At 66.2% G+C, this 55033-nt stretch carries 50 protein-coding genes and 4 tRNA genes (2 of these 54 running past the window's edge); 32 read left to right on the top strand and 22 right to left on the bottom strand.

The features are described 5' to 3' along the window. Positions 1-87, top strand: partial view of a thioredoxin family protein gene (locus BLW48_RS15155; protein ID WP_093176371.1) — the end only. It extends 477 nt beyond the left edge of the window; the window shows 87 of its 564 coding nt (coding positions 478-564); the start codon falls outside the window, past its left edge; it ends in the stop codon at positions 85-87. Between the two features lie 27 nt (positions 88-114). On the opposite strand, the gene hemH is transcribed toward BLW48_RS15155, so the two are convergent. Then, a complete protein-coding gene (gene hemH, locus BLW48_RS15150) occupies positions 115-1158 on the bottom strand; it encodes a ferrochelatase (RefSeq protein ID WP_093175889.1) in 1044 nt (347 codons plus the stop codon). Positions 1159-1173: 15 nt separating this feature from the next. On the opposite strand from hemH, the gene BLW48_RS15145 reads away from it, so the two are divergent. Next, on the top strand, positions 1174-1905 hold the full coding sequence (locus BLW48_RS15145; RefSeq protein WP_093175885.1) for an HAD family hydrolase: 732 nt from the start codon (positions 1174-1176) through the stop codon (positions 1903-1905). Between the two features lie 4 nt (positions 1906-1909). On the opposite strand, the gene BLW48_RS15140 is transcribed toward BLW48_RS15145, so the two are convergent. Next, positions 1910-2215 (bottom strand): NIPSNAP family protein, encoded by a 306-nt coding sequence (locus BLW48_RS15140; protein WP_093175882.1) that lies wholly within the window; start codon positions 2213-2215, stop codon positions 1910-1912. Between the two features lie 128 nt (positions 2216-2343). On the opposite strand from BLW48_RS15140, the gene BLW48_RS15135 reads away from it, so the two are divergent. Then, positions 2344-2985 (top strand): LysE family translocator, encoded by a 642-nt coding sequence (locus BLW48_RS15135; protein WP_093175879.1) that lies wholly within the window; start codon positions 2344-2346, stop codon positions 2983-2985. 15 nt (positions 2986-3000) lie between these two features. Here BLW48_RS15135 and BLW48_RS15130 read toward each other — a convergent pair whose 3' ends face one another. Genes BLW48_RS15130 through hpnC form a run of 4 tightly spaced genes read right to left on the bottom strand, consistent with a single transcriptional unit; the run spans position 3001 to position 6324 of the window. Next, on the bottom strand, positions 3001-3309 hold the full coding sequence (locus BLW48_RS15130) for a hypothetical protein (protein WP_093175877.1): 309 nt from the start codon (positions 3307-3309) through the stop codon (positions 3001-3003). Further along, positions 3306-4568 (bottom strand): hydroxysqualene dehydroxylase HpnE, encoded by a 1263-nt coding sequence (gene hpnE / locus BLW48_RS15125; protein WP_093175874.1) that lies wholly within the window; start codon positions 4566-4568, stop codon positions 3306-3308. The genes BLW48_RS15130 and hpnE overlap by 4 nt, the downstream gene beginning before the upstream one ends. 2 nt (positions 4569-4570) lie before the next feature. Beyond that, positions 4571-5410, bottom strand: a complete 840-nt coding sequence (hpnD, locus tag BLW48_RS15120) for a presqualene diphosphate synthase HpnD (protein WP_093175872.1) — start codon at positions 5408-5410, stop codon at positions 4571-4573. Continuing rightward, positions 5407-6324 carry a squalene synthase HpnC gene (gene hpnC, locus BLW48_RS15115; RefSeq protein ID WP_093176368.1) on the bottom strand — a complete coding sequence of 306 codons (918 nt, stop codon included), beginning with the start codon at positions 6322-6324 and terminating at the stop codon, positions 5407-5409. Before hpnC ends, hpnD begins: the two co-directional genes overlap by 4 nt. Positions 6325-6474: 150 nt before the next feature. Here hpnC and BLW48_RS15110 point away from each other — a divergent pair, with 150 nt between their 5' ends. The 4 genes from BLW48_RS15110 to BLW48_RS15095 all read left to right on the top strand — a co-directional run bounded on the left by BLW48_RS15110 (position 6475) and on the right by BLW48_RS15095 (position 12955). Next, a complete protein-coding gene (locus tag BLW48_RS15110; protein WP_093073747.1) occupies positions 6475-8319 on the top strand; it encodes a potassium transporter Kup in 1845 nt (614 codons plus the stop codon). Between the two features lie 93 nt (positions 8320-8412). Further along, on the top strand, positions 8413-9612 hold the full coding sequence (locus BLW48_RS15105) for an efflux RND transporter periplasmic adaptor subunit (RefSeq protein ID WP_093175869.1): 1200 nt from the start codon (positions 8413-8415) through the stop codon (positions 9610-9612). Then, positions 9609-12767, top strand: a complete 3159-nt coding sequence (locus BLW48_RS15100; RefSeq protein WP_093175867.1) for an efflux RND transporter permease subunit — start codon at positions 9609-9611, stop codon at positions 12765-12767. Before BLW48_RS15105 ends, BLW48_RS15100 begins: the two co-directional genes overlap by 4 nt. A gap of 101 nt (positions 12768-12868) precedes the next feature. Further along, positions 12869-12955 (top strand) — tRNA-Leu (locus BLW48_RS15095). Between the two features lie 78 nt (positions 12956-13033). On the opposite strand, the gene BLW48_RS15090 is transcribed toward BLW48_RS15095, so the two are convergent. Further along, a complete protein-coding gene (locus BLW48_RS15090; protein ID WP_093175865.1) occupies positions 13034-14044 on the bottom strand; it encodes a tetratricopeptide repeat protein in 1011 nt (336 codons plus the stop codon). A gap of 245 nt (positions 14045-14289) precedes the next feature. Here BLW48_RS15090 and tig point away from each other — a divergent pair, with 245 nt between their 5' ends. The 9 genes from tig (at position 14290) to BLW48_RS15045 (ending at position 22629) form a co-directional block, all read left to right on the top strand. Next, a complete protein-coding gene (gene tig, locus BLW48_RS15085) occupies positions 14290-15606 on the top strand; it encodes a trigger factor (RefSeq protein WP_093175862.1) in 1317 nt (438 codons plus the stop codon). Between the two features lie 115 nt (positions 15607-15721). Then, positions 15722-16330, top strand: a complete 609-nt coding sequence (gene clpP, locus BLW48_RS15080) for an ATP-dependent Clp endopeptidase proteolytic subunit ClpP (RefSeq protein WP_093056454.1) — start codon at positions 15722-15724, stop codon at positions 16328-16330. A 110-nt stretch (positions 16331-16440) separates the two neighbouring features. Then, a complete protein-coding gene (gene clpX / locus BLW48_RS15075) occupies positions 16441-17706 on the top strand; it encodes an ATP-dependent Clp protease ATP-binding subunit ClpX (protein ID WP_007829783.1) in 1266 nt (421 codons plus the stop codon). A gap of 23 nt (positions 17707-17729) precedes the next feature. Beyond that, a complete protein-coding gene (gene lon, locus BLW48_RS15070) occupies positions 17730-20171 on the top strand; it encodes an endopeptidase La (protein WP_093056455.1) in 2442 nt (813 codons plus the stop codon). A 61-nt stretch (positions 20172-20232) separates the two neighbouring features. After that, positions 20233-20308 (top strand) — tRNA-Gly (locus BLW48_RS15065). A 63-nt stretch (positions 20309-20371) separates the two neighbouring features. Beyond that, positions 20372-20445 (top strand) — tRNA-Cys (locus BLW48_RS15060). A gap of 100 nt (positions 20446-20545) precedes the next feature. Beyond that, positions 20546-20637, top strand: a tRNA-Leu gene (locus tag BLW48_RS15055). Between the two features lie 20 nt (positions 20638-20657). Beyond that, positions 20658-21299: a DUF6806 family protein gene (locus BLW48_RS15050; RefSeq protein ID WP_093056456.1), complete on the top strand. Its 642-nt coding sequence runs from the start codon at positions 20658-20660 to the stop codon at positions 21297-21299. Positions 21300-21327: 28 nt separating this feature from the next. After that, entirely contained in the window at positions 21328-22629 is a 1302-nt protein-coding gene (locus tag BLW48_RS15045; protein WP_093175858.1) for an MFS transporter, read from the top strand. 7 nt (positions 22630-22636) lie between these two features. Here the strand turns inward: BLW48_RS15045 and BLW48_RS15040 are convergent, their stop codons facing one another. The 7 genes from BLW48_RS15040 to proV form a co-directional block, all read right to left on the bottom strand. Then, positions 22637-24832 (bottom strand): Ig-like domain-containing domain, encoded by a 2196-nt coding sequence (locus BLW48_RS15040; RefSeq protein WP_093175855.1) that lies wholly within the window; start codon positions 24830-24832, stop codon positions 22637-22639. An 89-nt stretch (positions 24833-24921) separates the two neighbouring features. Next, positions 24922-25701, bottom strand: coding sequence for a PA3715 family protein (locus BLW48_RS15035; protein ID WP_093175852.1), 780 nt, complete (start codon positions 25699-25701; stop codon positions 24922-24924). Between the two features lie 13 nt (positions 25702-25714). Next, positions 25715-26506, bottom strand: coding sequence for a glutamate racemase (gene murI, locus BLW48_RS15030; protein ID WP_093073760.1), 792 nt, complete (start codon positions 26504-26506; stop codon positions 25715-25717). Further along, the gene (locus tag BLW48_RS15025) at positions 26503-28056 is read right to left on the bottom strand and encodes a fumarate hydratase (protein ID WP_093175848.1); all 1554 of its coding nucleotides are present in this window, start codon (positions 28054-28056) and stop codon (positions 26503-26505) included. Before BLW48_RS15025 ends, murI begins: the two co-directional genes overlap by 4 nt. A gap of 57 nt (positions 28057-28113) precedes the next feature. Then, complete coding sequence (gene proX, locus BLW48_RS15020) at positions 28114-29130, bottom strand: glycine betaine/L-proline ABC transporter substrate-binding protein ProX (RefSeq protein WP_093175845.1); 1017 nt, start codon at positions 29128-29130, stop codon at positions 28114-28116. 22 nt (positions 29131-29152) lie between these two features. Then, on the bottom strand, positions 29153-30298 hold the full coding sequence (gene proW, locus BLW48_RS15015; RefSeq protein WP_093073764.1) for a glycine betaine/L-proline ABC transporter permease ProW: 1146 nt from the start codon (positions 30296-30298) through the stop codon (positions 29153-29155). A 20-nt stretch (positions 30299-30318) separates the two neighbouring features. Continuing rightward, positions 30319-31572: a glycine betaine/L-proline ABC transporter ATP-binding protein ProV gene (gene proV, locus BLW48_RS15010; RefSeq protein ID WP_093175842.1), complete on the bottom strand. Its 1254-nt coding sequence runs from the start codon at positions 31570-31572 to the stop codon at positions 30319-30321. A gap of 524 nt (positions 31573-32096) precedes the next feature. Between proV and fumC the strand changes: the two genes are divergently transcribed. After that, complete coding sequence (fumC, locus tag BLW48_RS15005) at positions 32097-33494, top strand: class II fumarate hydratase (RefSeq protein ID WP_093056465.1); 1398 nt, start codon at positions 32097-32099, stop codon at positions 33492-33494. Positions 33495-33541: 47 nt separating this feature from the next. On the opposite strand, the gene BLW48_RS15000 is transcribed toward fumC, so the two are convergent. Next, on the bottom strand, positions 33542-34159 hold the full coding sequence (locus BLW48_RS15000; RefSeq protein WP_093175840.1) for an NAD(P)-dependent oxidoreductase: 618 nt from the start codon (positions 34157-34159) through the stop codon (positions 33542-33544). Between the two features lie 105 nt (positions 34160-34264). Between BLW48_RS15000 and BLW48_RS14995 the strand changes: the two genes are divergently transcribed. Beyond that, a complete protein-coding gene (locus tag BLW48_RS14995) occupies positions 34265-35182 on the top strand; it encodes a LysR family transcriptional regulator (protein ID WP_093056467.1) in 918 nt (305 codons plus the stop codon). 10 nt (positions 35183-35192) lie between these two features. Here BLW48_RS14995 and BLW48_RS14990 read toward each other — a convergent pair whose 3' ends face one another. Continuing rightward, complete coding sequence (locus BLW48_RS14990; RefSeq protein ID WP_093056468.1) at positions 35193-35828, bottom strand: YqhA family protein; 636 nt, start codon at positions 35826-35828, stop codon at positions 35193-35195. Positions 35829-35985: 157 nt separating this feature from the next. On the opposite strand from BLW48_RS14990, the gene acs reads away from it, so the two are divergent. Both acs and BLW48_RS14980 read left to right on the top strand, forming a co-directional pair. Continuing rightward, positions 35986-37983: an acetate--CoA ligase gene (acs, locus tag BLW48_RS14985; protein ID WP_093175837.1), complete on the top strand. Its 1998-nt coding sequence runs from the start codon at positions 35986-35988 to the stop codon at positions 37981-37983. Positions 37984-38122: 139 nt separating this feature from the next. After that, the gene (locus tag BLW48_RS14980; RefSeq protein ID WP_093073774.1) at positions 38123-38623 is read left to right on the top strand and encodes an SPFH domain-containing protein; all 501 of its coding nucleotides are present in this window, start codon (positions 38123-38125) and stop codon (positions 38621-38623) included. Between the two features lie 12 nt (positions 38624-38635). On the opposite strand, the gene BLW48_RS14975 is transcribed toward BLW48_RS14980, so the two are convergent. Further along, positions 38636-38950 carry a c-type cytochrome gene (locus BLW48_RS14975; protein WP_093056471.1) on the bottom strand — a complete coding sequence of 105 codons (315 nt, stop codon included), beginning with the start codon at positions 38948-38950 and terminating at the stop codon, positions 38636-38638. A gap of 108 nt (positions 38951-39058) precedes the next feature. On the opposite strand from BLW48_RS14975, the gene BLW48_RS14970 reads away from it, so the two are divergent. Both BLW48_RS14970 and BLW48_RS14965 read left to right on the top strand, forming a co-directional pair. Further along, positions 39059-39313 carry a TIGR04438 family Trp-rich protein gene (locus BLW48_RS14970; protein WP_093056472.1) on the top strand — a complete coding sequence of 85 codons (255 nt, stop codon included), beginning with the start codon at positions 39059-39061 and terminating at the stop codon, positions 39311-39313. Positions 39314-39365: 52 nt separating this feature from the next. Continuing rightward, a complete protein-coding gene (locus BLW48_RS14965) occupies positions 39366-40199 on the top strand; it encodes a DUF3592 domain-containing protein (RefSeq protein WP_093175835.1) in 834 nt (277 codons plus the stop codon). Between the two features lie 10 nt (positions 40200-40209). Here the strand turns inward: BLW48_RS14965 and ilvD are convergent, their stop codons facing one another. Beyond that, positions 40210-41904, bottom strand: coding sequence for a dihydroxy-acid dehydratase (gene ilvD / locus BLW48_RS14960; RefSeq protein ID WP_093056474.1), 1695 nt, complete (start codon positions 41902-41904; stop codon positions 40210-40212). A 101-nt stretch (positions 41905-42005) separates the two neighbouring features. Here ilvD and BLW48_RS14955 point away from each other — a divergent pair, with 101 nt between their 5' ends. Beyond that, positions 42006-42950 carry a LysR family transcriptional regulator gene (locus BLW48_RS14955; protein ID WP_093175832.1) on the top strand — a complete coding sequence of 315 codons (945 nt, stop codon included), beginning with the start codon at positions 42006-42008 and terminating at the stop codon, positions 42948-42950. A 24-nt stretch (positions 42951-42974) separates the two neighbouring features. Here BLW48_RS14955 and BLW48_RS14950 read toward each other — a convergent pair whose 3' ends face one another. Further along, positions 42975-43919 carry a LysR family transcriptional regulator gene (locus BLW48_RS14950; RefSeq protein ID WP_093175830.1) on the bottom strand — a complete coding sequence of 315 codons (945 nt, stop codon included), beginning with the start codon at positions 43917-43919 and terminating at the stop codon, positions 42975-42977. Positions 43920-44044: 125 nt separating this feature from the next. Between BLW48_RS14950 and BLW48_RS14945 the strand changes: the two genes are divergently transcribed. The 8 genes from BLW48_RS14945 to BLW48_RS14910 all read left to right on the top strand — a co-directional run bounded on the left by BLW48_RS14945 (position 44045) and on the right by BLW48_RS14910 (position 51708). Further along, entirely contained in the window at positions 44045-44818 is a 774-nt protein-coding gene (locus BLW48_RS14945; RefSeq protein ID WP_093175827.1) for an SDR family oxidoreductase, read from the top strand. Positions 44819-44850: 32 nt separating this feature from the next. Next, entirely contained in the window at positions 44851-45120 is a 270-nt protein-coding gene (locus BLW48_RS14940) for a hypothetical protein (RefSeq protein ID WP_093056478.1), read from the top strand. Positions 45121-45185: 65 nt separating this feature from the next. Then, a complete protein-coding gene (gene lgt / locus BLW48_RS14935; RefSeq protein ID WP_093175825.1) occupies positions 45186-46016 on the top strand; it encodes a prolipoprotein diacylglyceryl transferase in 831 nt (276 codons plus the stop codon). A gap of 112 nt (positions 46017-46128) precedes the next feature. Continuing rightward, positions 46129-46797 (top strand): GntR family transcriptional regulator, encoded by a 669-nt coding sequence (locus BLW48_RS14930; RefSeq protein ID WP_093056480.1) that lies wholly within the window; start codon positions 46129-46131, stop codon positions 46795-46797. 28 nt (positions 46798-46825) lie between these two features. After that, entirely contained in the window at positions 46826-48292 is a 1467-nt protein-coding gene (locus BLW48_RS14925) for a malonyl-CoA decarboxylase (protein WP_093175822.1), read from the top strand. Positions 48293-48389: 97 nt separating this feature from the next. Next, a complete protein-coding gene (locus BLW48_RS14920) occupies positions 48390-49376 on the top strand; it encodes a Bug family tripartite tricarboxylate transporter substrate binding protein (RefSeq protein WP_093056482.1) in 987 nt (328 codons plus the stop codon). Then, entirely contained in the window at positions 49373-50152 is a 780-nt protein-coding gene (locus BLW48_RS14915; RefSeq protein ID WP_093175819.1) for an enoyl-CoA hydratase/isomerase family protein, read from the top strand. The genes BLW48_RS14920 and BLW48_RS14915 overlap by 4 nt, the downstream gene beginning before the upstream one ends. Before the next feature lie 17 nt (positions 50153-50169). Further along, positions 50170-51708, top strand: coding sequence for a malonate--CoA ligase (locus BLW48_RS14910; RefSeq protein ID WP_093175816.1), 1539 nt, complete (start codon positions 50170-50172; stop codon positions 51706-51708). Between the two features lie 10 nt (positions 51709-51718). On the opposite strand, the gene BLW48_RS14905 is transcribed toward BLW48_RS14910, so the two are convergent. Both BLW48_RS14905 and BLW48_RS14900 read right to left on the bottom strand, forming a co-directional pair. Next, a complete protein-coding gene (locus BLW48_RS14905; protein ID WP_093175814.1) occupies positions 51719-52783 on the bottom strand; it encodes a phenylacetaldoxime dehydratase family protein in 1065 nt (354 codons plus the stop codon). A gap of 17 nt (positions 52784-52800) precedes the next feature. Continuing rightward, on the bottom strand, positions 52801-53805 hold the full coding sequence (locus tag BLW48_RS14900; protein WP_093175811.1) for a carbon-nitrogen hydrolase family protein: 1005 nt from the start codon (positions 53803-53805) through the stop codon (positions 52801-52803). Positions 53806-53993: 188 nt separating this feature from the next. Between BLW48_RS14900 and BLW48_RS14895 the strand changes: the two genes are divergently transcribed. Next, positions 53994-54956, top strand: coding sequence for an AraC-like ligand-binding domain-containing protein (locus BLW48_RS14895; protein ID WP_093056487.1), 963 nt, complete (start codon positions 53994-53996; stop codon positions 54954-54956). A gap of 6 nt (positions 54957-54962) precedes the next feature. Here the strand turns inward: BLW48_RS14895 and BLW48_RS14890 are convergent, their stop codons facing one another. Then, positions 54963-55033 carry the 3' portion of a universal stress protein gene (locus BLW48_RS14890; protein ID WP_093056488.1) on the bottom strand. Its footprint extends 355 nt past the window's final position, so the window shows 71 of its 426 coding nt (coding positions 356-426); its start codon lies off the right edge, out of view; it ends in the stop codon at positions 54963-54965.

The raw sequence follows: 55033 nt of genomic DNA, 5'->3' as shown, positions 1-55033 counted from the left end.
GTGATGCGGCAGCATTTCGGCGAAGGGGAATACGCCGAGATGGAGGCTGCGATCGAGGCGTTGCTGGCGCGCAGGTCGGCCGGCTGAACGCCGGGGCAGCGCCCAGTTCTTTCTTCAAGGACGCTGTGACGTTGTTGTCGGCCAGCCCGCCAGATTGCGTTCGGCAATGTCCGCGAGCGCGGTGATCCATGCCGGGCTGTCGTTGAGGCAGGGGATGTAGCTGAAGGCTTCACCGCCTGAGTGCAGGAAGGCTTCGCGGCCTTCCATGGAGATTTCTTCGAGCGTCTCGAGGCAGTCGGCCGGGAAGCCCGGGCAGACCACGTCCACGCGCTTCACGCCGGAGGCGCCGAGTTCGCGCAGCGTGGGCTCGGTGTAGGGCTCCAGCCACTTGGCGCGGCCGAAGCGCGACTGGAAGGTCACGCGGTACTGGGCTGTGGAAAGGCCGAGCCGAGTGGCTAGCAGGCGCGCGGTTTCGAGGCACTGCGCCTGGTACGGATCGCCCAGCGCGATGTTACGCGCGGGGATGCCATGGAAGCTCATCAGCAGCACTTCCCCGCGGCCTTCGGTCTTCCAGTGGCGCTCGATGCCTTGAGCCAGCGCATCGATGTAGGCGGGGTCGTCGTGGTAGTCGTTGACGAAGCGGAATTCGGGTACTCGGCGCTGCCTGCTGCTCCAGGCGTTCACCGCGTCGATCACGCTCGCGGTGGTGGTGGCCGAGTACTGCGGGTAGGCCTGCAGCACCAGCACGCGGGTGGCGCCTTCGGCCTGCAGCGCGTCGAGCCGGGAGGCGATGGATGGGCTGGCATAGCGCATCGCGTCGCGCACCGTCACGCGGTGGCCGCGCTCGCCGAGCCAGCCGGCCAGCAGCGTGGCCTGCTTCTGTGTCCACACCTTGAGCGGCGAGCCTTCGGGCATCCAGATGCTCGCGTACTTGGCGGCAGATTTTGCCGGCCGCGTGCGCAGGATGATGCCGTGCAGGATCAGCGCCCAGAGCACCTTCGGGATCTCGACCACGCGCGGGTCGCCCAGGAAGTCGGCGAGATAGGGGCGAACGGCGGCGGCGGTAGGGGCGTCGGGCGAGCCCAGGTTGCACCAGAGCACAGCGGTGCGCGGGGTACGGGGGGTACTTGGAGAGGCGGTCTCGTGGCTTGGAGGCATGCGATATTCTCGGGCATGACTTCCGCTCCCACGGCCTCCGCAAGCGCCGCGCCTCTCGATCTCAAGCGCATCTCGGCGATCTCTCTCGACCTCGACGACACCCTGTGGCCGATCTGGCCGACCATCGAACGCGCCGAGGCCGTGCTGCACGAATGGCTGTTGCGCGAAGCGCCGAAGACGGCCTCGCTGCTCATGACGCCGGGCATTCTGCGCGAACTGCGTGAAGCCACGGCCAAGGAGCGCTCAGACCTCGCGCACGACCTGAGCGCGCTGCGACGCGAGTCGATTCGCACCGCGCTCACGCGAGCGGGCGAAGACCCGGCGCTGGCCGAGCCGGCCTTCGATGCCTTCTTCGCCGAGCGCCAGTGCGTGACGCTGTACGACGACGCGCTGCCGGCGCTGAAGTGGCTCAGCGAACGCTATCCGCTGGTGGCGGTCTCCAACGGCAACGCCGACATCCACAAGACCGGCGTGGGCCGCTGGTTCCGCACCGCCTTCAACGCACGCGCCTTCGGCAGCGGCAAGCCGCACGCGCCGATCTTCCGCGCTGCCGCAGCTTCGGTCGGCCTGCTGCCGAAGGACGTGCTGCACGTGGGCGACGACGCCGAACTCGACGTGGTCGGTGCGCTCAACGCCGGCATGCAGGCCGCGTGGCTGGTGCGCGACGAGCGGCCGTGGGTGCATGGCGCACGGCCGCAGCTGATCGTGCCGAACCTGCACGCGCTGTGCATGGCGCTGGGCGCCTGAGGCACTATTTGAAGACGGGGCGGAAGAAGCTGCGCTCGTAGCTGAGGATGCAGCGGGTTTCTTCCGCGTACTTGAACGCAGCCTGGCACTCCGGGTCTTGCATCGAATCGGCGCGGTACTTTTCGTAGGCGGCCAGGCTAGTAAACGTGAACATTGCCAGCGCTACGTCGTTCGCGCCCTCCGACGGCAAAAAGTAGCCATGGTGTTGGCCGCCGAACTTCTCGACCAGCGGAATCCAGAGCTTGCTGTAATGCTCGAATTCCTTGAGCTTGTAGGGATCGACGATGTAGCGCAGGTAGCAGGTGACCATGGGTGTCTGTTCCGTGAGGTGGGCTGATGAGGGGTATTGGCGCGGCGTCTGCAGCGATTCGCCGGGCTGACTATAGTTTCCCGTCTGTCTCACCGTCTTGCGGCCTCGCGCCGGGCAGGAACCCCAAAGTGCATTTCTCCAACTGGCTCATCTTCTGCGGCGTCACGCTGCTTGTCGCCTTCACGCCTGGACCGGCGGTGCTGCTCGCGGTCTCGAATTCGATGAGCGTGGGCCCGCGACGCGCAATGATCAGTTCGCTCGGCAATGCAATGGGCCTGTTCATGGTGTCGGCCGCCGCTATGGCCGGGCTGGGCGTGGTGCTCTCCACCTCGGCGCATGCCTTCATGGTGCTGAAGCTGGCCGGCGCGGCCTACCTGATCTACCTGGGCATCAAGCAATGGCGCAGCCAGGGCAGCGTGTTCGCCGACCTGCAGGGCTCGTCGGCAGGGGCCTCGCCGCGTTCGAGCTGGCGCTTGTTCGGGCATGGCCTGACGGTGGCGCTGACCAATCCCAAGGGCATTCTTTTCTTCTCGGCGCTGTTCCCGCAGTTCCTCACGCAGGACGCGCCGCTCGCCATGCAGTTCGCGGTGCTGACGACCACCTTTGCGGCTGCCTCGGTGCTGTCGCATGCGTTCTACGTGCTGCTGGCGCGCCTGCTGCGCAAGCAGCTGTCGGACCCGCGCCGCACGCGGCTGTTCAACAAGCTGTCGGGTGGCGCGTTCGTGTTGCTGGGGTTGAGCCTGCTGCGCTTGCCCAACAAGACGGCCTGATTCTTTTCTTCTTGCTCAGTCGAGCGCGAACTGCTCGCGCAGTGCCGCGCAGAAATCGGCTGTACCGCTGAGCGAGAGGGTGACGGTGTCGAAGCGCGCATCGTCTTCCTGCGTCTGCTGCAGGTCGTAGTCCCACATCGCGCCTTCTTCGAGCGCGCCGCGCGCATCGGGGAAGGTGGCTTCGGCCCAGGCGAGCACCTGCGCGATTTCGGCCTGCACCTCGGGCGTCTTGTCGGGCGTGGTGGATGCCATCGCATCGAAGGTGCCGTGGCCTTCGGTGTCTTCGCTGTAGTCGAAATCGAGGTAGCGCAGTTCGGTCGTCATGAGGTCGCCAATGCTTTCGCGGCTGCCAGCCCACTGAGCACCGCGCCTTCGAGCGTGGCGGGGTAGGGGCCTTCGATGTAGTCGCCGCAGGCCTGCAGGCCGGGGGCGATGGCCGAAGCGGGTCTCGAAAGTGCGGGCGTGCAGGCGAAGGTGGCGCGCTTCTCGACCACTGTCTGCACGAGCTGCAGGTTTGTCTGGCCCAACTGTGCGGCCGCTTGAGCGACTACCTGTTCTTCCAGCACCTCGCGCGGTGTTTCATTGGCGCTCACGACCATCGCGAGCACGCCTTGCAGGCCGGTGAGCTGGCCGCGGTCGAACGCGAATTGCGCCGGTGCCGTGGCCGGGTTGCTGCGCAGCGCGAGCATCGGTTCTGCAAGTGGTGAGGCGCCGCGCACGTAGATGGTGGCGATGGCTTCGAAGCGCAGGGCTTCAGTGGTGTCGCACCAGGCATCCGCCTGCAGGCCAGACGCACGGACGAGCCGGGCGGCGTCCCACGGCGCGCAGGCCAGCACGACCTGGTCGAAGACTTCATCGTCGACGCGCCATTGCGCGCCGCCGGGGGCGATGGCGCGCACGCGGGCACCGATGAGCGTCACGGCACCGTGCTGCGCCAGCCATCGGATCGCCGCGTCGGGAAGCAGTGCGCCCAGGTCAGCACGCGGCAGCAGAAGGTCGGCGCCGCCGCTGCCGCTGAAGAGAGCGTCTTTGAGCACGCGCAGAAACACTTCACCGCTCGACTGCGCCACGGGCGTGTTGAGGGCCGAGACGCACAGCGGCTCGATCAGCTCCTGCATCACGCGGGGCGTGAGGCCGGTGCACAGGTCGGCGACGGTGGTGCTTGCGGCGCAGCGAAAGCCCGCAAGCCGCCAACCGATTGCCGTGCGCAGCAGCGAAGACTTGTCGCGCCACGTCCAGCCGCGAGCCGCGAAGATGCCGGCCAGCAGGTCAAGCGGTGCGGGCAGGCGCGGCAGCTTGAGCCCGCCACCATCGGCGAAGCGCAGCGAGAGCGGCAGGCGCAGCAGCGCGCTGTCGACATCGACGCCAACGTCGCGCATGAGCTTCAGCGTGGCGGTGTACGCGCCGATCAGGATGTGCTGCCCGTTGTCGAGCGCCAGCCCATGCATGTTGTCGACCCGCCGCGCGCGGCCGCCCGGCATGTGCGCCGCTTCGAACAGCGTGACGGCGTGACCGAGACGCGTGGCCTCGACTGCGCAGGCGAGGCCGGCCCAACCGGCACCGATGACAGCTGTCTTCTTCAAGACTAGATGCGCCCGAGCGCCTGGACCTTCCACGCCAGCCAGAACTTGCGTACCGGCGTCAGGCTCACCCGCTGGTTCAGCACCTGGAAGTTGTCGCGCTCGATCTCGCGCAGCAGCGTGCGATAGATGCTGGCCATCATCAGGCCCGGCTTCTGCGTGCGGCGGTCGGCGAGCGGGAGCAGGGCGAGCGCTTCGTCATACGCCACATGGGCGCGCGCGGCCTGGAACTTCATCAGCGTGACGAAGCGGTCGGAGTGCACGCGGTTCAGGATCTCGTGCGCCTTCACGTCGAACTTCTGCAGTTCGTTCACCGGCAGGTAGATGCGCCCGCGCAGGGCGTCTTCGCCGACGTCGCGCAGGATGTTGGTGAGCTGCAGCGCCAGGCCCAGCTTGTGGGCGTAGGCGGTGGTTTTCGGATCGGTCTGGCCGAAGATGCGGGCCGCGACTTCGCCGACCACGCCGGCCACCAAGTGGCAGTAGCGCGCGAGGCCGGGAAAGTCGAGGTAGCGGGTCTGGTCCAGGTCCATCTGGCAGCCGTCGATCACTTCGTGGAGCTGGCGCGCCTCGATGCCGTAGGCCGCGGTGTGCGGCATCAGCGCCTGCATGACCGGATGCCGCGGCGTGCCCGCGAAAGACTGGGCTACCTCGGTGCGCCACCAGGCGAGCTTGGTGGCGGCCACGCCGGGGTCGGTGACCTCGTCGACCACGTCGTCGACCTCGCGGCAGAAGGCATAGAAGGCCGTGATCGCGGCGCGGCGCGGCTTGGGAAGGAACAGGAAGGCGTAATAGAAACTGCTGCCCGAGGCGGCGGCCTTGTCTTGCACGTATTGCTCGGGATTCATCGGGGAGGCGCTGCTTTCATGGGCCGCCATTGTCTCCGCATCCGCATGGCCTTCCAGAGCAGCACGGGCGCGTCGGTCTTGCCGATGGTGGGGCGCTGCGAGAAGGTGTCGAAGCCCAGGTCCTCGATCTTGTCGAGGATGCGCAGGCCGCCCTGCACGACGAGGCGCAGCTCCCAGCCGGCGCGGCCGGGCAGGCGGTGCACGAGAGGGGCACCTTCGTGCATGAGTTCGCGGGCCCAGTGCGATACGACTGCTATCAGATTGATAGCTTCCTGCGGCGGCGGGGCGTTCGAGAGCGGCGCAAAGACCTTGAAGTTTTCGCGCGTCATCTTGCGGCGGGCACAGTCGGTCAGCGGAAAGTAGAAGCGGTCGCGCGGCAGGTCGACGCTCGGGTCCTGCCAGAAGTTGATGAGCTGCAGTGCGCTGCAGATGGCGTCGCTCTGCGCCAGCGCCTCGGAGTCGTGCACGCCGTAGAGATGCAGCAACAGGCGGCCGACGGGGTTGGCGGAGCGGCGGCAGTAGTCGAGCAGTTCGGCGCGGTCGGCGTAGGTGCCGCGGTCGCGGGTCTTCTCGATGTCCTGCACGAAGGCGCTCAGCAGGTCGGCGAGCAGGTCTTCGGGCAGGCCGTGCTGGGCGATGCTGTGGGCCAGCGGGCCGAATACGTGGGGCCAGCGCGACGACGGGAGCACTTCGCCCCGCGCGGCGGCGGCGGCGAGTTCTTCACGGTAGGCGTGCAGCTCGGCCAGGCGCTCGCTGGGCGAGGCGGTGCCTTCGTCGGCAATGTCGTCGGCGGTGCGCGCGAAGTGGTAAATAGCCGCGATCGGCGGTCGCAGGTGCGGCGGGCACAGCCACGAGGCGACGGGGAAGTTTTCGTAGTGCGCAGGCGGCGCAGCGAGGTGGGGAGTGGCGGACACGCCACGATTGTCAGCGACGATGCAAAGCCCCGGCACTATGCTCGCAGCGTCGCCACTTTGAACTTCTGCTTCATGAAAGCATCCGCTTCGGCTTCCGGGCCCCAGGTTTCAGCGTACGGCGAGGCGGCGCATCCGAAGGGGCCCACGCTCATGATCGCGGCGCTGGGCGTTGTGTTCGGCGACATCGGCACCTCGCCGCTCTATGCCTTCAAGGAAACGATGAACCCCGAGCACGGCGTGCCGTTCTCGCCCGATTCGGTGCTGGGCCTGCTCTCGCTGATCTTCTGGGGGCTGATGTTCGTGGTCACGCTGAAGTACGTGGTGTTCGTGCTGCGCGCCGACCACGACGGCGAGGGCGGCATCCTGGCGCTGCAGGCGCTGGCGCGCAGCGCGGTTGCGGGGCCCAAGACCAAGCCGTGGGTGTGGAGCGTCATCGGCATGCTGGGCCTGGTGGGTGCGGCCATGTTCTACGGCGACAGCCTGATCACGCCGGCCATCTCGGTGCTGTCGGCGGTCGAGGGGCTGGAGGTGCAGGCGCCGGTGCTGCAGCGCGCGGTGATCCCGATCACGGTGGTGATCCTGGTTGCGCTCTTCATGGTGCAGAAGAAGGGCACGGGCGTGGTCGGCAAGATCTTCGGGCCGGTCATGCTGCTTTGGTTCGTTGTGCTGGCGGCAGCCGGGTTGTGGCAGGTGCTGCAGCAGCCCCAGGTGCTGGCGGCGCTGGACCCACGTCGCGCCCTCGGCTTTCTCGTCGAGCATCGGGCGCAGTCGCTGGCGGTGCTGGGCGCGGTGTTCCTGGCGTTCACGGGCGGCGAGGCGCTGTATGCCGACATGGGGCACTTCGGCGCCAAGCCGATTCGTCTGGCGTGGATGTTCATCGCACTGCCGGGGCTGGTGCTGAACTACTTCGGGCAGGGTGCGCTGGTGCTGGCGAACCCGGCGGCCATCGACAACCCGTTCTTCCGGCTCTTTCCCGCGTGGGGCGTGCTGCCGATGGTGGTGCTGGCCGCGATGGCGACGGTGATCGCCTCGCAGGCGGTGATCTCGGGCGCCTTCTCGCTCACGGCGCATGCGATGCGCATGGGCTACCTGCCGCGCATGCGGGTGATACAGACTTCGGGCACGGCCATCGGGCAGATCTACGTGCCGGCCGTCAACTGGCTGCTGATGGTGGGCGTGCTGCTGCTGGTGCTGGGCTTCCGCAGCTCCGGTGCGCTGTCGGCTGCGTACGGCATCGCGGTGTCGATCACGATGGTGACGACCACGCTGCTGGCCGGCATCGTGGCCTGGGGTCTGTGGCGCTGGAACAAGGTGGCGGTGGTGGTCGGCGTGGCGGCCTTCGCGGTGGTCGACCTGACTTTCGTGATTGCCAACAGCCTGAAGGTGGCCGAGGGCGGCTGGCTCACGCTGGCGGTGGCGGCCGTGGTGATGGTGGTCTTCACCACCTGGGCCAAGGGGCGCCGGCTGGGACTGGAGGCCGCAGCGGCCGAGAGCCTGCCGCTGCGGCCGTTCGTCGAATCGCTGGCGTTGCACATGCCGCACCGGGTGAGCGGCACGGCCGTGTTCCTGAACCCCGACGCCACTGCGGTGCCGCATGCGTTGCTGCACAACCTCAAGCACAACCAGGTGCTGCACGAGCAGGTGATCGTGCTGCGCGTGCTGCCCTGCGACACCCCGCGCGTCGATGCACGCATCCGCATCGAGGCCGAGCAGCTGATGGAAGGCATCTGGATGGTCACGGCGCGCCACGGCTTCATGGAGCGGCCCGACGTGCCCGAGTTCATCCGCATCCTGGCGTACCAGAAGACGTTGGCGATCGATTCGATGAAGACGTCCTACTTCGTCTCGCGCGCCTCGGTCGGCGAGGAAAACCTGCCGGGCATGAACCCGGTCCGGCGTGTGTTGTTCGGCTGGCTGCAGCGCAATGCGGGGCGGGCTTCGGACTACTTCGAGCTGCCGGACAACCGGCTTGTGGAGATGGGTCAACGCACCTAGTGACCGGCGGGTCATTGACAGTAGTTCACGTTTACCCTAAATTACTAACCAGTGGGTCAGTAATGATCCGGTTCGTCCTTTCCAGGGTGTTTCATGACCGCCTCCGCCGTCCTCTCCTCCCGTGTCCGCAGCGCCGCCTGGTTGCTGCTTCCCGCCATTTTTCTGGCCGGCTGTTCGCCGAAGCCTGCGGCCGAGGACCCCGTTCGCGCGGTCAAGTTCGTGACCGTTGGGGCGAGCGAATTCGATGCCCAGCCCGAGTTTTCTGCCGAGGTGCGCGCGCGTGTCGAATCGCGCCTTGGCTTCCGCGTGGCGGGCAAGATCACCAAGCGCCAGGCCGAACTCGGCCAGCACGTGCAGGCCGGCCAGGTGCTGGCACAGCTCGATCCGCAGGACTACCGCCTCGCCGCTGAAGCCGCACGAGCCCAGCAGGCCGCCGCGCTGACCAATCGCGACCTCGCGGCCGCCGATCTCAAGCGCTACGCCGAGCTGCGTGCGCAGAACTTCATCAGCGGCGCCGAACTGGAGCGCCGCGAGACCACCTGGAAGGCCGCGCAGGCCCAGCTCGAGCAGGCCCAGGCGCAGCTCGCCTCGCAGGGCAACCAGGCCAACTACACGACGCTGGTGGCCGACGTGGCCGGCATCATCACCGCCATCGAGGCAGAACCGGGCCAGGTGGTGCAGGCCGGCACGCCGGTCGTTCGCATTGCGCAGGACGGCGCGCGCGACGTGGTGTTCGCGGTGCCTGAAGACCGCGCCACGCTGATCAAGGCCGGCTCGCCCGTCACGGTACGTGGCTGGTCGGGCGGCAACGAACTGGAGGGCCAGGTGCGCGAAGTGGCGGCCAGCGCCGACGCGGTGACGCGCACCTACTCGGTCAAGGTTGCCATCAACGCGGCCACTTCGCCGCCGCTGGGCGCCACGGTCTATGCGCGTCCGCAGGCGCTCGCGCACGGCACCACCACGGTGATGAAGCTGCCGACCAGCGCGCTGCGCCAGGAAGGCAAGGGCTCGGCCGTATGGGTGCTCGACAAGTCGACCATGACGGTGCGTTCGCAGACCGTGCAGGTGGCCACGGCCGACGGCAATGAGGCCGTGATCGCCGGCGGCATCGCGCCCGGCATGATGGTCGTGGCCGCTGGCGTGCACGTGCTGTCGCCGGGGCAGAAGGTCACCATCTACCAGTCCAAGGAGGCGGCCGCGGCCGCCGCCAATGCCGGTGCGAAGGAATCGGCGCAGCCCGTCGCGGCTGTCGCTGCGACGAACAAGGAGATCGCAGCGGGTGCCGGCAAATGAGCGGCGGCGCAGCGACTCCCACTGAAAAGCCCGCCGGCTTCAACCTCTCCAAATGGGCGCTGGACCACGCGCCCCTCACGCGCTACCTGATGGTGGTGCTGATGGTGCTGGGTGCCTTCGCGTACTTCCAGCTCGGCCAGGACGAAGACCCGCCGTTCACCTTCCGCGCGATGGTGGTGCGCACCTACTGGCCCGGCGCCACCGCGCAGCAGGTGGCCGAGCAGGTCACCGACAAGCTCGAGCGCACGCTGCAGGAAGCGCCGTACGCCGACAAGATCCGCAGCTACTCGAAGCCGGGTGAGTCGCAGATCATCTTCAACATCAAGGACTCGTCGAAGTCCACTGAGGTTGCCAACGTCTGGTACACGGTGCGCAAGAAGATCGGCGACATGCGCGCCACCTTGCCCGCCGGCGTGCAGGGGCCGTTCTTCAATGACGATTTCGGCGATGTCTACGGCGTGATCTACGCGCTGGAGAGCGACGGGTTCAGCTACGCCGAGCTCAAGACGCTGGCCGACGACGTGCGCCAGCAGCTGCTGCGCGTGAAGGACGTGGCCAAGGTCGACCAGTTCGGCGTGCAGGACGAGAAGGTCTACATCGAGATCTCGCAGAAGCGCCTGGCGCAGCTGGGGCTCGACTTCAACGCGGTGCTGGCGCAGCTCGGTTCGCAGAACGCGATCGAGAGCGCGGGCACGATCCAGTCGCCGCAGGACGTGGTGCAGGTGCGCGTCGCGGGCCAGTTCACCAGCGTCGACCAGCTGCGCGAGATGCCCATTCGCGGCAGCTCGGGCAACCAGATCAAGCTCGGCGACATTGCGGACATCCACCGCGGCTACATCGATCCGCCGTCGGTCAAGATGCACCACCAGGGCAAGGAAGTGATCGGCCTGGGCGTGTCGATGGCCAAGGGCGGCGACATCATCGCGCTGGGCAAGGCGCTGAAGGCCACCACCGCCACCATCGACCAGCGCCTGCCGGCCGGCGTCAAGCTGGCGCAGGTGCAAGACCAGCCGGTGTCGGTGGCGAGTTCGGTCAACGAATTCGTCGGCGTGCTGATCGAGGCCGTGGCCATCGTGCTGGCCGTGAGCATCATCTCGCTCGGCCTGCACAAGGGCGGGCGCTTCGGCTGGTACATCGACATGCGCCCGGGGCTGGTGGTGGCAATCACCATTCCGCTGGTGCTGGCCGTGACCTTCCTGGCGATGAACTACTTCGGCATCGGGCTGCACAAGATATCGCTGGGGTCGCTCATCATCGCGCTCGGGCTGCTGGTGGACGACGCCATCATCGCGGTCGAGATGATGGTGCGGAAGATGGAAGAGGGCTACGACAAGGTCCGCGCCGCCACCTTCGCCTACGACGTGACGGCCAAGCCGATGCTCACGGGCACGCTCATCACTGCGGCGGGTTTCCTGCCGATCGGCATCGCCAAGTCAGTGACGGGCGAGTACACCTTCGCGATCTTCGCGGTGACGGTGATCGCGCTGGTGCTGTCGTGGATCGTCTCGGTGTACTTCGTGCCGTACCTCGGCACGCTGCTGCTGAAGGTGAAGCCGCACGACCCCGATGCACCGCCGCACGAGCTGTTCGACACACCGTTCTACAACGTCTTCCGCCGCACGGTGAACTGGTGCGTGCAGCACCGCTGGATGACCATCGGCGCCACGATTCTGATCTTTGCACTCGGCATTGTCGGCATGGGCAAGGTGCAGCAGCAGTTCTTCCCCGATTCGAGCCGGCCCGAGATCCTGCTCGACCTCTGGTTTCCTGAAGGCACCTCCTTCGCCGCCAACGAAGAAGTGGCCAAGCGCGTCGAGCAGCGCGTGATGCAGGAGGCCGGCGTGAAGACGGTCAGCACCTGGATCGGCTCCGGCGTGCCGCGCTTCTACCTGCCGCTGGACCAGGTGTTCCCGCAGACCAACGTGTCGCAGCTGATCGTGCTCGCCAAGGACCTGAAGGTGCGCGAGACGCTGCGCATCAAGCTGCCGCTGGTACTGGCGCAGGAGTTTCCCGAGGTGCGCGGCCGCGTCAAGCTGCTGCCCAACGGGCCGCCGGTGCCGTACCCGGTGCAGTTCCGCGTGATCGGCCCCGACCCGGCGCTGCTGCGCGGCCATGCCGACGAAGTGAAGGCCGTGCTGCGCGACAACGCCAACATGCGCGGCGTGAACGACAACTGGAACGAGTCGGTGAAGGTGATCCGCCTCGAGATCGACCAGGCCAAGGCGCGCGCGCTTGGCGTGACGAGCCAGGCCATCGCGCAGGCCTCCAAGACCATGTTCAGCGGCACCACCGTGGGCCAGTACCGCGAGAACGACCTGCTGATCGACATCGTGCTGCGCCAGGCGCCCGACGAGCGCCAGGCCATCTCGGACATCGGCAACGCCTACATCCCGACGACCTCGGGCCGTTCGATTCCGCTCACGCAGATCGCCAAGCCGGTGTTCACCTGGGAGCCGGGCGTGATGTGGCGCGAGAACCGCGACTACGCCATCACCGTGCAGGGAGACGTGGTCGAGGGCCTGCAAGGCGCGACAGTGACGGCGCAATTGCTGCCGAAGCTGCGCGAGCTCGAAGCCGGCTGGGTGGCGGCCGGGCAGGGCGGCTACCGCATCGAGGTGGCGGGCGCGGTGGAGGAGAGCAGCAAGGGCTCGGCCTCGATCGTGGCCGGCGTGCCGATCATGCTGTTCCTGGTGTTCACGCTGCTGATGCTGCAGTTGCACAGTTTCAGCCGCTCGCTGCTGGTGTTCATCACCGGCCCGATGGGCATTGCCGGCGTGGCCGGTGCACTGCTGGTGCTGAACCGGCCCTTCGGCTTCGTGGCGCTGCTGGGCGTGATCGCGCTGATGGGCATGATCCAGCGCAATGCGGTGATCCTGATCGACCAGATCGAGCTCGACCGCGCGGCGGGCGTGCCGGCGTGGGACGCGATCGTGGAGTCGGCGGTGCGGCGGCTGCGGCCGATCGTGCTGACGGCCGCGGCGGCGGTGCTGGCGATGATCCCGCTGTCGCGCAGCGTGTTCTGGGGGCCGATGGCGGTGGCCATCATGGGCGGCCTGATCGTCGCGACGGTGCTGACGCTGCTGGCCTTGCCGGCAATGTATGCAGCGGCATTTCGTGTGAAGCGGGAGCCGAAAGAGGCGCCGATTAGCGTTTAAAATCGAAAATTGACCGATTTCAAGCGGATGGTCTTTGGCCCATGGGCTTCCATGGTGCAAAGGGACCGTCCGCTTTTGCATTCACCTGAAAGATTGGCACTGCGCGGGTGGCGAAATTGGTAGACGCACCAGGTTTAGGTCCTGACGTTCGCAAGAACGTGCCGGTTCGAGTCCGGCCCCGCGCACCAGCCCTGCTATGTAGCCCGTCTATCGAGCAGTGAAAAAGCCCCGTTTCGCAAGGAACGGGGCTTTTTCTTTTCTGCCTTCTACCAATCGCTGCTGCTACCGCTGTCGCTGCTTCCGCTGTCACTGCTGCTGTCGGAACTGCTGCTGCTGCTCGAGTCGTCCCACGAGCTCGTGTCCTTGATGCCGAAGTCGTTGTCCACGAAGCTGCGGTCGGGTTGCTGCTCGGGCTCCGGGTCGGACGAGGGCCAGAGGCTGCGGCCCATGCTGGCGTTGCCGTGGCTGTCGCGGTGGTTGTTGAAGATGTTGATCGTGCTGCCCCGGTTGTCGTCGGAGCGGTCGTTCAGCAGGTGGCGCAGCACTTCGCCCGCGACCACCGCGCCGACACCTGCCACGGCCCCGGCCGCCAGCGCACCGCCGATGCCTGGGCCCTGGCTGGTTGCGGGGGGCGAGGCGGAATAGTCCCTGTCCTGGTCCGCGCTGCCATAGCCCATGGACGAGTCGCTGGTGGGCCTGGAGAACCGTGGCGCGCCAGCGGCGGCAGGCACGTCGAACGTGGTGGCGCGCCTGCGCTGCTGGAAGACGAGGTAGGCGACGATGAACAGGGCCACGATGCCGATCGGTGTCCAGGGGATTGGTCCAGACGACGACGCGGTGTCCGTCTTCTCGGGGGAAAGGGCGGTTGCGGCGACCGGGCTGGGCACGGGCGGCGGTGGCTCGGCCTTGATCTCGGCCGGCTTCTCGAGCTTGCGTTCAAGCTTTGCGACCGATTCGGCCTTCGCGAACTTGAGGCCCGGCGAAAGCTCCTTGGCCTGGGACAGTTCGTCCCTGGCGTCGTCGAGCTTGCCGTTCATCGCGAGGAGTTCGGCGTGAACGTAGTGGGCCTTCGCGCTGTTGGGATGGTTCTTCAGCACCTTCGCGATCATCGCGTCGGCTTCCGCCATCCTGCCGCCGTTCGCCGCTTCGTAGATCTGCTGGATGGTCGGCTCTTTCGTCGCTGGCGCGCCCGCTGTCTTGGCCAGCGCGGGCGAAGGCATGCCGAATGCGAGGATCAGGGTGAAGGCGAGGGCGGCGAACAGTCGCTGTAGGGGCATGGGCATTCCTGTGGGCAATGGCGAATCGCAGCCACTGTAAAGGCGATGGAGGCGAAATCTCCGCGTGCGGACCCCCGGCCTGGCCAAAAGGGGTGTCTCCAGCCGATTAGAATCGCGGGTTGCCCAGTTTTGCGCGCGGCACGCGTGTGCCTCCGCTTAAATCCCGCTAGCGCGTGTAAGTCCTTGATCTGTATTGATAAAAAGATGCAGGCCCCGCGCACCAGCCCCCTCACAAGGAAGACATCATGACCGTGAACGTTGAAACTCTCGAGAAGCTCGAACGCAAGATCACGCTGACCCTGCCGGTCGGCACCATCCAGTCCGAAGTCGATTCGCGCCTCAAGAAGCTCGCGCGCACCGTCAAGATGGACGGCTTCCGTCCCGGCAAGGTGCCGATGAACGTCGTGGCCCAGCGCTATGGCTACTCGGTGCACTACGAAGTCATGAACGACAAGGTCGGCGAGGCCTTCTCGCAAGCCGCCAACGAAGCCAAGCTGCGCGTTGCCGGCCAGCCCCGCATCACTGAAAAAGAAGACGCACCCGAAGGCGAACTGGCCTTCGACGCGGTCTTCGAAGTGTTCCCCGAAGTCAAGATCAACGACCTGTCCGGCGCCGAAGTCGAGAAGCTCTCGGCCGAAGTGGGCGACGACGCGATCGACAAGACGCTCGACATCCTGCGCAAGCAACGCCGCACCTTCGCCCAGCGCGCGCAAGACGCTGTTGCGCAAGACGACGACCGCGTGACCGTCGACTTCGAAGGCAAGATCGACGGCGAGCCCTTCCAGGGCGGCAAGGCCGAAGACTTCCAGTTCGTCGTCGGCGAAGGCCAGATGCTGAAGGAATTCGAAGACGCCGTGCGCGGCATGAAGGCTGGCGACAGCCGCACCTTCCCGCTGTCGTTCCCGGCCGACTACCACGGCAAGGACGTGGCCGGCAAGCAAGCCGACTTCATGGTCACCCTGAAGAGGATCGAAGCCTCGCACCTGCCCGAAGTCAACGAGCAGCTCGCCAAGTCGCTCGGCATCGCCGAAGCCACGGTCGAAGGCCTGCGCGCCGACATCAAGCGCAACCTCGAGCGCGAAGTGAAGTTCCGCCTGCTGGCCCGCAACAAGAACGCCGTGATGGACGCCCTGGTGGCCAATGCCGAGCTCGACCTGCCGAACGCCAGCGTGCAGTCGGAAGTCAACCGCATGGTCGAAGGCGCCCGCGCCGAGCTCAAGCAGCGCGGCATCAAGGACGCCGACAAGGCCCCGATCCCCGACGAAGTGTTCCGCCCGCAAGCCGAGCGCCGCGTGCGCCTGGGCCTCGTGGTGGCCGAGCTGGTGCGTGCCAACAACCTGCAGGCCAAGCCCGAGCAGATCAAGGCCCACATCGACGAGCTGGCCGCCAGCTACGAAAAGCCGGCCGACGTGGTGCGCTGGTACTTCAGCGACAACAACCGCCTGGCCGAAGTCGAAGCCGTTGTCATCGAGAACAACGTGACCGATTTCGTCCTGGGCAAGGCAAAGGTCAACGAAAAGTCGGTGTCGTTCGACGAACTGATGGCGCAACAGCAAGGCTGATTTCCGCCGCCGCCCGCTACGCCAATGGGGCTTGTGCTTTACGGCACGAGCCCCATTTCACTCAGGCGTACAGTTCAGAACAGCGAACGATTTCATCTTCCCGGAGAGCTAATTCATGATCGCAAACGAAATTCAAGGCCTCGGCATGGTTCCGATGGTCATCGAGCAGTCGGGCCGCGGCGAGCGGTCTTATGACATCTATTCGCGTCTCCTCAAGGAACGCATCATTTTCCTGGTGGGCGAGGTCAACGACCAGACGGCCAATCTCGTGGTGGCCCAGCTGCTGTTCCTCGAGAGCGAAAACCCGGACAAGGACATCTCGTTCTACATCAACTCCCCGGGCGGCAGCGTGAGCGCCGGCATGGCGATCTACGACACCATGCAGTTCATCAAGCCTGACGTGTCGACCATGTGCCTCGGTTTTGCGGCCAGCATGGGCGCCTTCCTGCTGGCGGCCGGTGAGAAGGGAAAGCGTTTCTCGCTGCCCAACTCGAAGATCATGATCCACCAGGTGCTGGGCGGCGCACGCGGCCAGGCGACCGACATCGAGATCCATGCGCGCGACATCCTGCGCACCAAGGACCAGATGAATCGCATCCTGGCCGAGCGCACCGGCCAGCCGCTGGAAAAGGTCAAAGCCGACACCGAGCGCGACTATTTCCTCACGGCTGACGAGGCCAAGGAATACGGTCTGGTGGACCAGGTCGTCGCCAAGCGCGGTTAAAGCTGCGGGGCGCCGGTGGCGCCAAATGGCAAAAAACGGCGTTTTCCACACGGGAAACGCCGTTTTTGTTTAGTTATCATTGTGCATACCCTGTCACGAGGCAAAAGTCCATGGCCGATAAAAAAGGCTCTTCCAGCGAAAAAACGCTTTATTGCTCGTTCTGCGGCAAGAGCCAGCACGAGGTCAAGAAGCTGATCGCGGGCCCTTCGGTCTTCATCTGCGACGAGTGCATCGACCTTTGCAACGAGATCATCCGCGACGAGCTCCCCGCGGGCGAAGAAGCGCGTGAAGCACGCAGCGATCTGCCGACTCCGCTGGAGATCAAGACCAATCTCGACAACTACGTGATCGGCCAGGAGCCGGCCAAGCGCATGCTGTCGGTGGCGGTCTACAACCACTACAAGCGCCTGCGCCACAAGGAAAAGGCCAAGGGCGACGACGTCGAGCTCAGCAAGAGCAACATCCTGCTGATCGGCCCCACGGGCTCGGGCAAGACGCTGCTGGCTCAAACGCTCGCGCGCATGCTCGACGTGCCTTTCGTGATGGCCGACGCCACCACGCTGACCGAAGCCGGTTACGTGGGCGAGGACGTCGAGAACATCATCCAGAAGCTGCTGCAGAGCTGCAACTACGAAGTCGAACGCGCCCAGCGCGGCATCGTCTACATCGACGAAATCGACAAGATCTCGCGCAAGTCCGACAACCCCTCGATCACCCGTGACGTGTCGGGCGAGGGCGTGCAGCAGGCCTTGCTGAAGCTCATCGAAGGCACGATGGCCAGCGTGCCGCCGCAAGGCGGGCGCAAGCACCCGAATCAAGACTTCCTGCAGATCGATACGACCAACATCCTGTTCATCTGCGGCGGCGCGTTCGCGGGCCTCGAGAAGGTCATCGAAAACCGTACCGAGGCCTCGGGCATTGGCTTCGGCGCCGCGGTCAAGAGCAAGGCCCAACGTAGCATCACCGAGGTGTTCCGCGAAGTCGAACCCGAAGACCTGATCAAGTTCGGCCTGATCCCCGAACTCGTGGGCCGCATGCCCGTGGTCGCATCGCTCGCGGAACTCAGCGAGGATGCGCTGGTCCAGATCCTGACCGAGCCCAAGAATGCCGTGGTGAAGCAGTTCACCAAGCTGCTGCAGATGGAAGGCGTGGACCTCGAGATTCGCCCTGCGGCGCTCAAGGCGATCGCTCGCAAGGCCCTGGCTCGCAAGACCGGTGCACGCGGTTTGCGCTCGATCCTTGAACAGTCGCTGATCGACACCATGTTCGAATTGCCGAACGCGACCAATGTCGACAAGGTGGTGGTCGAGGAATCGACCATCGACGAAAACAAGCCCCCGCTGCTCGTGTACCGCGAAGCGGCGAAAAAGGCCTAAAGCCAAAGACGCGAAGGATCTGCATGTCTGGCCATACCCCTCTGCCTCCCGAAGCCCTCGACCTGCCGCTGCTGCCGCTGCGCGACGTCGTGGTGTTTCCCCACATGGTGATCCCGCTCTTCGTGGGTCGCCCCAAGAGCATCAAGGCGCTCGAGCTGGCCATGGAGGCGGAGCGCCGCATCATGCTGGTGGCCCAGAAGGCCGCTGCCAAGGACGAGCCCTCGGTCGAGGACATGTTCGAGGTCGGCTGCGTCTCGACCATCCTGCAGATGCTCAAGCTGCCCGACGGCACGGTGAAGGTGCTGGTCGAAGGCCAGCAGCGCGCACGCGTGAACCGCATCGATGACGGCGAGACGCACTTCTCGGCCAACGTGACGCCCGTCGAGGCGCCCGAGGGCGGCGAGAAGGGTACCGAGGTCGAGGCGCTGCGCCGCGCGGTGATGCAGCAGTTCGACCAGTACGTCAAGCTGAACAAGAAGATTCCGCCCGAGATCCTGACTTCGATCTCGAGCATCGACGATCCGGGCCGCCTTGCGGACACCATCGCAGCGCACCTGCCGCTCAAGCTCGACAACAAGCAGGCCGTGCTCGACCTCGACGACGTCAAGGCGCGCCTGGAGAACCTGTTCGGGCAACTCGAGCGCGAAGTCGACATCCTCAACGTCGACAAGAAGATCCGTGGCCGCGTGAAGCGCCAGATGGAAAAGAACCAGCGCGACTTCTACCTCAACGAGCAGGTCAAGGCCATCCAGAAGGAGCTCGGCGAAGGCGAAGAGGGCGCGGACATCGAGGAGATCGAGAAGAAGATCAAGCTCGCGAAGATGTCGAAGGAAGGCCTGAAGAAGGCCGAGGGCGAGCTCAAGAAGCTCAAACTGATGTCGCCCATGTCGGCCGAAGCCACGGTGGTGCGCAACTACATCGACGTGCTCATCGGCCTGCCGTGGAGCAAGAAGACCAAGATCAAGCACGATCTGGCCAATGCCGAGGCCGTGCTCAATGCCGACCACTACGGCCTCGAGAAGGTCAAGGACCGCATCCTCGAATATCTCGCGGTGCAGCAACGCGTCGACAAGGTCAAGGCGCCGATCCTGTGCCTCGTGGGACCTCCGGGCGTGGGCAAGACTTCGCTGGGGCAGTCGATCGCCAAGGCGACCGGCCGCAAGTACACGCGCATGGCGCTGGGTGGCATGCGCGACGAAGCCGAAATTCGCGGCCACCGTCGCACCTATATCGGCGCACTGCCGGGCAAGGTGCTGCAGGGCCTGAGCAAGATCGGCACGCGCAATCCGCTGTTCCTGCTCGACGAAATCGACAAGCTGGGCACGGACTTCCGCGGCGACCCTTCGAGCGCGCTGCTCGAAGTGCTCGACCCCGAGCAGAACCACACCTTCGGCGACCACTACGTGGAAGTCGACTTCGACCTGAGCGACGTGATGTTCGTCGCCACATCGAACTCGATGAACATTCCGCCGGCGCTGCTGGACCGCATGGAAGTCATCCGCCTCTCGGGCTACACCGAGGACGAGAAGACGCACATCGCGATCAAGTACCTGCTGCCGAAGCAGTTGAAGAACAACGGCGTCAAGGAAGAAGAACTCCTTGTCACCGAAGAGGCCGTGCGTGACATCGTGCGCTACTACACGCGTGAAGCGGGTGTGCGTTCGCTCGAGCGCGAACTGTCCAAGATCTGCCGTAAGGTGGTGAAGGGCCTGTTGCTCAAGCAGTTCACGCCCAAGGTCACGGTCGACGGCACGAATCTCAACGAGTTCCTTGGCGTGCGCAAGTACAGCTTCGGCCTCGCAGAGAAGCAGAACCAGGTCGGCCAGGTGGTTGGCCTCGCATGGACTGAAGTCGGCGGTGACCTGCTGACGATCGAAGCCGTGACCATGCCCGGCAAGGGCGTGATCAGCCGCACCGGTTCGCTGGGCGACGTGATGAAGGAATCGGTCGAGGCCGCGCGCACGGTGGTGCGCAGCCGTTCGCGCCGTCTGGGCATCAAGGACGAGGCGTTCGAGAAGCGCGACATCCACATCCACGTGCCTGATGGCGCTACGCCGAAGGACGGCCCGAGCGCGGGCGCGGCGATGACGACGGCCTTCGTGTCGGCGCTCACGGGCATCCCCGTGCGCAGCGACGTCGCGATGACCGGCGAGATCACGCTGCGCGGCGAGGTGACGGCCATCGGCGGCCTGAAGGAAAAGCTGCTGGCCGCGCTGCGCGGCGGCATCAAGACCGTGCTGATTCCGGAAGAGAACGCCAAGGACCTGCAGGAGATTCCCGAGAACGTGAAGAACGGCCTCGAGATCGTGCCTGTGAAGTGGATCGACAAGGTGCTCGAGATCGCTCTCGAGAAAATGCCCGAACCGCTGTCCGACGAAGAAGTGGCTGCATCCGCGGCTGCAGTGGCAGAACTGGCCAAGCAGCGCGCAGGGGCGCCAGCTTCGGAAGGTTCGGTCAAGCACTGACCGGTTGATCGCAAAACTTGTGGAGCCTCGAAAAACTGGTATATAATTCGAGGCTCGAAACGCGGGAATAGCTCAGTTGGTAGAGCGCAACCTTGCCAAGGTTGAGGTCGAGAGTTCGAGACTCTTTTCCCGCTCCAGTTTTGAAAAAGGGAAGCAACAGCTTCCCTTTTTTTCGCTAGTTCGATTTCGTATTTCTGCGTGGCGCGATAGCAAAGCGGTTATGCAACGGATTGCAAATCCGTCTAGCCCGGTTCGACTCCGGGTCGCGCCTCCACTCTCTCGGTTCAACCAGATTCGACCCCGACTACCAAGCCCCGCCAACCCACGTTGCCGGGGCTTGTTTTGTTTGGGTTATCGTCGATGTTCAACCTGACGCCCGGATGGTGAAATTGGTAGACACATCGGACTTAAAATCCGCCGCTTCCTTAATCGGGGCATACGGGTTCGACCCCCGTTCCGGGTACCAAACTTACAAGGGAGCATTCGATGCCTCGCTACAACGCTCCATTTGAGATCCATGTGCACGGCGACGTGCCGCTGCGTTCGGACGTCACCTTCGACCAGATCCAGGAAGCGCTCAAGCCGCTCTGGAAGTACGCTGGTGCCAAGTCGCTGGCCGACGGTGCCACGAGCACCTACGAAGAAGAACCCGGCATCCGCTTCGAGCAGAAGGACCACACGCTGCAGATGTGCTGGACCGTGCCCGGCGACGAAGATTTCCGCCAGGCACTCGACGAGATGTGCATGGGCCTGAACGAGCTCTCCGAACGCGGTGCGGCCATCGAGGTCACCTTCTACGACACCGACTTCGACGAGGAAGAGGGCGACCCCGAAGAAGAATCGCGCGACGACTTCCTGATGCTGTTCGTCGGCCCGAACCCGGCCGCGATCATGCAGGTGCAACGCGACCTGCTGGTGGAAGACGTCGTCAACCTCATGGAACGCCACTTCGACGGCGCCGAACTGGGTGGCGTGGTCTCCGAGATCGACCGCCTCTTCAGCGATCGTTTCGACGCGCTGGTGAACTCGCTCGAAATCGGCAAGCGCCCGCGCGGCACCGGTGGCCCGGGCAGTGGCGGCAGCGGTGGTGGCCATGGCGGCGGTCGCCGTCCGCGTCACCTGCACTAAGCAACCCCACGCCCCGGTCCAAGGCCGCATGGCCCTGTTTCCCGCCTCCGCGCTGCGCCCGGGCGTTCGCAAGCGCGAGGTGTTCGGCTGGGCGATGTACGACTTCGCCAACTCGGGCTACACCACGGTCGTCATAACAGCCGTGTTCGCTGCCTACTTCGTGGGTGGTATTGCCAAGGGCGCGCCGTGGGCCGCCTTCGCGTGGACAGCGGCGCTCAGTACCTCCTACGCAATCGTGATGCTCACGATGCCCGCCATCGGCGCCTGGGCCGACTTGCGCGCGGCCAAGAAGCGGGTACTCGTCTTCGCGACCATTGGCTGCGTCTTCGCGACAGCGGCGCTTGCCATCACGCCGGGTTTTTCGGGTGCATCCGGTGTCGCGCTGGCGATGGCGCTGGTGATCGTCTCCAACGCCTTCTATTCCTACGGCGAGTCCCTCACGGGCGCCTTCCTGCCCGAACTGGCCACGGCCGAGGGAATGGGCAAGGTCAGCGGGTGGGGCTGGGCCTTCGGCTACGTCGGCGGCATGCTGGCGCTGGGCATCTGCCTGGCCTATGTGTTGTGGTCGCAATCGAAGGGCTTGCCGGCGGCGCATTTCGTGCCGGTGACGATGCTGATCACGGCAGTCATCTACGGTGGGGCCGCCTGCGTCACTTTCGTGTTGCTGCCCGAGCGCGCAAAGCCCCAGGCGGCCCGCGCGGAGCAGGGCGGTGCATGGCGGCAACTCCGCGCCACATATCGGCAGGCCCGGGCCTATCGCGACTTCATGTGGCTGCTGGCCTGCACGGTCTGCTACCAGGGCGGCGTGGCCGTGGCCATCACGCTTGCGGCGATCTACGCGGAGCAGGTGATCGGCTTCGTCGCGAGCGAAACCATGGTGCTGATCTTCGTGCTCAACATCGCGGCTGCGCTGGGCGCTTTCAGTTTCGGCTACATCCAGGACCGCATCGGCCACAAGGTCTCGCTGGCCTGCACGCTGGTCGCGTGGATCGCGGTCTGTGTGATCGCCGCGCTGGTGACGACCAAGGGCGGCTTCTGGTGGGCCGCCGCCATCGCAGGGCTCTCGATGGGATCGAGTCAATCGGCCGGTCGCGCCATGACGGGCTATCTGGCGCCGCCGCAACAGCTCGCAGAGTTCTTCGGGCTCTGGACTTTCGCGACACGGCTGGCGAGCATCGTCGGTCCGCTGAGCTTCGGCGCCATCACGTGGATGACCGGCGGCAACCAGCGCATCGCGATCTTGTCGACTGCGGTGCTGTTCGCGGCGGGGCTTTTGCTGCTGCTGCCAATCAACATGCAGCGCGGCCGGCAAGCCGCGCTGCGCGCCTAGCCAACAATCAGGGCAGCTTGTCGCCGAACAGGCTGTCGTTGGTCAGCGGATAGCCGACTTCCGGTGCGTAGCGCTTGATCCAGTTCGCCGGGTCCTTCACGCGGGCAGCAAAGGCTGCCAGGTCCGAGCGGTCGAGCGAGCCGTTGTAGATCGCGTTGGTCTGGTTGGCGGGCAGCACCGTGAAGCTGATGCTTGTGCCGGCCGTCGTGACCGCGTCGGGGATGGTGCCCGCAGCACCGCCCAGCGTGATGGTCGCGAGGTGGTTGCCGACAGCGGTGATCTGTCCCGCCTGGCCGTCGCCCAGTCCGGCGATGGTGCCGCCCGCGATCGCGTAGATGGTTTCCGATTTGCCGATGCCGCCCGGCGACCCGAGCGTGAAGCCCTTGTCCGCAATCGGATTGCCGGTGACGTCGGTCTGGATGGTCACGATCGTGCCAGCCGGCAGGTTCTGGTCCGCAGTCCAGAAGAATGCTGTTTCGTTGGTGATGCCGGTGAATTCGGTCGTGCCCGCCTTGCGGTCGCGGTCGGTGAACAGCACTTGCGTGCCACCATTCACGGCCTTCAGCAGTACGAAGGCATAAGCGTCGGGCGCTTCGGCATTGGCTGCCATGAAGAGCAGGTCGCCGGCCACCAGCGGTGTGGCGCCGGCAGTGGTCGTGAAGCTCAGCTTCGTCGCATCGGAAATACCCGCGAAGGCGTTGCCAGCCGCGTCGGTGATGGCATTGGCATCCACCGTGATGTAGTAGCCGGTGCTGAGCTCGAGCGGGGCCGTCGGCACCAGCTTCAGCACGTTGAAGGCCACCTGCAGGCGCGCGGCGGGGCTGTTGGTGTGGAAGGTCTCGATCACGCTGCCGTCGGCCTTGTGCAGCACGATGCTGCCCGAGCCCAGGCGCACGGCCTCGTTGAACGACAGCGTGATCGACGTGTCGAGGTTGACGCCCACGCGGCCGGCCGCCGGCATTGACTTCTGCAGCTTCGGCGCGGCGGTGTCGACCCACGGCTTGCCGAGGCGCACGACGAAGCCGTCGAATTTCTGGTCGGCGGCGGGCAGGTCTTTCGAGGCCGTCTTGCCGTCCCACTTGGTGTCGCCGTTGTCGAGCAGCAGTTGCACCTGCGTGCCGGCCGTCACGGGGCCAGGCACTTCGACGGTGGATTCGAAGCTGCCGCCGGTTTCCTTGCGCAGCGCATCGAGGTCGTTCGACAGTTCCACCGGCGCGCTGTTCGGGTTGCCGTCCCATGCGAACTGGGCGAAGTTGCGGTCCACCTCGGGCACGGCGGCGCCAGCCGGGCCAGCGACGATCAGGTACTTGCCGTCGGTGCCCTTGTCGATGGAGCGGATGCCGCGGCCGCCCAGCTCCAGCTCGATGGGGGCGCCGAAGGTGGCTTGCGTAGTGGTGCCCGCCATCAGCGCGGCGTAGTTCTGCAGCGGCACGATCAATGCCTTGGCGCGTACTTGAGTGCCCGTCTGCGGAGCGCGAAAGCCGAGCCACAGGGCGGTGTCGCCCGGTGCGCTGGTCATGCCCTCGATGGAGAAGCCGTCGACGCGCTCGGGCACGATGCCGGCCGCGGCGGACACGGCAAAACCGAAGCGGTTGGCGCCGAGCCCATGGAGGTTGCCCGTGTCCCAGGCGATCAGCTGCGCTTCGAGCAGCGAGAACTGGCCGACATAGTCGAAGGCGGTGGCGGCGCCCGTGCCGCTGACCTTGACTGCGAAGAGGTGCGAGCGGTCGGCGGCTGCGTCGGCGCCGTCCTTCTTGTTGCTGTTGGAGCCGGTGAAGTACAGCGTGTCTCCGATGCGCGTGCCGGCCTCCAGGTCGAGCTCCTTGGCCAGCTTCGGGCCTTCGAGCTCGTAGCTCCATTCCTTCACCGCGGCACCGCCGCCGCGCGGGTAGACGCGCAGCACGTTGGCCTCATCGTCCGCCACGATCATGAAGTTGTCGGGCAGCGCGATGGCGGTCGATGCGTCGGACGATCCCTTGGTGGTGCCCGCATTGGGCGTGAACCGTGCCTTCGACACGAGCTGGTCGGGCTCCGGCTGTGCGGCGGGCGGCTGGGCCGGTGGCGGCGCAGTGCTGGTGGGCGGAATGAATCCGCTGAAACCGCCTGAATTGTTACCACCGCCGCAGGCGCCCAGCAGCAACGCGAGTGCGCTGGCGAGCAACAGGGGCTTGAAGGGGATGCGGGTCTGGGAGAGTGAAGTCATTGTGCGCGGTAGTTCTTTTGGCTAAACCGCGCATCCTGTTACCTTAGTGTGACGGCTCGGTGAAAAACCGGCCGTGAGTCAGGCGCCCGTCAGGGCGTCTGTTGTCGCAGCGACTTCGGCACCTTGAAGCGCTCGCCGTCATAGCGCAGCGTGACCGTGTCGAACTTCGCGGGCAGTGCCTTTTCCACGCAGCCCTGGTCTTCCTGCTCCTGCGCACGGCTCTGCAGCAGCGTGCGCGACAGTTGCAGATCGGCAAAGCCGTTGCTGCTGCCCTTGCCGACCGACAGCATGGTGCGCAGCTTCTCGAAGTGGCCGGTGCAAGTGGAGTCCCACCCGCCGTGGTCGTGGTCGAGCTCGATCTCCTGCAGCACTTGGCGCAACTGCTTGCCATGGTGCACGTAGAGCCGCACGGTTTCGCTGGCCAGGGGGCTGCCGGGCGCGTTGCTGCCCCGGTAGCGCACGCGCAGGCCGAAGGCGCGGGCCTCGGGCGACAGCACGTAGCGCGAGGTGTCGATGCGGATGTCCTGGATCGACGTGGTGGCGTCTTCGTCGAGTGCCTCGGGCTGCACGAGCCGGCCGATGACGGTGTCGCGATCGGTGTTGCCGTTGTCGGGGCGCTGGATCAGCAGGATTTCCAGGTCGAAGACCTTGGCGCCCCGGTCGGTGGTTTCGCGCGGCATCGGCAGCACGACGATGCTGCGTCCGGGAAAGGCCGGCCAGACCTTGCAGGCCGCGAGCCGCTCGTCGAGCGGGCGGTTGGGATGCAGCTTGGCATGCATGCGCTCGGCCAGTCCACTCTCGCAGGCCGCGTGGCTCAGGCCGGCGGCCGAGAGGCACAGGAGGAGGGCGGCGTGGCGCAGGAGACGCATGACTCGGACCAGGTCAGGTCGTGGCCGCAGCAGAAGGGAGCCCGAGCCATCGCGCGGCCGCGGCTTCGAGCACGGCGACGTCGCCGCTGCTCTGCAGAAGCAGGCCGCCACTGCCGCTGTCCGCCAACTGGCCCGCCGCTGTCAACAGGCGCCGCGTCTGCTGCGCGACCGGCACGCCCGTGTCGATGAACCGCAGCGTGGCCGGCGCATGCCGGCGCAACTCGTCCTTCACGAGCGGGTAGTGGGTGCAGCCAAGCACCACCGTGTCGACTTCGCCAGGCGCATCGCCGAAAGGGCCGGCTTCGGCCATGTAGCGTTCGCACAGTGCCGCGATGCCCGCCGAGTCGAAGCCTTCGATGGCCTTCACGAGCCCGTCGCAGGGCACGGGACGCACATCAGCCGACCCGGCGAATGAGGCGCGCAGCGTGGCGTACTTGGCGCTGGCCAGCGTGCCGCGCGTGGCCATCACCGAGATGCGCCCCGTGCGGCTCGCGGCCACGGCGGGCTTGAGGCCAGGTTCCAGCCCGACGATCGGCAGGTCGGGATTCTCGGCACGCATCAGATGGATGGCAGCCGTGGTCGCCGTGTTGCAGGCCACCACGAGCGCCTTGATGCCGTGCTCGCGCCGCAGGTGTTCGACCACGGTGCGCGAGCGCTCGATCACATAGGCGTCTCCGCGCTCGCCGTACGGCGCATAGGCCGTGTCGGCGAAGTACACGAAGCGTTCGTGCGGCAGTTCGGCCCGCAGCGCGGCCAGCACGCTGAGTCCGCCGACTCCGCTGTCGAAGACGCCTACAGCGCTCAAGCTTCTTCCATCATGATGGTCTTGAACTCGCCGCTGGCAATGCGCTTCTGCCACTCGGCCGGGCCGGTGATGTGCGCGCTGGTGCCGCCGGCATCGACCGCCACCGTCACGGGCATGTCGACCACGTCGAATTCATAGATCGCTTCCATGCCCAGGTCTTCGAAGCCCACGACCTTGGCCGTCTTGATGGCCTTGCTCACGAGGTAGGCGGCGCCGCCCACGGCCATGAGGTAGGCGCTCTTGTGCTTCTTGATGGCCTCGATGGCAACCGGGCCGCGCTCGGCCTTGCCGATCATCGCGATCAGGCCGGTCTGCGCCAGCATCATTTCGGTGAAGCCGTCCATGCGCGTGGCGGTGGTCGGACCGGCGGGGCCCACGGCTTCGTCGCCGACCGGATCGACCGGGCCGACGTAATAGATGACGCGGTTGGTGAAGTCCACCGGCAGCTTCTCGCCCTTGGCCAGCATGTCCTGGATGCGCTTGTGCGCGGCGTCGCGGCCGGTGAGCATCTTGCCGTTGAGCAGCAGCGTGTCGCCCGGCTTCCAGCTTGCCACTTCGGCGGGCGTGAGCTTGTCGAGGTCGACGCGCTTGCTCTTCTTCTCGTCAGGCGCCCAGTTGACGTCGGGCCACAGGTCGAGCGACGGCGGGTCGAGGTAGACAGGGCCGCTGCCGTCCATCGTGAAGTGCGCGTGGCGGGTGGCCGCGCAGTTGGGGATCATCGCAACGGGCTTGCTCGCCGCGTGCGTCGGGTACATCTGGATCTTGACGTCGAGCACGGTGGCCAGGCCGCCCAGGCCCTGTGCGCCGATGCCCAGCGCGTTGACCTTCTCGTACAGCTCGATGCGCAGCGCCTCGACCTTGCTCAGCTCGGCGCCCGACTTCTTCTTGGCCTGCAGCTCATGCATGTCGAGGTCGTCCATCAGGCTTTCCTTGGCCATCAGCGCAGCCTTCTCGGCCGTGCCGCCGATGCCGATGCCCAGCATGCCCGGCGGGCACCAGCCGGCGCCCATGGTGGGCACTGTCTTGAGCACCCAGTCGACCACGCTGTCGCCGGGGTTCAGCATGACCAGCTTGCTCTTGTTCTCGCTGCCGCCGCCCTTGGCCGCGACCGTCACTTCAACGGTGTTGCCGGGAACGATCTCGGTGAAGATCACCGCGGGCGTGTTGTCCTTGGTGTTCTTGCGGTCGAACTGCGGATCGGCCACGACCGAGGCGCGCAGTGTGTTGTCGGGGTGGTTGTAGCCGCGGCGCACGCCTTCGTTGATGGCGTCGTCGAGGCTGCCGGTGAAGCCAGCCCAGCGCACATCCATGCCCACCTTGAGGAACACGTTGACGATGCCGGTGTCCTGGCAGATCGGGCGCTGGCCCGTGGCGCTCATCTTGCTGTTGGTCAGGATCTGCGCGATGGCGTCCTTGGCCGCGGGGCTCTGCTCGCGCTCGTAGGCGCGGGCCAGGTGGGCGATGTAGTCGGCGGGGTGGTAGTAGCTGATGTACTGCAGCGCGGCGCTGATCGATTCGATCAGGTCGGCCTGCTGGATCGTGGTCGTCATGGTGGGGGGAGTTTTTTTGGAGTGTGAAACGCCCCCCGATTATCTCAGCCGACGCGCCTACTGCGCTGCGGCTCGGGCTTGCTCTATCCAGCCGTCGAACAGAGGACGGTGCACCCGGATCCACCCGTCGGTGTGCCGCTCCACGTCCTGCTGCGTGTTGGCGCCCTGGCTCATGCGCAGGTTCTGGGCATTGATGTCGCCGATCGGCAGCTTCATCACCTCGAAGAGCTTGGCCGCGGCCGGGTTCTTCTCGGCGAAGGCCCGGTTGGCGACGATCTGCTCCTGGTTGGCCTGGAAGCCGTAGTTCTTGCCGTTGGGCAGTTGCGTGTCGACGTTGCCGCCCTGCGAGGAACCTTGCGAGGACGAGAAGGGCACCTGCAGCCACACAACGTCAGTACCCGGGCGCAGCACGGCGCTCACCCAGTACGGCGTCCACGTGTAGTACAGCACCGGCTTGTCCTGCTTGAAGCGGGCGATGGTGTCGGCCATCAGCGCGGCGTAGCTGCCCTGCTTGTGCGTGACGGTGTCGCGCAGCTGATAGGCCGTGAGGTGGTTCTCGATGGCCAGCTCGCAGCCCCAGCCCGGGTTGCAGCCCGTCAGGTCGGCCTTGCCGTCGCCGTCTGCGTCGAACAGCTTCGCGATGGCAGGGTCCTTCAGCTGTGCGATGTTCGTGATGCCGTACTGCTCTGCCGTCTTGCGGTCGATCAGGTAGCCCTGCACGGCGCCGTCCGAGTACACGCCCTTGCGCCACAGCTTGGCGTCGCCGCCGCTGTTCTTGTAGAAGTCGGCGTGCAGCAGGCTCCAGTGGTTGGCCATGAAGGTGGCGTCGCCGTTGGCAATGGCCAGATGCTCGGTGGCGGGCTCCAGGTCTTTCATGGGCTCGACGGTGTAGCCGAGCTTTTCGAGTGCGCGCATCACGAGCAGCGTCTGGAAGGCTTCTTCCGCGAGCGAGCTTTTCAGCGGCTGCACGGTAACGCCCTTGCCGGGCAGGTCGTTGGCAGCATGGGCGGCCATGCCCGAGGCCACGAAGGCGAGGGCCAGCAGGCCGCGTGCGATGAAACTGGTTTTCTTCATGCGTTGTGTTCCTCCGTGCGGCTTATTGCGCTTGCGTGGACAGGGCGGGAACCGGCTGGTTGCCCGGTTGCGAAGGCGAACCCACGAGGCGCTGCAGCACTCGCAGCGCGAAGCCCACCGGCCCGGTGTGCCACCAGCGGCGGCCAGCGCTGCGGCGCGACTTGCCCATGGCTTGCGTCAGCCGGTCCAGCGAGATCGCCAACAGCACGATGCCCAGCCCGCCAACGGTCGCCAGGCCCATGTCGAGCCGGCCGATGCCGCGCAGCACCATCTGGCCCAGGCCGCCCACGGCGATCATCGATGCGATGACGACCATCGACAGCGACAGCATCAGCGCCTGGTTGATGCCAGCCATGATCGACGGCATGGCCAGCGGCAGTTGCACCTTCACCAGCATCTGCCAGGGCGAAGCGCCGTAGGCGCGCGCGGCCTCGATGAGGTCGGGGCGCACCTGGCGCAGGCCGAGGTTGGTCAGGCGCACCAGCGGTGCCAGCGCGAAGATGATCGTCACGATCACGCCCGGCACGTTGCCGATGCCGAACAGCATCACCACCGGCACGAGGTACACGAAGGCCGGCGTGGTCTGCATCGCGTCGAGCACCGGCCGCATGATTCGCTGCGCCCGGTCGCTGCTTGCAAGCAGCACGCCCAGCGGCAGGCCGATGACCATGCAGAACACCAGAGAGGTCAGCACCAGCGACAGCGTCACCATCGCCTCGGGCCAGATGCCGAGCATGGCCACGAGCAGCAGCGCCACCGTGGTGCCGATGGCCAGCGCGCGGCCGGCGAACTGCCAGGCGAAGAGGCCGATGAGGGCGATCATCGCCAGCGTGGGCAGGCCGGTGAGCAGGCCCTGCACCCAGTTCAGCGTGCTGTCGATGGGCAGGCGCACGGTCTGGAAGAAGGGGCGGAAGTGCTCGACCACCCATCCGAGGCCCTGGTTGATCCACGATTCGACGGGCAGGGAGCCGTCCCACAGGCGGTGCAGCTGGAAGCCGCTGGTGGCAGCGTCGGCTTGTCCCGCAAGTTGGTGGGCGGCATTCACCGGCGCGTCGAGCCAGGCGCTGGTGGCCGAGGTGTCGGGCGCGGCCGAGAGCGCTTCCCACGGATCGACGAAGGCAGGGGCGGCAGGCGTGCTCAGGTCGGAAGGAAGTGTGTTGTCGTTCATCGTTCAGGTCCTTCGTGAATTCAGTGCGGCTCGGCGGCGAGAGCAAGGGCAGCGTTGGGCAAGACGGGCTCGATCGGCGGCGTGTCGCGGTCGAGGAACTTGAGCAGCGTCGTCTTGCTGATCGCACCGCAGAAGCGGCCGTCGCTCGCCACTACCGGCAGCGCGCACGGCGCCTGCGCGAGCTGGCCGATCAGGCCTGCCACGGGGGCTTCGGCGTCGATGCGCGGCAGCTCGTTGAGAAACGCGTGTTGCAGCCCCAGCGGGCCTGAATGTCCATCGAGCGCGCCGCGCAGCGTGTCCGCCGACACCACGCCGAGGAAGCGCTTGTTGGGGCTCGTCACGTAGGCGAAGTCGCGGTCCTGGTCTTCCAGCAGCTTGAGCGCCGCGCGCGCACCGCGCTCTGGGTGCTCGCACACCACGGTGAGCGATTTGCGCGCGATGTCGCCCGCCTTGAACACGGCTGCCGCGTCCACGCCGCGCACGAAGCTGCGCACGTAGTCGTTGGCGGGGCTGCGCAAGATCTCGTCGGGCGTGCCGACCTGGATCACCTGGCCGTCCTTCATGATCGCGATGCGGTCGCCGATGCGCATGGCTTCGTCGAGGTCGTGCGAGATGAAGACGATGGTGCGGCGCTGCTCCTGCTGCAGCCGCAGCAGCTCCGACTGCATTTCGGTGCGGATGATCGGGTCGAGGGCCGAGAAGGCCTCGTCCATCAGCAGGATCGACGGGTCCGAGGCCAGCGCCCGTGCCAGTCCCACGCGCTGCTGCATGCCGCCCGAGAGCTCGTCGGGATAGCTGTCGCCCCAGCCCGCCAGCCCCACCTGCGCGAGCGCGAGGTCGGCTTGCGCCAGGCGCTCCTTCTTGCTCGTGCCCGAGAGTTCGAGGCCGAACGCAGTGTTCTCGCGCACCGTCATGTGCGGCATCAGCGCGAACGACTGGAACACCATGCTGATGTCCTTGCGGCGCAGCGCGCGCAGCTTGGTGTCGGAGTGTTCGTTGATGTCCGCGCCGTCGATCACGATGCGGCCCGCGGTCGGTTCGATCAGCCGGTTCAAGAGGCGCACCAGCGTCGACTTGCCCGAACCCGAGAGGCCCATGATGACGAAGATTTCTCCGGCCTGGATTTCGAAGGTGGCGTCGAACACGCCGATCGACTGGCCGGTGCGCGCCAGGATCTCCTTCTTGGAAAAACCTTGCCGGACCAGCTCCAGGGCTTGTTCGGGCTCGTCGCCGAACACCTTGAAGACATGGTCGATGAGAATTCCTTTGGCCATACGTCGGGGCTCCTTTGGTGAGGGGTTGACAGATCGCCACCCCCGCAAGGGCGACGCGACCACGCCCCCAGCCCATTGGATGGGCTGCCGACAGGCACTGAAGACGACATGGCGACGAAGCCAGTGCCCGCCGGATGCTTCATTCGCAGGGCAACGGGCCTGGTCGAGGGGCGCCGCCTGGATGAGCGTGACGTGGCAATGGGGACGGAAAAGATCCGGCCGGTTTGCCGGGCTGGGCCCGGCGGGAGAACCTTGCACCGCGACGGGATTCGGAGATCCGCGAGTAGTGAAGGGGTGACCTGCAAGTTCAAGAGAGCGGGGAACCCGAACTCATCATGACTTGTTGGTCGTCAGAAGCCTTTGATCATAACTTTTCGACATGATGCGGTCAAGGCGGGAGGCGTATCGTGATGTCAGCGGCCAGCCAATGGCCCCGTCAGATGCGAGCTATTCCTATTGGCCGATACTCGGGCTCGCGCCCGCCGAGCGGCGCGACCTTTCATGATCCTGCGGAGCTTTTTCTCATGACGACTTCCCCCAAGACCCGTGCCGAGCGCGACACCTTCGGACCGATCGACGTGCCGGCCGACAAGCTGTGGGGCGCGCAAACGCAGCGCTCGCTGCAGAACTTCGACATCTCCGGCGAGCAGCAGCCGCGCGAGATCATCAAGGCGCTGGCGCAGGTCAAGCGCGCATCGGCCGTGGTCAACCACGCGCTGGGCCTGCAGGACGAAAAGAAGACCAAGGCCATCGTGGCGGCCGCCGACGAAGTCATTGCCGGCAAGCACCCGGGCGAGTTCCCGCTGGTGGTCTGGCAGACCGGCTCGGGCACGCAGACCAACATGAACGTCAACGAGGTGCTGGCCAACCGCGCCAGCGAAATCCTCGGCGGCGAGCGCGGCGAAGGCCGCCTCGTGCACCCCAACGACGATGTGAACCGCAGCCAGTCGAGCAACGACGTGTTCCCGACCGCCATGCACGTGGCCGCCGTCGAGGCCATCACGCACAAGCTGCTGCCGGCCATTGCCAAGCTGCGCGGCACGCTGGAGCAGAAGTCCAAGGACTTCGCCGACATCGTGAAGATCGGCCGCACTCACCTGCAGGACGCCACGCCGCTTACGCTGGGCCAGGAGTTTTCGGGCTACGTGGCGCAGCTCGCGCACGGCGAGGCGCATGTGCGCGCCGCGCTGCCGCACCTGAGCGAACTGGCGCTGGGCGGCACCGCAGTCGGCACCGGGCTGAACGCGCCCAAGGGCTATGCAGAGCAGGTGGCCGCCGAGCTGGCGAAGCTCACGGGCCTGCCGTTCGTGACCGCGCCGAACAAGTTCGAAGCGATGGCCAGCGTCGATGCGCTGGTGCACGCTCACGGCGCGCTGAAGACGCTCGCCGCCAGCATGAACAAGATCGCCAACGACGTGCGCTGGCTCGCGAGCGGTCCGCGCAGCGGCATCGGCGAACTGAGCATTCCCGAGAACGAACCGGGCTCGTCGATCATGCCGGGCAAGGTCAACCCGACCCAGAGCGAGGCCGTCACGATGCTGGCCGCGCAGGTGTTCGGCAACGACGTGGCCATCAACATCGGTGGCGCCTCGGGCAACTTCGAGCTGAACGTGTTCCGTCCGATGGTGGCGCACAACTTCCTGCAGAGCGTGCGCCTGCTGGCCGACGGCATGGTGAGCTTCAACGACCACTGCGCGGTGGGCATCGAGCCGAATCGCGAACGCATCACGGAGCTGGTGCAGCGTTCGCTGATGCTGGTGACGGCGCTGAACACGCACATCGGCTACGACAAGTCGGCCTACATCGCCAAGAAGGCGCACAAGGAAGGCACGAGCCTGCGCGAAGCGGCGATTGCCTCGGGGCACCTCACGGCCGAACAGTTCGACCAGTGGGTGGTGCCGGAGAACATGACTGGCCGTTGATTCGGTCAGCCCATTGAAAAAGGACCCTCATCGGGTCCTTTTTTGTTTCAGTAGCCGATCGTGTATCGCTGACGGGAGTGCGCCGGCTTTTCAAGCTCGTCGATGAACGCGATTGCGTAGTCCTCGAAGGTGATCCAGCTGCGGCCTTCGGCGCTTACCAGCAGGTCGTCCTTGCCCAGGCGGAACTTGCCGGTGCGCTCGCCTTCGACGAACTCGGCGGATGGCGACAGGAAGGTCCAGTCGAGTTCTTTCTCGTTGCGCAGCGTGTCGAGGAACACGCCGCCGGCCGAAGCTTCGGCGCGGTAGGCATCGGGGAAGTTCGGCGTGTCGATCACTTTCAGGCCGGGCGCCGCGAACAGGCTGCCGGCACCGCCGACCACCAGCAGGCGCTTCACGCCCGAGCGCTTGACCGGCTCGATGATGGCCGCGGGCGGCACGGTGGAGAAGTGCGCGGCACTGAACACGGCGTCGTGGCCGGCCAGCGCTTTTTCGAGCGCTGCGCCATCGAGCACGTCGAGGTCGACGGCCTTCACGTCGGCGCGGCCTGCCAGCTTGTCGGTGGCCTTGCGGGCGATGGCCGTGACGGTGTGGCCGCGGCGCAGGGCTTCTTCCAGAAGGCGGCCGCCGGCGCGTCCGGTGGCGCCGATGATGGCGATGTGGCTCATGAGTGACTCCTGTGAAAGATCGGATGGGATGAACCGCATCTTAGGTTTCTGGTTTCGAAAGAAATACCTCGATTTGCGCGCTTGTTTATTCCTAAAATCGTTCGAATGGACCGATTGAACGCCATGCGCGTGTTTGTGAACGTGGTCGATTCGGGCAGCCTTTCGGCTGCCGCCGACAAGCTCGACATGTCCCGCCCGGTAGTCACGCGCTACGTGGCCGAACTGGAGCAATGGACCGGCGCGCGCCTGCTGCACCGCACGACGCGCCGCCTTAGCCTCACTGCGGCCGGCGAAGAGCTGCTGCCGCGTTGCCGCCAGGTGCTGGAGCTCACGGGCGACATGCAGGCCGCGGTGCGGCATCCGGCCGAGGCGCCGCGCGGGCAATTGCGCATCACCACAGGAACCTCGTTTGCGCAGGCGCAACTGGCCGACGCGATTGCCGACTATGTGCGGCTTTATCCGGCCGTGATGGTCGACCTGGTGTTGCTGGATCGAACCGTCAACCTCGTGGACGAGCGCATCGACCTCGCGATTCGTACAGCGGCAGAGATCGACCCCAATCTGATCGCTCGCCGGCTCACCACGTGCCGATCGGTGGTTTGCGCTTCACCCGCCTATCTGAAGGAGCACGGAAAACCCCTGCGCGTGGAAGAACTGGCCCAGCGCAACTGCCTCACGCATTCCTACTTTGGACGCAGCCTCTGGAACTTCACGCGCAAGGACAACGGGGAGCCGGTGTCCGTGGCCGTGGATGGCAATGTCTCCGCCAACGACGCGGCGAGCCTGATGTACCTGGCAAGGGCAGGGGCCGGCATCGCTATGCTGCCGACCTATCTCACGTCGGAGCTGCTGCAGAAGGGAGAACTGGTGCGGCTCTTCGGCGATTTCGAGCCGCAGGTGGTGGGCATGTACGCCGTGTACGCCTCTCGCAAGCACATGCCGGCCACCTTGCGCACGATGCTCGACTTCCTGGCCGAGCGATTCACCGAAGTGCCTGCGTGGGACGCGCCGCACGCAGGCTAGGGGGCGAGGCTCAGTGGCCGTCGCCGGCGTGAGGCGCCGGGGCCATCAGCCGGTCGGTGTAGGCAATGGCCATTGCCGAGAACAGGAAGGCGATATGGATCACGGTCTGCGCGATCAGCACGCGGTCGGTGTAGTTGTCCGCGTTGATGAAAGTCTTCAGCAGGTGGATGGAGCTGATGCCGATGATGGCGGTGGCCAGCTTCACCTTGAGCACCGAGGCGTTCACGTGGCTCAGCCATTCGGGCTGGTCGCGATGGCCTTCGAGGTCCATGCGGCTCACGAAGGTCTCGTAGCCGCCCACGATCACCATGATGAGCAGATTCGAGATCATCACCACGTCGATCAGCGCCAGCACCACCAGCATGATCACCGTCTCGTTCAGCGTGCCGACCGGCGCCGTGGTCTTGTAGCCGATGCTGGTAATGAGCGCCTGCAGTGCTTCCTTGCTGCCGAACGCGGCCTCGACCAGGTGCAGCAGCTCGACCAGGAAGTGCACGACGTACACGGCCTGCGCCACGATCAGCCCCAGGTACAGCGGCAGCTGTAGCCAGCGGCTCGCGAAGATCAGCTTGGGCAGGGGACGCAGCGGTGAAGCGCGGGCTGGTACGGGCGGGTTCCGGGGGTCGAAAGGTTCGGGAGCGGACATCGGCAAGGCGGTGGTTGGGGACCGGGGATTCTAGAGGTGCCCCCGTGACGCACTCGTGATAACCCCGAGAACTAACATCTGACCTTCGCAAGCCCGTCAGTGACCCGTAAGTGGACCCGTCGACATTACGGCCGCACCCATCCAGGAGACATAGAGCATGAGCAGCGCATCGAAGAACATTGAATCCGTCCTGGTCGAGAACCGCGTGTTCCCGCCCGACGCCCGTGCCACCGAAGGCGCCCGCATTTCCGGCATGGCCGCCTATGAGGCCCTGTGCAAGGAGGCCGAGCAGGATTTCGAAGGGTTCTGGACCCGCCTTGCCAAGGACAACCTGGACTGGACCAAGCCCTTCACCAAGACGCTCGACGAGTCGAAGGCGCCGTTCTATGAGTGGTTCGGCGACGGCGAGCTCAACGCGAGCGCCAACTGCCTCGACAGGCACATCGGCACCCCGGTCGAGAACAAGACGGCCATCGTCTTCGAAGCCGACGACGGCACCGTCACCAACGTCACCTACAAGGAACTGCTCGCCCGCGTGAGCCAGTTCGCCAACGCGCTGAAGGCGCAGGGCATCCAGAAGGGCGACCGCGTCGTCATCTATATGCCGATGACGGTCGAGGGCGTGATCGCCATGCAGGCCTGCGCGCGCATCGGCGCCACCCACAGCGTGGTGTTTGGCGGCTTCTCGGCCAAGGCGCTGCAGGAGCGCATCATCGACGCGGGCGCGGTAGCGGTCATCACGGCCAATTACCAACTGCGCGGCGGCAAGGAACTGCCGCTCAAGGCCATCGTGGATGACGGCATCGCGCTCGGCGGCTGCGAGTCGATCAAGACGGTGTTCGTGTACGAGCGCACGCCTAGCGCGTGGAACCGCGTGGAAGGTCGCGACAAGACATTCGCCGAAGCGCTGAAGGGCCAGAGCACCGAGTGCGCCCCCGTGCCAGTCAACGCCGAGCACCCGCTCTTCATCCTCTACACCTCGGGCTCCACCGGCAAGCCCAAGGGCGTGCAGCACGCCACCGGCGGCTACCTGCTGTGGGCCAGGCTCACGATGGACTGGACCTTCGACATCCGCCCCGAAGACGTGTTCTGGTGCACGGCCGACATCGGCTGGATCACCGGCCACACCTACGTCGCCTACGGGCCGCTCGCGGCCGGCGCCACGCAGGTGGTGTTCGAGGGCATCCCGACCTTCCCGCATGCGGGCCGCTTCTGGCAGATGATCGAGAAGCACAAGGTCAGCGTGTTCTACACCGCTCCCACCGCCATCCGCTCGCTCATCAAGGCGGCCGAGGGCGATGAAAGAGTGCACCCGAAGAACTGGGACCTCACGAGCCTGCGCATCCTCGGCTCGGTCGGCGAGCCGATCAATCCTGAAGCGTGGATGTGGTACCACCGCAATATCGGCGGCGAGCGCTGCCCCATCGTCGATACCTTCTGGCAGACCGAGACCGGCGGCCACGTGATCACGCCGCTGCCGGGCGCCACGCCGCTGGTGCCGGGCTCGTGCACGCTGCCGCTGCCGGGCATCATGGCCGCGATCGTCGACGAGACCGGCAAGGACCTGCCCAACGGCGCGGGCGGCATGCTGGTCATCAAGCGGCCATGGCCCTCGATGATCCGCACGATCTGGAACGACCCCGAGCGCTTCAAGAAGAGCTACTTCCCCGAGGAGATGGGCGGCACGATCTACCTCGCCGGCGACGGTGCGGTGCGCAGTGCCGACCGCGGCTACTTCCGCATCACCGGTCGCATCGACGACGTGCTGAACGTGTCGGGCCACCGCCTGGGCACGATGGAAATCGAATCGGCGCTGGTGTCCAAGACCGACCTCGTGGCCGAAGCCGCGGTGGTAGGGCGGCCCGACGACGTGACGGGCGAGGCAGTGTGCGCCTTCGTCGTGCTCAAGCGGGCACGCCCGACAGGCGAGGAAGCCAAGCAGATTGCCAACGAGTTGCGCGCCTGGGTCGCAAAGGAAATCGGCCCCATCGCCAAGCCCAAGGACATCCGCTTCGGCGACAACCTGCCCAAGACGCGCAGCGGCAAGATCATGCGACGGCTTCTCCGCAGCATTGCCAAGGGCGAGGCGATCACGCAGGACACCTCGACGCTCGAAAATCCCGCGATCCTCGAACAGTTGTCACAGACCAACTGACCGGTGCTGTAGGACATGGCCGTCTATGCGGCCATCTGCGCCGAACGGAGCTCTTCGCTGAGGTAAAACCGTTGCAACCACCGTGCGCCTCGACGCGCACGGGTTTTCGACGTGTTCGATCTTTCCGAAGGAGGCCCCCATGGGCGTGAGATCCGCTTTTCTTTTTGTCATCGTGCTGCTCATCGCGGCGCTCGCCGCGCTGAACTGGGGCACGCTGTCTGCATCCACCGATGTGTGGCTGGGCTTCATGACCGTCTCGGCGCCGCTGGGCCTGATCATGCTGGGCCTGACAGTGGTGCTGGCCGCCTTCTTCCTCGTCTACGTGCTGTACCTGCACAGCTCGGTGCTGATCGACACCAAGCGCCACACCAAGGAAATGCAGGTCCAGCGCGACCTGGCGGACAAGGCCGAGGCCTCACGCTTCACCGAGCTCCGCAATTTCCTGGAGGCGCAGGAGAACAAGCACATGGCGCAGAACGCCGATCGTCAGGCGGCGATGCTGGCGCGCCTGGAGCAGCTCGAAACCGCGATCCGCCTGCGCTCGGACCAGACCGACAACACCGTCGCCGCACACATCGGCCAGCTCGAAGACCGCATCGAGCGCCGGCCGGTGCCGGCAGACATCAACCCGCAGGCGTGATGCCCGAGGGGCCTACTTCGTAGACAGCACCCAGGCCGCGAGCTTCTTTGCGTCGGCTTCGCTGACCTGGTTGTTCGCCGGCATCGGCACCGGTCCCCACACGCCGGAGCCGCCCTTCATGATCTTGCTGGCAAGGGTGTCGACGGCGCCCTTGTCGTCCTTGTACTTGGCGGCCACGTCCTTGAACGACGGGCCGAGGACCTTGCGCTCGACCGCGTGGCAGCTCATGCAGTTCTTCGAAGTCGCCAGGGCCAGGTCTGCGAAGGCGGGCGCGGCGAGCGTTACGAGGCCGAGGCCCAGAGCTGCCGACAACAAGACTCTTTTCATGGGGGATCTATTTGGTAAGGGCTGAGTTACATTCGACTCAACGCGATTGTAGGTAGCACCGTGCACGGCGTACGGATGCGTTGCCAGTACGACCCGGAGGGATTCGCAATGTGGTTTCTGGCATTGGGCCTGCTTGGACTGGCCCTCAAGTATCTCGAAGTAGGCATGGTCGCCGGCTGGAGCTGGTGGATCGTGCTGTCTCCGTTCGCGATGGCCGTCGCGTGGTGGGCCTGGGCCGATTCGTCGGGCTATACCAAGCGCAAGGTCATCGAGCGGGAAGAGCGGCGCAAGCAGGACCGCATCGACCGCCAGAAGACCAACATGGGCATGAAGACCAGCAACGGGCAGCGCCCGCGCCGCTGAGTCAGCGCCATCGGCCGAAGTCCCGGCACCGCATGCATCAAGCAGAAGTGCCATGGACGAAGAAGCCACCACCCACGCGCTGATCGTCTTCGGGTTGTCCCTGCTGCTCGGCCCGGCCCTCGGCGGCCTCGTGGGGTGGCTCAAGGGCTTTTTCTGGGGCGTGGGTGTCGGGGCGCTGGTGATCGGCTTCGCCGGCCTCTACGGTGCGGCCACCATCGGCTGGCACCGCTACCAGTCGATTGCCGGAACCACCAGCGTGCAGGGCAGCCTGGTCGAGTTCGTCGACGAACAAAGCAAGGACAGCAACGGCCGCACCACGGTTTCGCGCGCGCCCATCGTCGAATACACCGCTTCCGACGGGGAGAAGCGCCGCGTCAAGGGGCTGGGCGGCGGCCTGTCGGGCAAGGAGTGGGGCGACGCGGTGGAGGTGCGCTACAGCGTGGCCGATCCCTCGAAGGCGCTGGTGGCCGATTTCCAGAACATGTGGGGCGGGGTCTGGGGACTCGGCATCTTCGGTGCGTTTCCGAGCATGTTCGGCCTGTTCTTCATCGGCATGGCGCTGAAGGAGGGGCGCAGCAGATACGGCTACGGCAGCAGGCCGCCGCCGGTGCGCGAGCCCACGCCTGTGCAGAAGCGCTGGCGCACGCGCGGCACCGTGCTCGCCAACATCGTCTTCCTGGCCGGCTTCGCGCTGGTGTTTCTCTATCCCGACCCGGAACCGATGAAGCAGTTCGGCGCGGGCTTCATGACCATCGGCGCCAGCGCCATGCTGCACTTTCTCGTGCAAAGCCTGCCGCCGGCACTGGAGTTCCAGGCTCGCAGCATCCTCGCGATCGTAGGCCTCGGGTTTCTGGCCTTCGGCTACGGCGCGTGGATGATGGCCTGATTGGTGGATTTCAGAACTTGTCGAGCACCGCACCCGAGCTCGCGCTCGAGGCGTTGAACGCGAACTTCGCCTGCACGCCGCGCGTGTAGCGCGGAGCCGGTGCCTTCCAGCCTTCGCGGCGCTTGGCGATCTCGGCTTCTGGCACGTTCAGTTCGAGCTTGAGTTCGTGCGCGTCGATGGTGATCGAGTCACCCTCGTTCACAAAGGCGATGGTGCCGCCGGCTGCGGCTTCAGGTGCCACGTGGCCCACCACCATGCCCCAGGTACCGCCCGAGAAGCGGCCGTCGGTGATCAGGCCCACGCTTTCGCCGAGACCCGCGCCGATCAGCGCGCCGGTCGGCGCCAGCATTTCGGGCATGCCCGGGCCGCCCTTGGGGCCGAGGTAGCGCAGCACCATCACGTCGCCGGCCTTGATCTTGCCGTCGAGGATGGCCTTGAGCGCCGACTGCTCGTCGTCGAACACGCGCGCCGGGCCGGTGATGACCGGGTTCTTCAGCCCGGTGATCTTGGCGACCGCGCCTTCGGGCGACAGGTTGCCCTTCAGGATGGCGAGGTGGCCTTCCGCGTACATGGGCTTGTCGATGGGGCGGATCACGTCCTGGTCGGCGCGCGGCACGTCCGGCACGTCCTTCAGCACTTCGGCGATGGTCTGGCCGCTGATGGTGATGCAGTCGCCATGCAGCAGGCCGGCCTTCAGCAGCACCTTCATCACTTGCGGAATGCCGCCGGCCTGGTGCAGGTCGACCGCGAGGTACTTGCCCGAGGGCTTCAGGTCGCAGATCACCGGCACCTTCTTGCGCATGCGCTCGAAGTCGTCGATGGTCCATTCGACCTCTGCCGCATGCGCAATGGCCAGGAAGTGCAGCACCGCGTTGGTCGAGCCGCCCGTGGCCATGATGACCGCCACCGCGTTCTCGATGGCCTTCTTGGTCACGATGTCGCGCGGCTTCAGGTCTTTCTTGATCGCCTCGATCAGCACCTTGGCCGATTCCTTGGCCGAGTTGGCCTTCTCGTCGTGCGGGTTGGCCATGGTCGACGAGTAGGGCAGCGAGATGCCCAGCGCCTCGAATGCGCTGGACATGGTGTTGGCGGTGTACATGCCGCCGCACGAGCCGGTGCCGGGGATGGCGCGCTTCTCGATCTCGTGCAGGTCTTCGTCGCTCATGTTGCCGGCGGCGTTCTGGCCCACGGCCTCGAACACGCTCACGATGTTCAGGTCTTGCCCCTTGTAGCGGCCCGGCAGGATGGTGCCGCCGTACACGTAGATGGCCGGTACGTTGGCGCGCAGCATGCCCATGAGGCCGCCGGGCATGTTCTTGTCGCAGCCGCCGACCACCAGCACGCCGTCCATCCACTGGCCGCCCACGCAGGTCTCGATGCAGTCGGAAATGACTTCGCGGCTGACCAGCGAGTACTTCATGCCCTCGGTGCCCATGGCCATGCCGTCTGAGATGGTGGGCGTGCCGAACACCTGCGCGTTGCCGCCGGCTTCCTCGATGCCCGCGATGGCCGCGTCGGCCAGCTTCTGCAGGCCCGAGTTGCAGGGTGTGATGGTGCTGTGGCCGTTGGCGACGCCGACCATCGGCTTCTTGAAGTCGCCTTCTTCGTAGCCCATGGCGTAGAACATCGAGCGGTTGGGCGCGCGGCTCTTGCCTTCGACGATGTTGGCGCTGCGGCGGTTGATCTGGATTGGCTTGGTGTCCATGGTGTCTCTTCTATCGTGGGGAGATCGGGGGAGCCCAAGTATCGGACTTCTGATTGATTGCTTCCAATCCATTTTCAAGCACAGATTGATATGCTTGGCATATGAATGAAGCCCTGATCGACCTGCGGGCCTGGCGCCAGTTCGTCGCCGTGGCCGAAGAGCTGCACTTCGGCCGCGCTGCGCTGCGGCTGCACATGACGCAGCCACCGGTCACGCAAGCCATTGCCCAGCTCGAGAAGACGCTGGGCGTGGTGCTGTTCGACCGTACCCGGCGGCGCGTGGCGCTCACGCCGGCCGGCGAGGCCTTGCTGCCCGATGTGCGCGAGCTGCTGGCCCGCGCGCAGGCGCTGCCCGCCCGGGCCCGCGCGGCGGCGGCGGGGCAGGTGGGCCGGGTGCGCATCGCCTTCGTCTCGACCGTCGGCTTCGAGCAACTGCCGGCCTGGGTGCGCGAGTTCCGCGTGCTGTGCCCCGAGGTGGCGCTCGAACTGGTCGAGGCCACCGGCGACGTGCAGCTCGAAGCCTTCGCACGTGGCGAGATCGATGCGGGGCTGATGCTGCATTCGCCCGGTGCGGCGCCGCCCGGGCTGGCCCGGTTGCCGGTGGAGGAAGAGGCGCTGGTGCTGGCCCTGCCGGCGCAGCACCGGCTCGCCCGCGCGCGGCCCGTGCCGCTGGCGGAGGTGCTGGCCGAGCCGTTGGTGATCTTTCCGCGCCGCATCGTGCCCTCGCTGCACGACGCGGTCTTCGACCTCTATCACGCGGCCGGCCGCGTGCCGCAGGTGGCGCAGGAGGCAATCCAGATGCAGACCATCGTCAATCTGGTGTCGGGCGGCATCGGCGTTGCCTGGGTGCCGCACAGCGTGATGCAGTTCCGGCGCGCGGGCGTCGTCTACCGGCAGGTCGACGAGTTCAAGGGCGTGGGGCGGCGCCGCGTGGCCTTGCCGGCCTGCGAGACAAGCCTCGTGTGGCCCGCACAGGCCGCGCATCCGGCGCTGGCGCGCTTCGTGGCATTCGTGCGCGAGCGTACGGAGCAGGCCCAGGAGAAATAGCGGGCAGGGCGCCTGCCTTTGCCTCTATCTGCGCGATGCCCGCGCGCCACCCGTCTTCGACACCGCTCGCGGGTCGAGCGAATCGGAGAGCAGGGTTTCGAGCCAGCCCGCGAAGGCCTGCACGCGCCGCGACAGGTTGCGCCGGTGCGGGTACACGAGCTGCACCGGCAGCGGCTCGGCACGTGCGTCGGTCAGCACCTCGATCAGTTCGCCGGCCACGAGGTGCTCGCGCACGTCGTACGCCGGAATCTGGATCAGGCCCAGGCCGGCCAGTGCGCAGGCGATGTAGGTCTCGGCATTGTTCGCCGCCACCTGGCTGCGCATGCGCAAGCTCGCGGTTTCCCCGTCGCGCTGCCATTCCCAGGGAGCGGCGCGCCCGCTGGTCGGCGAGGCGTAGTTGACGGCCATGTGCTGCGGCAGGTCGGCGGGCGTGCGCGGCGTGCCGTGGCGCGTCAGGTAGGCCGGGCTCGCGCAGTTGATCAACGTGAAATGCCCGAGCGGCCTTGCCACCAGGCTGCTGCTGGCCAGCGGACCCACGCGCAGCGCACAGTCGACGCCTTCGAGCACGAGATCCACCGCGCGGTCGCTGGAGCCCAGTTCGAGCTCGATGGCCGGATGGCGCTCGAAGAAGCCCGGGAGTGCTGGCGCGATCAGCCGCCGCGCGATGCGGCTCGGCACGTCGACCTTGAGCCTGCCGCTCACCTGGCCGTGCGCGGGCAGGAACTGCTGCTCCATGTCTTCCATGTCGGCCACCAGCGCGCGGGCACGCTCCAGCATCACTTCGCCGTCGGGCGTGAGTCCCACCCGGCGCGTGGTCCGGTGCAGCAGGCGAGAGCCGAGGCGGGTTTCGAGCTGCTGCACGGCCGTCGAGATGGTCGCGCGCGGCAGGCCCAGACGGTCGGCGGCGCGCGTGAAGCTGCCGGCTTCGGCCACGCGCACGAAAACCTGGAGGAGATCGATGCGGTCCATGGGTAATCTGAATTGTTCGTGATTTATTGAACAGTCTAGCCTTCACTGGGTGATTTATCTGCGGCGTGCTGATCAATAGACTGAATGCTCCCGTCACGCATCACCCTCTACAAAGGAGTCCATTCATGTCCGCACGCACTCTCAAGAATAAGGTCGTCGTCATCGCCGGCGGTGGCAAGAACCTCGGCGCCCTCATCGGGCATCAGATGGTCGACGGCGGCGCCCGCGGCGTCGCCATTCACTACAACAGCGATGCCTCGCGCGCCGATGCCGAAAAAACCGCCGCCGCGCTCAAGGCCAAGGGCGCCGACACGCTGCTGGTGCAGGGCGATCTCTCGGTGGTCGACAACAGCGTGAAGCTGTTCGACCAGGCCGTGAAGCATTTCGGGCAGGTCGACATCGCCATCAACACTGCCGGCGTGGTCATCAAGAAGCCGATTCTCGATGTCACCGAGGCCGACTACGACAAGAGCTTCGACGCCAACGCCAAGGCCGCCTTCTTCTTCATCCAGCAGGCCGGCCGCACGATGGCCGACGGCGGCAGCATCGTCACGCTGGTGAGCTCGCTGCTGGCGGCCTACACGCCGTTCTATGCGATCTATCCGGGCTCGAAGGCGGCGGTGGAGCACTACACGCGCGCCGCGTCGAAGGAGTTCGGCGAGCGCGGCATCTCGGTCAACGCGATCGGCCCCGGCCCGATGGACACGCCGTTCTTCTACGGGCAGGAGAGCAAGGAGGCCGTCGAATACCACAGCAGCGCCGCCGCGCTCAGCAAGTTCTCGAAGAAGGGCCTCACTGACATCGAAGACATCGCACCCATCGTGCGCTTCCTCGTCACCGAAGGCTGGTGGATCACCGGGCAGACGATTTTTGCCAACGGCGGCTACACCACACGCTGATCCGGCAAGATGCCGCCTGGAGGACGAACGACATGCACACGATCATGGTAATGGGCGGCGGCTTCGTGCTGCTGGTGGTGTTCCTGCTGGCCGCGCGCTTCATGGGCGACGGCTCTTCGGCTGCGCTGGCCGTGGCGGCCAAGTGGTTCATTCCGGCCTGGTTCATCGGCGCGGGCATCAACATGGCCGTGGGCGTGATCAAGGCGGGGTATTCGGTGGCCGAGGAACTGCCGATCTTCCTGTTGATCTTCGCGGTGCCGGCCGTGGTGGCGGGGCTGCTGTGGTGGAAGTTCGGGCGCTAGTTCTCTAGTAGCGGCCTGAATATCCCCGTCCCGGCCCCGACATTCGGCCGGGGCACAATCCGCGGATGCTCATGTATCCGCAGATCAACCCCATCGCCCTGCAACTCGGGCCGGTGGCCATTCACTGGTACGGCCTGACCTACCTGGCCGCGTTTGCGCTCTTCTATTTTCTCGGCACGCGCCGGCTGCGGCATGAGCCGTACCGCTCGCTGGTGGGCGCAGGCGCATGGCAGCGCAGGGACATCGAGGACATTCTTTTCCTCGGCGTGATGGGCGTCATCGTCGGCGGGCGGCTGGGTTATTGCCTGTTCTACAAGCCCGAGTTCTATCTCACGCATCCGCTCGAAATCCTCTACGTGTGGCAGGGCGGCATGAGCTTCCACGGCGGGCTGCTCGGCGTGATTGGCGCAATGGTCTGGTTCTCGCGTTCGCGCGCACGGCCGTTCTGGCAGGTGATGGATTTCGTTGCGCCCTGCGTGCCGACAGGTCTGGCTGCCGGTCGCGTGGGCAACTTCATCAACGGCGAGCTGTGGGGCCGCTTCAGCAGCCCCGATCTGCCTTGGGGCATGGTGTTTCCGCAGAGCGGATCGATGCTGCCGCGCCATCCCTCGCAGGTCTACCAGTTCCTGCTCGAAGGGCTGCTGCTCTTCGTGGTGATGTGGCTCTATGCGCGCAAGGAACGCAAGCAGGGGCAGGTGGCCGCGGTGTTCCTGATCGGCTACGGCGTGCTGCGCTTCGTGGCCGAGTACTTCCGCGAGCCTGACGATTTCCTCGGCCTGCGTGCACTCAACTTGAGCCAAGGGCAGTGGCTCAGCGTGCCGATGGTGATTGCCGGTATCGCGCTGTGGTTCTGGTTCGGTCGCTCGGGCAGCAAGGCCGCCGCCGCGCGCGCTTGAGCCTCTTGAATCGGAAGTTCGCAGGGTAAGTACCAGCCGTGCCGGATCGGGTGCAGGCTCAGAATTACGCGTAATTACAGGAAATTACGTCGCACTTGCTGCCCCGATCCGTATGCGCCTGGTCCCCAACTCCCTGCACGATGAAGTCGCCGCCACGCTGCGCGAGCAGATCTTCGACGGCACGCTGACTCCCGGCAGCTTCCTGGACGAGGCAGCCCTGTGCGAGCGGCTCTCCATCTCGCGCACGCCGCTGCGCGAGGCGCTCAAGGTGCTTACCGCCGAAGGCCTGCTGCGGCACGAGCCGCGGCGCGGCTGCTTCGTCAACGAGGTGACCGAGCGTGACCTCGACGAGATCTTTCCCGTCATCGCGCTGCTCGAAGGCCGCTGCGCCTACGAGGCCGCCCGCAACGCCAGCGACGCCGAGCTGCACGAACTCGACGCGCTGCACGAGCGGCTGGTGCGCCACGCCAAGGCGCGCCGCATCAACGACTACTACGCCACCAATCACATCATTCACGAGGCGATCATCAAGCTCGCTGACAACAAGTGGCTGGCGCAGGTGATCGGCGACCTGCGCAAGATCCTCAAGCTTGCGCGGCTGCAGCAGCTGCATGCGCCGGGTCGGCTCGACCAGAGCCTGTCGGAGCATCTGGCCGTGTTCGCCGCGCTCAAGGCGCGCGACAGCGAAGGCGCCGACGCCGCCATGCGCACGCACATGACGCGCCAGCGCGAGGCGCTGCGCGAAGTCATGCGCAATCAGAAATCCAGGGTGATGCCGTGACCATCCCCTCAAAAAATGGAGTGCCCCGATGAGTGCGACCGAATGGTTCCAGGCGCGGCTGCGTTCTGGCGAAAAGTCCAAGGTGCCCGTGGCGCCCGAAGCCGCTGCCAAGAGCGCGCCGAAGAACGCGCCCAAGCCCAGCGCACGCTCGACCGCCGAGCGCCTGCAGGTCACTCTGCGCAAGGCTGACGAAGCCCTGTCGCCGCGCGCGCTGCGCCGCGTGCTGGCCGACTTGCAGGCCGTGATCGACCCGCGCGTGAGCGAGGTCGAGGGTGGCCGCCGCGCCCACGCCATCGCGGACGCCTACCGCGCCGCCACGGCCGAGGAGCGCCGCGACTACTGGGCGCTGATGAGCGAGCATTTCGCCGCCGATGCGCAAAAGCTCAAGACTGCCCGCGACCAGCACCAGGCGGCGGTCGGCACGCCCGACGAAGGCCAGGCCGAGCTGCGCCTGCGCCGCGCACTGGTGTCGCCGCGCATGCGCCTGCTGCAGCGCTTTGCGGTCGAGCCTGAAGGCATGCGCTTCCTGGTCGACCTGCGCGCCGACCTGCTTCCGTGCCTGAAGGCCGACAAGCGCCTGCTCGCGCTCGACGCCGAGCTGGAGCAACTCTTCTCCACCTGGTTCGACGTGGCCTTCCTCGAACTGCGCCGCATCGACTGGGATTCGCCCGCCTCGCTGATCGAAAAGCTCATTCGCTACGAAGCGGTGCACGACATCAAGAGCTGGTCTGACGTGAAGAACCGGCTCGACGACAGCGACCGCCGCTGCTACGGCTTCTTCCATCCGCGCCTGCCCAACGAGCCGCTGATCTTTGTCGAAGTGGCGCTGGTCGATCGCATCAGCGACGGCATCACGCCGCTGCTCGACGAAGCCGCCGTGCCCGTGCTGCCGGCAAGGGCCACCACCGCGATCTTCTATTCGATCAGCAACACTCAGAACGGCCTGCGCGGCGTGAGCTTCGGCGATTCGCTCATCAAGCGCGTGGTCGAGACCCTGCAGGACGAGCTGCCGCGCCTGAAGACCTTCGCCACGCTCTCGCCGATTCCGGGCTTTCGCACCTGGCTCGCGAAGAACGCCGCCGACCTGCTGCCGCGCCTCGACGAGAAGCGCGAAGCCGAGCTCGGCCGCCTCGTCGGCTCATTGCCGCCGACCGCCGAGCGCTTGCTCGCCGCGGTCGACGCGGCCGCCACTTTCGATGCGAAGTCGCCGCTGCGCCAATGGCTGATGCAGGCCGCCGCCGAGTACCTCGGCCGCGCGCTGGTCGACGGCACGCCGGCCGACCCGGTCGCTCGCTTCCACCTGGGCAACGGCGCCCGCGTGGAGCGCCTGAACTGGGCCGGCGATCCGTCGCCCAAGGGGCACAGGCAGTCTTACGGGCTCATGGTCAACTACCTCTACGACCTCAAGCGCCTGGACAAGCATCGCACCTGGCTGGCGGACGGCAAGGTGGCAGTATCGGGAGACGTCGAAAGCCTGTACTTCAAAAAAGGCTGAAGTCCTTATCGGAAAGTCCCAAGCGCCGGCGCCACAAGCGCCTGCAACTGCCGCATGGTGCGGCAAGATCCACAACGACAGACAGGAGAAGAGACATATGAACCCAAGCTTTCAACGCCGCGACGTCCTGCGCGTGGCTGCCGCCGGTGCGGCCGTTCTCTGCGGCGCAGCGCGGGCCCAGCAGGGCTGGCCGACGAAGCCCGTGACGATGATCGTGCCGTTTCCGGCCGGCGGCGGGACCGACGCGTTCGCGCGGCCGCTGTCGGGGCAGTTCTCGAGGCTGACGAACCAGTCGCTCATCATCGACAACCGCGGCGGCGCTGGCGGCACGCTGGGTGCGAGCGTGGCCTCGAAGGCTTCGGCCGACGGCTACTCGCTGTTCATGGGCGCGGTGCACCATGCCATTGCGCCGTCCGTCTATCCCAGGCTCGACTACGACATCGAGAAAGACTTCGTGCCGCTGATGCTGCTGGCCAACGTGCCGCAGGTGGTGGTGGTCAATCCGCGCCGCGTGGCGGCCAACAACATCAAGGAATTCATCGCGCTTGCCAAGGCCAACCCCGGCAAGCTGAACTACGGCTCGGCCGGCGCCGGCACCTCGCACCACCTGGCCGGCGAGTTGTTCAAGATCCAGACCGGCACCTTCATCACGCACATTCCTTACCGTGGTGCCGGGCCGGCACTGGCGGACCTGATCGCCGGCAATGTCGACCTGATGTTCGATGGCCTCGGCTCCTCGGCCCAGTACATCAAGAGTGGCCGCATCAAGGCACTGATGGTGGCCGGCACCAAGCGCAACCCCGCGTTCCCCGATGTGCCGTGCGCCGCGGAGGTGGGCTTGCCCGACTACACCGTGACCACCTGGTACGGACTGTGGGCACCACGGCGCACGCCCGCCGACGTGCAGCCCCAGATCGTCGCCGAGATGCAGAAGGTGCTGGCGGCTGACGACATCAAGAACATCTGGGCCCAGAACGGCTCGGAAATCCCGACCCTCACGGGCCCTGCCTACGGCAGCTTCGTGAGTTCCGAGATCAAGCGCTGGGCCACGGTGGTGAAGGCCTCGGGCGCAAAGATCGAATGACAGGCGGCAGCGGCATCTCGTTGCGCCAGGAAGGCGCCATCGCGTTCGTTACGTTGTCGAACGCGGGGCGCCTCAATGCCATGACGCGCGCCATGTGGCGCGAGCTGCGCGCCGTGTTCGACGGCCTGCGCAACGACGATGGCGGCCTGCGCTGCGTCGTCGTGCGCGGCGAGGGCGGGGCCTTCTGCGCGGGCGGCGACATCTCCGAGTACCCGTCGTTCCGCTTCGAAGAGCCCAGCCTGCGCGAATTTCACGAGAACGAAGTGTGGGCCGCGCTGCAGGCCATGCTCGACTGCCCGCTGCCACTCGTCGCGCAGATCGAGGGCGCCTGCATGGGCGCGGGCATCGAGATCGCGAGCTGCTGCGACATCCGCCTGGCCGGCGCGTCCGCGAAGTTCGGCGCGCCCATCGCAAAGCTCGGTTTTCCGATGGCGCCGCGCGAAGCCGCGCTGGTGCATGGCGCCATTGGCGACGTGCTCGCGCGCGACATGCTGCTCGCCGCCGGCGTGCACGGTGCGCAGCGCCTGTACGACGCGGGCTTCCTGCTGCAGGTGCCGCCCGACAACGAAGTGGCTGCCGCCGTGCAGTCACACGCCACGCGCATCGCCGCGCTCGCGCCGCAGGCCGCGCGCCTGCACAAGCAGACCTTTGCAGCACTGCGGGCCGGAGCCCCATCGGCCCACGACCTGCTGGCCACCGCCTACGACTACGCCGACTCCGCCGAACATCGCGAGGGCATCGCCGCCTTTCTCGCCAAGCGCACCCCGAATTTCTGAAGATAAGAAACCGTCAGATGAAGAAGACCGCCAACGCCAACCTGTTCGCCGCCCTGCGCGCGGCTTTCCCCGCCGACCTCGACAGCATCGCCGTCGAAACCGACAACGGCCTGTTCTATTCCTGGCGCGACATCGAGCGCGCCAGCGCCATGATCGCCAACCTGCTCGATGCGCTGAAGCTGGAGAAGGGCGCGCGCATCGCGGTGCAGGTCGAGAAATCTGTCGAGGCCATGCTGCTGTACCTCGCCACGCTGCGCGCGGGCTATGTGTTCCTGCCGCTCAACACCGCCTACCAGAGCGCCGAGATCGAATACTTCATCGGCAACGCCGAGCCGGCCGTGGTGGTGTGCACCAGCCGCAATGCGCCGTGGGTCGGGCCGATCGCCAACGCGGCGGGCACGCAGCACGTCTTCACGCTGGACGACGACCGCACCGGCACGCTGCTCGAAATTGCCGCGCAATGCAGCGACAAGCACACCGTAGCCCAGCGCAAGGCCGACGACATGGCCGCGATCCTCTACACCAGCGGCACCACCGGCCGCAGCAAGGGCGCGATGCTCACGCACGGCAACCTGCTGTCGAACGCCCAGGTGCTGAAGGACTACTGGGGCTGGACCGAAGGCGACGTGCTGATCCACGCGCTGCCCATCTTTCACGTACACGGCCTGTTCGTCGCGCTGCACGGCGCGCTGCTCAACGGCAGCAAGATGCTGTGGTTCTCGAAGTTCGACCCGAAGCGCGTCGTGCAGAAGCTGTCCGAAGCCACGGTGTTCATGGGCGTGCCCACCCTGTATGTGCGGCTGCTGGCTGAGCCGGGTCTCACGCGCGAGGCGGTGCGAAACATGCGCCTGTTCGTCGCGGGCTCGGCGCCGCTCTTGATCGAAACCTTCGACGAGTGGCGCGAGCGTACCGGCCACACCATTCTCGAACGCTACGGCATGAGCGAGACGGTCATGCTCACGTCGAACCCCTACACCGCCGCACAGGGCGAACGCCGCGGCGGCACTGTCGGCTTTGCGCTGCCGGGCGTGCAACTGCGCGTGCGCGACGACAGCGGCCGCGACTGCACCACCGACGAGATCGGCAACATCGAGGTCAGCGGCCCCAACGTGTTCGCGGGCTACTGGCGAATGCCCGAGAAGACGAAGGAAGAGTTCACCTCCGACGGCTTCTTCAAGACGGGTGATGTGGGCAAGATCGACGGCCTGGGCTACATCGTCATCGTCGGGCGCAGCAAGGACCTGATCATCAGCGGCGGCTACAACGTGTACCCGGCCGAGATCGAGGGCTACATCAACGAGATGGCCGGCGTGGCCGAGAGCGCGGTGGTCGGCGTGCCGCACCCCGACTTCGGCGAGGTGGGCGTGGCCATCGTCATCGCGAAGGCAGGTGCTTCGCTGGATGCCGAGGCCATCGTGGCCGACCTGAAGGCCAAGCTCGCGAACTTCAAGATTCCGAAGCGCTGCTTCGTCGTGCCGGAACTGCCGCGCAACGCGATGGGCAAGGTGCAGAAGGCGCTGCTGCGCGCGGAGCACAAGGCGCTGTTCGCGGCCTGATCGAATCGGCTCATGCAACGGGCGCCAGCCCGTTCATCAGCCCGCTGCGCGCGTGGCAGTTGATGTACTCGTAGCTCTGCTCGTCGGCCTTGAGCACCGACACCTCGTGGTACACGCGCAGCTGCAGCTGGAAGTTCAGCGCCTGCACATAGCGCATGAAGCTGCCGAAGATCGCGACGTGCGTGGGGTGCGATTCGGCCCAGCGCTCCATGTCGGCCAGCGAACGCCAGTAGCTCAGGCCGAAGGACTTCTGCAGCGGTGTGCCTTTCGCGTCGAGGTGGTGCATGTAGCGGTTGCTGTAGCAGCCGATGCCCAAGCCTTGGTCGCGCAGGAAGTCCATGCCCTCGCGCAGCACCGGCTCCATGTCTTCCAGGTAGAGCGTGCGCTCCTGCCCGGTGGTGTCGGTCCATTCCTGGCCGGAGCGGATCATCGCGATGTTCTCGTGGCCCGCGATGCGCACGCGCTGGCCCGGAGCCGGCGTGCCGGCAATCACTGCACGCGTGCCCGAAGGCGCCATCGCATCGGTCTGCGAGAGCGGGATGCGGTCGCGCATCGAACCCCAGTAGCCGTGCTCCTGCAGTTCGCCGCTGACCTCGCCCATGACCGCGCCGACGCCCTCGAAGCGGTCGGGTGTGTTGAACATGGTTTCGAAGTGCTCGACGCGCGGCGACGCGATCTCGCGGAAGTAGCCGAGGCCTTCGTTGAGCCGATCGTCGGAGCGCCACCATGCATCGATTGCGGGCGTGGCGCACCAGCGTGCGTAGGCCGCGGCGTCGCTCCAGTAGGCGATGGCGACCATGTTGTCGAAGCCGTCGGCATCGACGTAGTGCGTCAGGTCATGGTGGCCCGGGCCGTCGGGCAGGGCGAAGTCGCGGGCGATCTTCATCAGCGCGGCGCAGGCGCGGCCCTGCATTTCGGGGCCGCGCGACTGCACGCCGAAGTAGCCCATCACGACCTGCTTCACCGATGTTGGCGCACGGGCCGACCACACGGGGTAGGGCGGCGTGTAGTCGTCTTCCACGCGGCGGTGCCGCGTGCGAGGGCACTTCAGATGCTCGGCAATGGCGGATTCCATGGCGTGCCTCCTTGGGTTCAGGCCGCGACCGGCTCGGGCACGCTGCTTTCAGGCTCGGGCGTGTGCTGCACCACCACGGGTTCGCGGCGCGTCTTGTTGAGCAGCAGCTGGGTGACGTCAGGCCGCGAGTAGTGGCCGCTGGGATCGGCCGCCGCCTTGGCGAGCGAGATCATGCCGAGGTCGATGTCGGCGATGACCAGGCCCTCTTCGTCTTCCGCCAGCGGCGTGCCCAGGGGTGAACCGTCGGGCGCGTAGATGCGCGCAAAGCCGCCGCCAGTGCGCAGCATCTGCTGCTTGCCCGCGTCGGTGCACATCAGCTCGCTCATGGCCTTCGACACGGTGGCGCAGGGCGCGACCACGAAGCACTGGCCCTCGGCCGCATACACCTGGCTCGCGGCGTTGTTGACCTCGGGGCCCAGCGCGTAGGCCGCGCCGCGGTACAGCGAAAAGCTCGGCCATGCGCCGCAATGGATCTGCTCGTTCTGCGAATACATTGCGTACTTGCTCAGCGGCTGCAGGTGCTCCCAGCACGAGAGCGAGCCGATGTTGCCCAGCGCCGTCTCGACCACGGCGAGGTCTGAGCCGTCGCCTTCGCCGAACACCGTGCGCTCCACATGCGTGGGCTTGAGCTTGCGCCGCGTCTGCACTGTGTTGCCCTGGTCGTCGATGAGCGCCTGCGCAATGTAGAGGCTGCCCGCCGCCTTCTCGCTGTAGCCGAGCGACACCCAGATCTTGAGCTTGCGCGCTGCCTCCCCGATGCGGTCGAACTCGGCCGAGCCTACGACCAGCGAGTTGTCGTGATAGCGCTGCACGAACTGCATGCCCCAGGCCGGCGAATCGAGCCAGATCCACCACGGATAGCCGGGCACCCAGGTTTCGGGAAAGGCGACGAGCTGCACGCCCTGTTTCGCGGCCTGCGCCATCAGGTCGATGGTCTTGTCGATGGTGCCGTCGAGGTCGAGGAACACGGGGGCGGCCTGTACGGCGGCAACGCGCAGCTTGGGGTGGACGGTGGTCGGCATGGTGGTTCTCCAGATGCAATGAAAGTAACGAGGCGTCTTCCGCACCTACGGCGCACCGGGTTTGCGCTGTGGCATGCGGGTTGCTTGAAGCGTAAATTCGCGCCGCCGGAACGCCTTGACCCGGATTGGCGGCGTTCTTGTTCCAGCGTTGCATGCCCTTGTTGCCAAGGCTTTCCGAGGACCCCCCGATGACCCAGTTGCTCAGCACCGACGCCGTCCCGCGGGACCAGCGGCTTGCCTACTGGACCGACATGATTTGCAACGTCTACGTGCAACTGGGCTGCGATCCGGTGCGCGAAGGCGATACCTGCGATTTCGAAGGCAGCATCCGCCAGCACGCGCTGCCCGGGCTCGACGTGTCGGTCGTCACCTCGGGCCCGCAGAAGGTGATGCGCACGCCGGGGCACATCTCGCACTCCAGCGACGACTACTTTCTCGTGAGCATCCAGGCGCGCGGCCGTGGCGTGGTGCGGCAGGACGGCCGCGACGCCGTGCTCGCGGCCGGCGACTTCGCGCTGTACGACAGCACGCGGCCTTATCAGCTGCTGTTCGACGAGTCCTTCGAGCAGATCGTGCTCAAGCTGCCCGGCGAACGTCTGCGCAGCGAGCTGCGCGACACCGAGGCGCTGACGGCTACTACGGTGTCAGGCCGTGCGGGCGCGGGGCACCTGCTGCTGGGCATGATCCACACGCTGCGCGAAGACATCGATACGCTGCAGCCCGCGTCGGCGCTTGCGGTGGCCAACGGCGTTCAGAACATCCTGGTGGCGGGGCTGCAGACGCTGCCCGCGGCGAGTGCGCCGTCGCTCAGCAATCTCACGGCGTATCACCTGGCGCGCGTGAAGCGGCTCATCGACGAGCAGCTGGCCGATCCCTCGCTGTCGGTGGGCACGCTGGCGGCAGGGCTGGGCGTGTCGGTGAGCCACATCCACCGCGTGTTCAGGAGCGAGCCGCTGACGCCGTCGCAGTACATCTGGGAGCGAAGGCTGGAGGCGTGCAGCCGCGACCTGCTGGAGCCGCGCCTCGCGGGCCGGCCGGTGGCCGAGATTGCCTATGGCCGCGGCTTCAACGACGCGGCGCATTTCAGCCGCGCGTTCCGCGAGCGCTTCGGCTGCTCGCCGCGCGAATGGCGGCAGCAGCGCATACAGTAAGAAGGGCTACTGGACCAGCATCACCGTCGTGTTGGTTTCGGCGACCACCTTGGTGGCAACCGAGCCCATCAGCGCGC

Source organism: Variovorax sp. YR266 (assembly GCF_900107295.1).
Taxonomy (GTDB): Bacteria; Pseudomonadota; Gammaproteobacteria; order Burkholderiales; family Burkholderiaceae_C; genus Variovorax.
This window is presented reverse-complemented; position numbering and strand designations above follow the sequence as displayed.

Excerpts from the sequence above, each read along its gene's own strand:
- BLW48_RS14915 (WP_093175819.1), top strand. The coding sequence starts at position 49,373 with ATGACAGGCGGCAGCGGCATCTCGTTGCGCCAGGAAGGCGCCATCGCG.
- hemH (WP_093175889.1), bottom strand. The coding sequence starts at position 1,158 with ATGCCTCCAAGCCACGAGACCGCCTCTCCAAGTACCCCCCGTACCCCG.
- BLW48_RS14925 (WP_093175822.1), top strand. The coding sequence starts at position 46,826 with ATGAGTGCGACCGAATGGTTCCAGGCGCGGCTGCGTTCTGGCGAAAAG.
- clpX (WP_007829783.1), top strand. The coding sequence starts at position 16,441 with ATGGCCGATAAAAAAGGCTCTTCCAGCGAAAAAACGCTTTATTGCTCG.
- BLW48_RS15090 (WP_093175865.1), bottom strand. The coding sequence starts at position 14,044 with ATGCCCCTACAGCGACTGTTCGCCGCCCTCGCCTTCACCCTGATCCTC.
- proX (WP_093175845.1), bottom strand. The coding sequence starts at position 29,130 with ATGAAGAAAACCAGTTTCATCGCACGCGGCCTGCTGGCCCTCGCCTTC.
- proW (WP_093073764.1), bottom strand. The coding sequence starts at position 30,298 with ATGAACGACAACACACTTCCTTCCGACCTGAGCACGCCTGCCGCCCCT.
- BLW48_RS14900 (WP_093175811.1), bottom strand. The coding sequence starts at position 53,805 with ATGCCGACCACCGTCCACCCCAAGCTGCGCGTTGCCGCCGTACAGGCC.
- tig (WP_093175862.1), top strand. The coding sequence starts at position 14,290 with ATGACCGTGAACGTTGAAACTCTCGAGAAGCTCGAACGCAAGATCACG.
- BLW48_RS14990 (WP_093056468.1), bottom strand. The coding sequence starts at position 35,828 with ATGTCCGCTCCCGAACCTTTCGACCCCCGGAACCCGCCCGTACCAGCC.
- BLW48_RS14955 (WP_093175832.1), top strand. The coding sequence starts at position 42,006 with ATGAATGAAGCCCTGATCGACCTGCGGGCCTGGCGCCAGTTCGTCGCC.
- lgt (WP_093175825.1), top strand. The coding sequence starts at position 45,186 with ATGCTCATGTATCCGCAGATCAACCCCATCGCCCTGCAACTCGGGCCG.
- BLW48_RS14895 (WP_093056487.1), top strand. The coding sequence starts at position 53,994 with ATGACCCAGTTGCTCAGCACCGACGCCGTCCCGCGGGACCAGCGGCTT.
- BLW48_RS14975 (WP_093056471.1), bottom strand. The coding sequence starts at position 38,950 with ATGAAAAGAGTCTTGTTGTCGGCAGCTCTGGGCCTCGGCCTCGTAACG.
- BLW48_RS14970 (WP_093056472.1), top strand. The coding sequence starts at position 39,059 with ATGTGGTTTCTGGCATTGGGCCTGCTTGGACTGGCCCTCAAGTATCTC.
- BLW48_RS15145 (WP_093175885.1), top strand. The coding sequence starts at position 1,174 with ATGACTTCCGCTCCCACGGCCTCCGCAAGCGCCGCGCCTCTCGATCTC.
- BLW48_RS14980 (WP_093073774.1), top strand. The coding sequence starts at position 38,123 with ATGGGCGTGAGATCCGCTTTTCTTTTTGTCATCGTGCTGCTCATCGCG.
- BLW48_RS15035 (WP_093175852.1), bottom strand. The coding sequence starts at position 25,701 with ATGCGTCTCCTGCGCCACGCCGCCCTCCTCCTGTGCCTCTCGGCCGCC.
- BLW48_RS14920 (WP_093056482.1), top strand. The coding sequence starts at position 48,390 with ATGAACCCAAGCTTTCAACGCCGCGACGTCCTGCGCGTGGCTGCCGCC.
- BLW48_RS14995 (WP_093056467.1), top strand. The coding sequence starts at position 34,265 with ATGGACCGATTGAACGCCATGCGCGTGTTTGTGAACGTGGTCGATTCG.
- BLW48_RS14910 (WP_093175816.1), top strand. The coding sequence starts at position 50,170 with ATGAAGAAGACCGCCAACGCCAACCTGTTCGCCGCCCTGCGCGCGGCT.
- BLW48_RS15110 (WP_093073747.1), top strand. The coding sequence starts at position 6,475 with ATGATCGCGGCGCTGGGCGTTGTGTTCGGCGACATCGGCACCTCGCCG.
- BLW48_RS15100 (WP_093175867.1), top strand. The coding sequence starts at position 9,609 with ATGAGCGGCGGCGCAGCGACTCCCACTGAAAAGCCCGCCGGCTTCAAC.
- acs (WP_093175837.1), top strand. The coding sequence starts at position 35,986 with ATGAGCAGCGCATCGAAGAACATTGAATCCGTCCTGGTCGAGAACCGC.
- lon (WP_093056455.1), top strand. The coding sequence starts at position 17,730 with ATGTCTGGCCATACCCCTCTGCCTCCCGAAGCCCTCGACCTGCCGCTG.
- BLW48_RS14905 (WP_093175814.1), bottom strand. The coding sequence starts at position 52,783 with ATGGAATCCGCCATTGCCGAGCATCTGAAGTGCCCTCGCACGCGGCAC.
- BLW48_RS15000 (WP_093175840.1), bottom strand. The coding sequence starts at position 34,159 with ATGAGCCACATCGCCATCATCGGCGCCACCGGACGCGCCGGCGGCCGC.
- BLW48_RS15040 (WP_093175855.1), bottom strand. The coding sequence starts at position 24,832 with ATGACTTCACTCTCCCAGACCCGCATCCCCTTCAAGCCCCTGTTGCTC.
- BLW48_RS14940 (WP_093056478.1), top strand. The coding sequence starts at position 44,851 with ATGCACACGATCATGGTAATGGGCGGCGGCTTCGTGCTGCTGGTGGTG.
- hpnD (WP_093175872.1), bottom strand. The coding sequence starts at position 5,410 with ATGAATCCCGAGCAATACGTGCAAGACAAGGCCGCCGCCTCGGGCAGC.
- clpP (WP_093056454.1), top strand. The coding sequence starts at position 15,722 with ATGATCGCAAACGAAATTCAAGGCCTCGGCATGGTTCCGATGGTCATC.
- BLW48_RS14965 (WP_093175835.1), top strand. The coding sequence starts at position 39,366 with ATGGACGAAGAAGCCACCACCCACGCGCTGATCGTCTTCGGGTTGTCC.
- ilvD (WP_093056474.1), bottom strand. The coding sequence starts at position 41,904 with ATGGACACCAAGCCAATCCAGATCAACCGCCGCAGCGCCAACATCGTC.
- BLW48_RS15130 (WP_093175877.1), bottom strand. The coding sequence starts at position 3,309 with ATGACGACCGAACTGCGCTACCTCGATTTCGACTACAGCGAAGACACC.
- BLW48_RS15025 (WP_093175848.1), bottom strand. The coding sequence starts at position 28,056 with ATGACGACCACGATCCAGCAGGCCGACCTGATCGAATCGATCAGCGCC.
- BLW48_RS15105 (WP_093175869.1), top strand. The coding sequence starts at position 8,413 with ATGACCGCCTCCGCCGTCCTCTCCTCCCGTGTCCGCAGCGCCGCCTGG.
- BLW48_RS15050 (WP_093056456.1), top strand. The coding sequence starts at position 20,658 with ATGCCTCGCTACAACGCTCCATTTGAGATCCATGTGCACGGCGACGTG.
- BLW48_RS15140 (WP_093175882.1), bottom strand. The coding sequence starts at position 2,215 with ATGGTCACCTGCTACCTGCGCTACATCGTCGATCCCTACAAGCTCAAG.
- BLW48_RS14950 (WP_093175830.1), bottom strand. The coding sequence starts at position 43,919 with ATGGACCGCATCGATCTCCTCCAGGTTTTCGTGCGCGTGGCCGAAGCC.
- BLW48_RS14945 (WP_093175827.1), top strand. The coding sequence starts at position 44,045 with ATGTCCGCACGCACTCTCAAGAATAAGGTCGTCGTCATCGCCGGCGGT.
- BLW48_RS15045 (WP_093175858.1), top strand. The coding sequence starts at position 21,328 with ATGGCCCTGTTTCCCGCCTCCGCGCTGCGCCCGGGCGTTCGCAAGCGC.
- BLW48_RS14930 (WP_093056480.1), top strand. The coding sequence starts at position 46,129 with ATGCGCCTGGTCCCCAACTCCCTGCACGATGAAGTCGCCGCCACGCTG.
- proV (WP_093175842.1), bottom strand. The coding sequence starts at position 31,572 with ATGGCCAAAGGAATTCTCATCGACCATGTCTTCAAGGTGTTCGGCGAC.
- fumC (WP_093056465.1), top strand. The coding sequence starts at position 32,097 with ATGACGACTTCCCCCAAGACCCGTGCCGAGCGCGACACCTTCGGACCG.